Source organism: Sorangium sp. So ce362, from assembly GCF_051519845.1.
In the GTDB taxonomy this organism is placed as follows: domain Bacteria; phylum Myxococcota_A; class Polyangia; order Polyangiales; family Polyangiaceae; genus Sorangium.
In genome coordinates, this window is sequence record NZ_CP150332.1 from 5,245,466 (window position 1) to 5,290,000 (window position 44,535).

General features: G+C 72.6%; 34 protein-coding genes and 1 tRNA gene (1 of these 35 running past the window's edge). 14 read left to right on the forward strand and 21 right to left on the reverse strand.

The window, feature by feature from the left end; genetic code table 11:
- Nucleotides 1-288 precede the first annotated feature (288 nt).
- Nucleotides 289-657 (forward strand): hypothetical protein, encoded by a 369-nt coding sequence (locus tag WMF17_RS20390; protein ID WP_437650807.1) that lies wholly within the window; start codon nt 289-291, stop codon nt 655-657.
- A 72-nt stretch (nt 658-729) separates the two neighbouring features.
- Here the strand turns inward: WMF17_RS20390 and WMF17_RS20395 are convergent, their stop codons facing one another.
- Complete coding sequence (locus WMF17_RS20395; protein WP_437603741.1) at nt 730-945, reverse strand: hypothetical protein; 216 nt, start codon at nt 943-945, stop codon at nt 730-732.
- A 318-nt stretch (nt 946-1,263) separates the two neighbouring features.
- Nucleotides 1,264-2,541: an A/G-specific adenine glycosylase gene (gene mutY, locus WMF17_RS20400; protein WP_437650809.1), complete on the reverse strand. Its 1,278-nt coding sequence runs from the start codon at nt 2,539-2,541 to the stop codon at nt 1,264-1,266.
- A 142-nt stretch (nt 2,542-2,683) separates the two neighbouring features.
- Between mutY and WMF17_RS20405 the strand changes: the two genes are divergently transcribed.
- From WMF17_RS20405 to WMF17_RS20420, 4 genes are all read left to right on the forward strand, one after another.
- Nucleotides 2,684-3,457, forward strand: a complete 774-nt coding sequence (locus WMF17_RS20405; protein WP_437650811.1) for a hypothetical protein — start codon at nt 2,684-2,686, stop codon at nt 3,455-3,457.
- A 251-nt stretch (nt 3,458-3,708) separates the two neighbouring features.
- Complete coding sequence (locus WMF17_RS20410; RefSeq protein WP_437603744.1) at nt 3,709-4,215, forward strand: hypothetical protein; 507 nt, start codon at nt 3,709-3,711, stop codon at nt 4,213-4,215.
- The gene (locus WMF17_RS20415; RefSeq protein WP_437650813.1) at nt 4,212-4,706 is read left to right on the forward strand and encodes a hypothetical protein; all 495 of its coding nucleotides are present in this window, start codon (nt 4,212-4,214) and stop codon (nt 4,704-4,706) included. The genes WMF17_RS20410 and WMF17_RS20415 overlap by 4 nt, the downstream gene beginning before the upstream one ends.
- Nucleotides 4,707-4,778: 72 nt before the next feature.
- Entirely contained in the window at nt 4,779-6,056 is a 1,278-nt protein-coding gene (locus WMF17_RS20420) for a phosphodiester glycosidase family protein (RefSeq protein ID WP_437603746.1), read from the forward strand.
- 42 nt (nt 6,057-6,098) lie between these two features.
- On the opposite strand, the gene WMF17_RS20425 is transcribed toward WMF17_RS20420, so the two are convergent.
- Together WMF17_RS20425 and WMF17_RS20430 are read right to left on the reverse strand one after the other, a co-directional pair.
- Nucleotides 6,099-7,811 (reverse strand): ATP-binding protein, encoded by a 1,713-nt coding sequence (locus tag WMF17_RS20425; RefSeq protein WP_437650815.1) that lies wholly within the window; start codon nt 7,809-7,811, stop codon nt 6,099-6,101.
- Between the two features lie 25 nt (nt 7,812-7,836).
- Nucleotides 7,837-10,311, reverse strand: a complete 2,475-nt coding sequence (locus tag WMF17_RS20430) for a hypothetical protein (RefSeq protein WP_437603748.1) — start codon at nt 10,309-10,311, stop codon at nt 7,837-7,839.
- Between the two features lie 304 nt (nt 10,312-10,615).
- On the opposite strand from WMF17_RS20430, the gene WMF17_RS20435 reads away from it, so the two are divergent.
- A complete protein-coding gene (locus WMF17_RS20435; RefSeq protein WP_437650817.1) occupies nt 10,616-12,121 on the forward strand; it encodes a serine/threonine-protein kinase in 1,506 nt (501 codons plus the stop codon).
- 13 nt (nt 12,122-12,134) lie between these two features.
- Here the strand turns inward: WMF17_RS20435 and WMF17_RS20440 are convergent, their stop codons facing one another.
- Complete coding sequence (locus tag WMF17_RS20440; RefSeq protein WP_437603750.1) at nt 12,135-13,214, reverse strand: tetratricopeptide repeat protein; 1,080 nt, start codon at nt 13,212-13,214, stop codon at nt 12,135-12,137.
- A gap of 258 nt (nt 13,215-13,472) precedes the next feature.
- Here WMF17_RS20440 and WMF17_RS20445 point away from each other — a divergent pair, with 258 nt between their 5' ends.
- Nucleotides 13,473-15,269 carry a serine/threonine-protein kinase gene (locus WMF17_RS20445; RefSeq protein ID WP_437650819.1) on the forward strand — a complete coding sequence of 599 codons (1,797 nt, stop codon included), beginning with the start codon at nt 13,473-13,475 and terminating at the stop codon, nt 15,267-15,269.
- 239 nt (nt 15,270-15,508) lie between these two features.
- Nucleotides 15,509-15,772 (forward strand): GlsB/YeaQ/YmgE family stress response membrane protein, encoded by a 264-nt coding sequence (locus WMF17_RS20450; RefSeq protein ID WP_437603752.1) that lies wholly within the window; start codon nt 15,509-15,511, stop codon nt 15,770-15,772.
- On the opposite strand, the gene WMF17_RS20455 is transcribed toward WMF17_RS20450, so the two are convergent.
- From WMF17_RS20455 to WMF17_RS20475, 5 genes are all read right to left on the reverse strand, one after another.
- On the reverse strand, nt 15,733-16,530 hold the full coding sequence (locus WMF17_RS20455) for a hypothetical protein (RefSeq protein WP_437603753.1): 798 nt from the start codon (nt 16,528-16,530) through the stop codon (nt 15,733-15,735). The genes WMF17_RS20450 and WMF17_RS20455 overlap by 40 nt on opposite strands.
- A 143-nt stretch (nt 16,531-16,673) precedes the next feature.
- Complete coding sequence (locus WMF17_RS20460; protein ID WP_437603754.1) at nt 16,674-18,218, reverse strand: serine/threonine-protein kinase; 1,545 nt, start codon at nt 18,216-18,218, stop codon at nt 16,674-16,676.
- Nucleotides 18,219-18,434: 216 nt separating this feature from the next.
- Complete coding sequence (locus tag WMF17_RS20465) at nt 18,435-19,883, reverse strand: flippase (RefSeq protein ID WP_437650820.1); 1,449 nt, start codon at nt 19,881-19,883, stop codon at nt 18,435-18,437.
- A 337-nt stretch (nt 19,884-20,220) separates the two neighbouring features.
- A tRNA-Gly gene (locus WMF17_RS20470) sits at nt 20,221-20,293 on the reverse strand.
- 98 nt (nt 20,294-20,391) lie between these two features.
- On the reverse strand, nt 20,392-20,934 hold the full coding sequence (locus WMF17_RS20475; protein ID WP_437603757.1) for a hypothetical protein: 543 nt from the start codon (nt 20,932-20,934) through the stop codon (nt 20,392-20,394).
- A gap of 186 nt (nt 20,935-21,120) precedes the next feature.
- On the opposite strand from WMF17_RS20475, the gene WMF17_RS20480 reads away from it, so the two are divergent.
- A complete protein-coding gene (locus tag WMF17_RS20480) occupies nt 21,121-21,435 on the forward strand; it encodes a hypothetical protein (protein ID WP_437650822.1) in 315 nt (104 codons plus the stop codon).
- 340 nt (nt 21,436-21,775) lie between these two features.
- Here the strand turns inward: WMF17_RS20480 and WMF17_RS20485 are convergent, their stop codons facing one another.
- The 6 genes from WMF17_RS20485 to WMF17_RS20510 all read right to left on the reverse strand — a co-directional run bounded on the left by WMF17_RS20485 (nt 21,776) and on the right by WMF17_RS20510 (nt 28,144).
- The gene (locus WMF17_RS20485) at nt 21,776-22,414 is read right to left on the reverse strand and encodes a sterol desaturase family protein (RefSeq protein ID WP_437650824.1); all 639 of its coding nucleotides are present in this window, start codon (nt 22,412-22,414) and stop codon (nt 21,776-21,778) included.
- A 205-nt stretch (nt 22,415-22,619) separates the two neighbouring features.
- Nucleotides 22,620-23,774 (reverse strand): iron-containing alcohol dehydrogenase, encoded by a 1,155-nt coding sequence (locus WMF17_RS20490; RefSeq protein ID WP_437650826.1) that lies wholly within the window; start codon nt 23,772-23,774, stop codon nt 22,620-22,622.
- Nucleotides 23,771-25,132, reverse strand: a complete 1,362-nt coding sequence (locus WMF17_RS20495) for a glutamine synthetase family protein (RefSeq protein ID WP_437603761.1) — start codon at nt 25,130-25,132, stop codon at nt 23,771-23,773. The genes WMF17_RS20490 and WMF17_RS20495 overlap by 4 nt, the downstream gene beginning before the upstream one ends.
- 186 nt (nt 25,133-25,318) lie before the next feature.
- Nucleotides 25,319-25,921: a hypothetical protein gene (locus tag WMF17_RS20500; protein WP_437603762.1), complete on the reverse strand. Its 603-nt coding sequence runs from the start codon at nt 25,919-25,921 to the stop codon at nt 25,319-25,321.
- Between the two features lies 1 nt (nt 25,922).
- Complete coding sequence (locus WMF17_RS20505) at nt 25,923-27,668, reverse strand: serine/threonine protein kinase (protein ID WP_437603763.1); 1,746 nt, start codon at nt 27,666-27,668, stop codon at nt 25,923-25,925.
- Between the two features lie 221 nt (nt 27,669-27,889).
- Entirely contained in the window at nt 27,890-28,144 is a 255-nt protein-coding gene (locus WMF17_RS20510) for a hypothetical protein (protein WP_437603764.1), read from the reverse strand.
- 423 nt (nt 28,145-28,567) lie between these two features.
- Here WMF17_RS20510 and WMF17_RS20515 point away from each other — a divergent pair, with 423 nt between their 5' ends.
- From WMF17_RS20515 to WMF17_RS20525, 3 genes are all read left to right on the forward strand, one after another.
- Nucleotides 28,568-29,824 (forward strand): alpha/beta fold hydrolase, encoded by a 1,257-nt coding sequence (locus tag WMF17_RS20515; RefSeq protein ID WP_437650828.1) that lies wholly within the window; start codon nt 28,568-28,570, stop codon nt 29,822-29,824.
- Nucleotides 29,825-30,068: 244 nt separating this feature from the next.
- The gene (locus WMF17_RS20520) at nt 30,069-31,667 is read left to right on the forward strand and encodes a hypothetical protein (protein WP_437603766.1); all 1,599 of its coding nucleotides are present in this window, start codon (nt 30,069-30,071) and stop codon (nt 31,665-31,667) included.
- 40 nt (nt 31,668-31,707) lie between these two features.
- On the forward strand, nt 31,708-32,460 hold the full coding sequence (locus tag WMF17_RS20525) for an ABC transporter ATP-binding protein (RefSeq protein WP_437603767.1): 753 nt from the start codon (nt 31,708-31,710) through the stop codon (nt 32,458-32,460).
- A 196-nt stretch (nt 32,461-32,656) separates the two neighbouring features.
- Here WMF17_RS20525 and WMF17_RS20530 read toward each other — a convergent pair whose 3' ends face one another.
- Both WMF17_RS20530 and WMF17_RS20535 read right to left on the reverse strand, forming a co-directional pair.
- On the reverse strand, nt 32,657-34,186 hold the full coding sequence (locus WMF17_RS20530) for an IS1380 family transposase (RefSeq protein ID WP_437604211.1): 1,530 nt from the start codon (nt 34,184-34,186) through the stop codon (nt 32,657-32,659).
- A gap of 317 nt (nt 34,187-34,503) precedes the next feature.
- Entirely contained in the window at nt 34,504-35,382 is an 879-nt protein-coding gene (locus WMF17_RS20535; protein ID WP_437603769.1) for a lysophospholipid acyltransferase family protein, read from the reverse strand.
- A gap of 418 nt (nt 35,383-35,800) precedes the next feature.
- Between WMF17_RS20535 and WMF17_RS20540 the strand changes: the two genes are divergently transcribed.
- Nucleotides 35,801-36,439: a response regulator gene (locus WMF17_RS20540; RefSeq protein WP_437603770.1), complete on the forward strand. Its 639-nt coding sequence runs from the start codon at nt 35,801-35,803 to the stop codon at nt 36,437-36,439.
- 77 nt (nt 36,440-36,516) lie between these two features.
- Here WMF17_RS20540 and WMF17_RS20545 read toward each other — a convergent pair whose 3' ends face one another.
- On the reverse strand, nt 36,517-36,789 hold the full coding sequence (locus WMF17_RS20545; protein WP_437603771.1) for a hypothetical protein: 273 nt from the start codon (nt 36,787-36,789) through the stop codon (nt 36,517-36,519).
- A 405-nt stretch (nt 36,790-37,194) separates the two neighbouring features.
- Nucleotides 37,195-38,526, reverse strand: a complete 1,332-nt coding sequence (locus WMF17_RS20550) for a hypothetical protein (RefSeq protein ID WP_437603772.1) — start codon at nt 38,524-38,526, stop codon at nt 37,195-37,197.
- A 723-nt stretch (nt 38,527-39,249) separates the two neighbouring features.
- Here WMF17_RS20550 and WMF17_RS20555 point away from each other — a divergent pair.
- The gene (locus tag WMF17_RS20555) at nt 39,250-39,552 is read left to right on the forward strand and encodes a KGG domain-containing protein (protein WP_437603773.1); all 303 of its coding nucleotides are present in this window, start codon (nt 39,250-39,252) and stop codon (nt 39,550-39,552) included.
- A 165-nt stretch (nt 39,553-39,717) separates the two neighbouring features.
- Here the strand turns inward: WMF17_RS20555 and WMF17_RS20560 are convergent, their stop codons facing one another.
- On the reverse strand, nt 39,718-44,535 hold the 3' portion of the coding sequence (locus WMF17_RS20560) for a DEAD/DEAH box helicase (RefSeq protein ID WP_437650830.1). Its footprint extends 93 nt past the window's final position; only the last 4,818 of its 4,911 coding nucleotides appear in the window; its start codon lies off the right edge, out of view — the gene reads right to left on this strand; it ends in the stop codon at nt 39,718-39,720.

Genomic DNA, 44,535 nt, shown 5'->3' on the forward strand with positions numbered 1-44,535 from the left:
GCGCAGCACGCAGCCTTCGGCACGGTCCTCGCCCCCGTTGCGTATCCGCCCGCTGCACCTGCGGACCGGACCCTGCATGGGGAGACCACCGTGAGCAATTCAAGCACCCGAGGCAGGCAGAGCACCGCCGCACCTTCGTCACCGCCACGCGCGCCGCGCACGAGCACGACGCAGCGCCGAGAACGAGAAGATCGCAGCGACCCGGGAAGGCCCCGCAGGCACGCGCAGGCTCCTCAGAGCGCCGCGCGCTGGCCCGGGACGAGCGAGCTGGACGAGCCGTTCATCGACATGATGGACGCCGCCGCGGCGCCCCCGCTGCGCGGCAAGGTGAGCCCGCGCAGCGAGATCAGCGACGTGATCCCGACGCTCGACGACGAGGTCCGCGGCTACCACCACCACCCGAACGATGCCGGCTGCACCGAGTTCGAGGTGAACCCCGACGCCGCCGACGCCGCCGCCGATCTGGCGAGCGATCTCGGGGCGGAGTTCCTCGAGGGAGCGACGCGGGGGCAGGACATCAGCGACGTCGTGATGTCGCACGACGACGACGACGTCGACCTGCCCTATCTCCTGGAAGACGAGGAGGTCGAGTCCGTGGAGCCGGACGCCGAAGAGGACGAGCAACCTGTGACCCAGCGGATGCGAAGCGTGGGCTGAGAAGCAGCCCGCGCCGGCGCGGCGAGGCCGCGGCGCGCTCCGCCACGCTCGGCGCGAGCAGCCCCGGCCGGGTCACGCCTGCCCGAGCACGGGCAGCTCCGCCACCACCTCCCCGTCGATGCGGATGAAGGCCAGCAGGCCCTCGTCCTCGTAGGCCAGCACATCGAGCACGATCCGCTCGCACAGCGGCAGCACGTACAGCGCTCCGTCGTCCGCCATCACGGTCATGGATCGCACAGGTGCGCTCGCCGTGGGCAGCGTCTCCGTGATCCGTCGTCGCGCATCCATGTTGCTTGAGCTCCCAGGCTTGAATCGAGCTCCGGCCACCGCCGGCGCCGCGAGGCTAGAGGGCCTGCCCGCCCTCCCACCAAGCGCCTTCCGTGCCACCGCGCTCGCGCTGCAGCGTCAAAGCCGGCGACGTTCCACGGCGACATACGGGTTTCGCTCCGCCCGCGCCGCTGCGCCGCAGCAGCTCGGCCGCAAGCGGCGCCGCCCCCCGCCCGCAGCGGAGCGAGGCCCTTCGGAGCGCAGCGAGGACGCGAAATCGAGCCATCTCCGGCCTCTCCGCGGACCACGGCGCGCGCCCGCCCGCCCGGCCGCGCGCGTTCACCGCGGCCGACGCGCGCCTCCGGCGTCCGGCGCCGATGCCACGGAAAGGACCTTTCGCGCGAGCTTGGAAACGCCGAACTCCAGCACGCCCGGATCGAGCCACGCCGCCTTCTCGTAGGGGGCGGCAAGCTTTGCCCGGCAGCGCCACGGGGCCGCCACCTCGGCGCGCGCCACCGTCACGTCGAGCCGCCGGTGCGTGAGGATGTGGCGCACGCGGCCGACCTCGCGGAGCGGCGCGTCAGGCCCGACGCCGACCTGCTCGAGGAGCGCGCGGGCGTCCGCGAGCGCGCGCGCCTCGACCATGGGCGGCTCCCAGAGCCCGCCGAAGAGACCTCCCTCGGCGCGCCGGGCGAACAGCACGCGGTCGCCCGATCGCACCACCGCCGCGACCATCTCGACCGCCGGGACGTCGCGCTTCGGGGCGATCACCGGCAGCTCCGCCTGCCGCCCCAGCGCGCGCGCGGCGCACGCGCCGTCGACGGGACAGGCATCGCAGCGGGGGTTGCGGGGCGTGCACACGGTCGCGCCGAGCTCCATCAAGGCCTGGTTGAAGCGTCCCGGATGGACGCTGCCCGCGGGGCCCCGCACGAGGCGTTCCGCGGCCGACCAGAGCTTGCGCGTGCCCGAGGCGCTGCGGATCTCGTCGTCGATGCCCTCGATGCGGGAGAGCACCCGGGCGACGTTGCCGTCGACGAGAGGCACCGGCTGATCGTACGCGATGCTCGCGATCGCGCCCGCGGTGTACGCGCCGACGCCGGGCAGGGCGAGGAGCGCCGGGACGTCGCGGGGGAGCGCGCCGTCGTGGCGCGCGGTGATCTCGCGCGCGGCGAGGTGGAGCACGCGCGCGCGGCGGTAGTAGCCGAGGCCGCTCCACAGCGAGAGCACGTCGTCGATCTCCGCGGAGGCGAGGGCGGAGACCGTGGGGTAGCGGGCGAGGAAGCGCTCGTAGTACGGGATCACCGTGTCGACGCGGGTCTGCTGGAGCATCACCTCGCTCAGCCAGATCGCGTAGGGGTCGCGCGTCCTGCGCCACGGCAGGTCACGCGCGACGCGGTCGAACCAGGCCCCGAGGGCGGCCGCGATCTCCAGGTCGCGCTCGCTCGGGTCCGGCGGCGCCGGCGGGGACGCGCTCGCGCCCTGCTCACCGGGCGAGGCGCGGCGGCGCGGCGCGCGCTCCTGATCCTGGCTCTGGCGTGAGCCCGCGCCGGAGCGCGCGGGTGTTGTCTGGCGTGAGCCCGCGCCGGAGCGCGCGGGCGGGCGGGGCGTCGTGCTCACGCGCGAGGGGCCCGCCCTCTGCAACGTCGGCGCGGATCGCGCGCGTCGTCGTGCCTCGCTTTGTGCGGATTGCGCGGCCGCCGCTCGCTGCGCTCAGAAAACGCTTCCATCGCGCGGGACTCTAGCGCAAGAGCCGAGCGCGGTGTCGTCCCGGCGCCCCTGCCCCTCCCTGCTCTTCCCGAGGGCCGCGCGCCTCTGCGCCGCGTTGCTCCTCGGGCTCGTCGTGGCGGGCTGCCGCGATGAGCCGCGCCCCTGGGAGGGCAAGCCCGGCCCCCCGGTCGTGCTCTCGGCAGCGCCGCCGAACGTGGCCGTCACGGTCGGGGCCGGCGGGCTGTCGGACGCCGACGCGGGACAGGGCGAGGGCGACGCCGGAGCGCCCGCGGATCTCGACCTGCCGGTCCTCCCGGTGCGCGTCGGCGGGCCCTGGGTGCGCTGCTACGGGAACTTCAGGATCAGCGGCAATCCGGTGAAGGACGTCACGCGCCTCTCGCTGCTCTGCGGTCCGGAGAACGGCATGCGCCGGCTCTCGCCCAAGCCGATCGAGGGGCAGGTGGCCGAGGGCGGGGCGATCGTCACGGAGCAGCTGCAGGCGGTCCGGGGCGCATGCTACCGGGTGTTCGCCGTCGGCGGACCGGGGGTCATCAACCTGGACGTCGCCGTGCGGAGCAGCCGCGGGGCGATGATCGCGAGCGACGGCACCGAGGACGCGTGGCCGATCGTCCAGCCGGATCGGCCTTTCTGCCCGCTCGAGGACGACGACGCCACCGTCGAGATCAGCGCTCGCCGCGGCGCCGGCCGGTTCGCGGCGGAGGTGTGGATGCTGAAGTCCTACAAGCGAGCGCGCGAGGGCGACGCCGGCGCGGAATCCGACGAAACCTACGAGACGCACGAGACGGACGCTTACGAGGAGCTCTGAGCCGGCGGCGCGCCCCGCGATCGGCAGGCGCGCGGACGCCGCGGAGCCGCGAGGTTCTGTCCTGGCCGTCACGACCTCCCGCCGCGCGGCCGGGCTCGAAGGCCGAGCTCTCCCGCCAGCGGGCCGACGCGCGAAAGGCTCCCCATCGTCATCAAAATCCGGCAGATCCATGGACCATGGCGCGACGCCGGCACCCTGCACGAACCCCTGCATTGACGTGGCCGCCCCGTCCCGCTAGGGGAGCCCGAGCCATGGCCGACGACACCGAGCCGCTCCGCGAGGACGAAGGGGACAAGGTGGAAGGCGAGGGCGAGAAGAAACGCCTCTTCGAGCGCGCTATCCCCGAGCTCTTCAAGCGCGTGGTCGAGCGCGCCGTCGAGAGCGGCATCGACAGGCTGAGCGAGGGGCCCGAGAACCTCCGGCACTTCGTGGGCGACCTCAAGCTGCCCAAAGAGGTCCTCCACTACCTCTATACCCAGATCGACGAGACAAAGAACGGTCTCTACCGGGTCGTCGCCAAGGAGATCCGGGATGTCCTCGAGCACACCCAGTTCGCGGACGAGATCACGAAGGTGCTGACGAAGCTCTCCTTCGAGATCAAGACCGAGATCCGCTTCGTTCCGAACGATGCGGCCAGGAAAGACGACGGCCAGGACGAGCCGAGGACGGGCTTGCCGAAGCCGGAGGTGACCGCCCAAGTGAACGTCAAGGATCGAAGCAAAGAGACCGGGCGAGACCGGCGCCGTGAGGAGAAGTGACGACGAAGAAGCTTAGGACTGGCGGCGAAGTCGACGCCTGGTGCACCAAGTGCCGCCTGGACCTCACCCACCGGATCATCGCGATGGTCGGTGACGTGGTGAAGAAGGTCGAGTGCAAGACCTGCATGTCCCACCACCTCTACCGCCAGCCGAAGAGCGAGCGCGAGAGCCGGGCGGCCGCGCGCGCCGCGTCGCGGAGCAGCGGCGAGCCGAGGGCGACGTCGTCGGCCTCGACGCGCGGCGGCGGCGTGGAGCGCCTCACGGCCGCCCAGCGCGCCGAGCGCGACCAGACGCTCGCGTGGGAGCGCGCCATCGCGGGGAAGCCCTCCGGGGCGTTCAAGCCGTACCGCATCACCCTCACCTTCGGCGAGGGAGAGCTCATCCACCACAGCAAGTTCGGCGACGGCGTGGTCGCGAAGGTCATCGATCGAGGCAAGATCGAGATCCTGTTCAAGGACGGGCCCCGGACGATGGCGCACGGGCAGCCGTAGCGAGCGCGGCGGCGCTCGCCCGCAGCCCGGAACTTGGGGCTGCCCGCACGATCGGGTAGCCTCTTTATCGCCGTGGACAAGCCTTCGCCCCCTTTCGCCAGCGAGCCCCCGCGCAGGCGTCGGTCCCACCCGCGCTTACCCGAGCGCGCGCTGCGCTGCGTCGCGGTCTGCGCGATCGCGGTCGAGGCGCTCTGGTACGGCATCCATGAGGTCCGCGGCTTCGGCCCGGCGCTGGCCGACGGGGCGCGGGCCGTGGTCGGCCCGGCTCCGGTCGCGTGGGCCGAGGACGTGGCCTACGGCGTCGCCGATCGCCTGAACCAGGCCATCTACCGGCACGCGCCCCCGAAGACGTTCTGGGAGCCCGCGCCCGCCGCCGCGGCGGAGGCCGTGAAGGACAGCGAGAGCCTGGAGACCGAATCGATCTCGCCCCCCTCCTCGTTCGAGCCGCCCTTCCGCGAGGTCGCGGCCACGGGCGACGGCGTCTGGGCGCCGGTCCCCGACGCCGTGCGACCCGGCGGCGCCCCGGTGCTCTGGAGGAGCGTCGTGCACCCGGATCCGAGGCGCGTGTTCGCGGCGATCGCCGTGGTGGCGATCGATCTCGGGCGCGTCGACCTCCGGCTCGTCGCGGGCACGAAGGAGCCGTTCTCGCCGGACATCCCGGCCGAGCGCCGCCCGGGGCTCGTCCCCGAGGGCCACGCCGGAGGGCTCATCGCCGCCTTCAACGGGGGCTTCAAGGCGATGCACGGTCACTACGGGATGATGCTCGACGGCGACACGTTCCTGCCGCCGCGCGACAAGGCGTGCACGATCGCCCTCTACCGGACCGGCGCGGTGCGGATCCGCACCTGGCCCCAGCTGCGCGCCGACGAGGCCCGCATGGCCGCCTACCGGCAGACGCCGCCCTGCCTTGTCGAGCAGGGCGAGCTGCACCACTTGCTCTACGACTCGAACCGCGACTGGGGCGCGACCGTGAGCGGCGAGACGGTGATCCGGCGGTCGGCGCTCGGCGTCGACGCGGCGGGCAAGCTGCTCTTCTACGGGCTCGGCGAGGCCGTGACCGCGCGCACCCTCGCCCAGGGGATGAAGGCCGCGGGCGCGCACGACGTGGCGGAGCTCGACGTCAACCACGCCTACCCGCGCTTCCTTCTGTACGAGCGCGGCGCGGACGGCGAGGGGCCGCGCGCGCGGTCGGCGCTGATCCCGGACGTGCAGTTCAAGCCGGAGGAATACGTCGCCGAGCCGGCGCCGCGCGACTTCTTCTACCTGCGGCGGCGGCGGCCGACGGCGCCGCTCGGGCTCGCCGATCGTCCGTCCCCCGCCGCCGACGTCCTCGGCCGCAGCGGGCGCTGATCCTCGATCCGCGGCGCCCCGGCGGATCGCTCGCCGCGGACGCTACCGCCGGTCGAGCAGGTCGCGCACGCGCTGCGCGAGGGCCTCGGGGGTGAACGGCTTCTGCAGCAGCACGAGCTCGCGGTCGGTCTCGGCGCCCGCGAGGACGTCCTCGGCGTAGCCGGACATGTACAGCACGCACGCGCGCGGCTGGATCGCGAGGGCGCGCTCCGCGAGCTCGCGGCCGTTCATGCCCGGCATCACGAGGTCGGTGAGCAGGAGGTCGATCGCCTCCTCCCCCTCGCCCGCGAGCGCGGCCAGCGCTTCCTCGCCGCTCGCGGCCGAGAGCACGCCGTAGCCGCGCCGCTCGAGCACCTCGACGATGAGCTTGCGCACGGCGTCGTCGTCCTCGACGACGAGCACCGTCTCATCGCCGCCGGCCGGCGACGGCCGGGCGCGCGCGGGCGCCTCCTCGGAGCGGTCCTCGACGCGCGGCAGGTAGACGCGGAACGTCGTGCCGCGCCCGACCTCGCTCTCGACCTCGATGAGCCCGCCGCTCTGGCTCACGATCCCGTAGACCGTGGCGAGGCCGAGCCCCGTGCCCTTGCCGCGCGCCTTCGTCGTGAAGAACGGCTCGAACAGGTGCGTGAGCGTGTCGTGGTCCATCCCGTAGCCGCTGTCGGCCACCGACAGCACGACGTACGGCGGACCGCTCGCGGCGGGCGCGTCGCCCTCGTCCCGCTCCGCGGGCACGAACGACCGCGCCGCGGGGTTCTGGCCGGGCTCGCCGAGGGACGTCTCGACGACGAGCCCACCGCCCCGCGGCATCGCGTCGCGCGCGTTCACGACCAGGTTGAGGAGGACCTGCTCCAGCTGGCTCTTGTCGAACTTGATCGACCCGAGATCCCGGCCGACGTTCGTCTTCAGATCGATGTTCTCGCCGATGAGGCGCTGGAGCATCGTCTGCATGTCGAGCACCACCGCGTTGAGGTCGAGCACCTCGCGCTGCAGCACCTTGCGGCGGCTCATCGCGAGGAGCTGCCGCGTGAGCGCCGCGGCGCGCTCCCCGGCCTTCGTGACCTGGAGGGCGTCGCGTCGGAGCGCGCTCTCGGTCCCGAGCCGGCGCAGGAGGAGCTCGCCGTAGCCGAGCATCACCATGAGCATGTTGTTGAAGTCGTGCGCGATGCCGCCGGCCAGCCGGCCGAGCGCTTCCATCTTCTGCGACTCGCGCGATCGCTCCTCGCGCTGCCGGAGCGCCTCCTCGGTGCGCCGCCGCTCGGTGATGTCGCGGAGCAGGACGAGGGCGTGCCCCTCGAGGAACGGCATCATGCGCGCCTCCACGTGGCGCTCTCCGCCCGCGCTCGGGACGGCGTGCTCGAGCGCGACCACGGCGCCCGTCTCGTGGGCCTCCCGGATCCCGCGCTCCAGCTGCTCCCCGAGCTCGCCGGGGAGCACCTCCGCCAGGCGCTTGCCCAGCGGCGCCTCGGGCGCGACGCGGAGCGCGGAGAGCCGCGGCTCGTTGTGGTCGACGATCCGGAGCTCGGCGTCGACGCGGAAGCAGAGGTCCGGGATCGCGCGGAAGAGCGCGCGGAGCTCGCCCGTGGCGCGCGCGAGCTCCGCGGCCAGCCTGGCCTCGGTCTGCGGGGCCTCTGCGGGCGCCGCCGCCGGGGTGGCGCCGCCCGGCGCGGCGCTGGCAGGCGCGGCCGCCGAAGCGGCGCCTGCAGGCGCGGCGCCATCGTGGACCGATCCCTCGGGATCGAGGTCGTCGTCGGACACGTGAAGCCGCGGAGCCCGCATGCGCTCAGCCGCCGGTCTTTTCCGCGGCGCCGCTCTCCAGGTTGACCGTCCAGCACACGGCGCCCGCCGAGGGCTCGCCGCCGGACGGCCCCACGCTGACCTCGGCGCGCGCCGGCCCGACGGCCCGGATGTAGAGCCGCTGTCCGACGGCGTCGCGCCCGAGCGCGCAGGCCGCGCGGCGCACCCGCGGATCGTCCGCCGCGACCTCCCCCTCGTCCTCGACCGCCATGAACAGGATCTCGACCTCGGGCTTCAAGCAGGCGCCCATCTCGCGCCAGGCGTCATAGTCCACCGACGGATCGAGGACGTCGGCGAGCTGCCCGTGGCGGGCGCGCCCGACGCGGTAGCGGAACGCGTCGCGCTTCTCCGCGCGGAGCGTGGCCCCGATCCGATCGAACCGCAGCGACAGCGCGCCGAGCGCGGTCGCCATCTTGACCGTGGGCGCGCCCAGGTTCGCCTTGTCCGGCTCCTTGAAGCGGTGCACCTGCACGCCCGCGGGCAGCACGCCGGCGAGCAGCTCCGCGAGGCGCGGGTTCATCCCGAGGCGCCCGCCGAGCAGGATCCGGAGCCCCTGGTAGGGATCCGGCTCGCGCCCGATCTTGGCCACCGCGACGCCGAGGTGCTGCCGGAACACGTCGATCGCGTCACGGAGCCACGCGTCGATCGCGCCGCTCAGCGCGCCGCGATCGATCGAGAGCGGCACCACGGCGCTCTCCCCGTCGAGCCCGACCAGCGCGAGCTTCTCCTCGACCGGCGCGCTCGGCCCCCCTTCGAGGAGAGGCCGCAGGAGCTCCTTGAGCGCCCAGGTGTTGGCGCGCGCGTCGGGCGACGGGGCGAGCCGATCTTCCGCGCCGTCGAGCGCGCTCTCCTCGGCCGGGCGCTCGAACGGGATCCGGCGCTCGCTCATCGCGGCCTGGCTGGCCGCGTACACCCGGTAGGCGAGCCGGTGCAGGAGCCGCTCGCCGCCGAGCCAGGGGATCGCCGTGGGCTCGAGGTACTCGACCATCCGCTCCAGCCCCTGCGCGACCTCGTGGCCCTTCGCGCTCCGCAGGATGCCGAAGGCGATCCCCGCCTCGCTGGCCCCGGCGTCGATGACGCAGAACGGGACGCCGCCCTCGCGCGGCTGGATCCCGAACATGCGGAACGCTTGCACGGCGTAGGCGATCGCCGACGGGCCCGCGTCGACGACCTGGAGGCCGTCGAGGTCGTGGTACTCGCAGAGGCCCGCCGGCAGGCTCCGGAAGAGACCGCGGCGGAAGGCGACGAGCACGCTGGCGCGGCGCTCGGGCGACCAGCCCGTCGGCATCGTGATCGCGTAGCGCGTGGAGATCCCCCGCGAGCGCTGGTTCAGCTGCAGGCCGACGTAGTACGCGTAGAGCTCGATCGGGTCGAACGGGTCGTGCGCGCCGATCCCTTCCTCGTCGATGATGGGCGGCGCCGGCTTCTTCAGCGCCTCGGCGGTGTCGGGGTCGCTCCTGCCCCGGAGCCGGAACGGCTCGCCGCGCTCGGTCCGCTCGCGCAGGAGCGTGACGGCCGGGAGGGAGGCCGCGGCGCGCTCGTGGGCGCCTTCGCCCGGCCGGAGCCGCATGTCGCGCGCGGCGTGCCCGACGAGCACGTCGCCCCAGCGCGTCATCGGCAGGATCACCCGATCGCGCCACGCCTTCGTTGTCCGGGCCAGCGCCTCGAACGCGACCTCGCTCGGGTTCTCGTTGTCGGCCGACACTCGGACCGGGCCGTTGGCTCCGATCCGGACGAACTCGGCGCCGCCGCGCTCTCCCCGGACGGCGACGACCGTCGACGCGGCGCCGACGTCCACGGCGACCCAGTCGGCGCGCACGTCGAGCCGCGGGTCGCGCCGCTTCACCTCGGGCGGGATCGGATCCTTGTCGGTCTTGCCTGTGCGCCGGTGCAGCCCGACCACGCGGCCCTGCCGGAGGATGGCGATCGACGTGGCGCCGAGGAAGCGCGCGCCCGTCCAGAAGCCCTGCGCGGGGTCGACCAGCGTCGTCCCCTTCACCGGATCGAGGTTCGCCACGACCTTGGGGAAGAAGTCCGCGATGTGCTCCGGCGAGGCCACCCCGTCGTAGCGCTCGACCTTGATCGGCGGCGAATAGTAGTTCTGGAGCCCTTCCCCGAAGATGCGCGGACTGACCTGGATCAGCTTCAGATAGGGGATCGGGCAAGTCTGCTCGTCGAGGCGGAACTCCTGATAGAGCGTGGACGGAGCGATCGCGTTCTCCATCTCGGGCGCGATGCGGGGGACGCTCGCGCTCATCTCGGTGCCGAAGTACATGAACTTCGTGCCCGCGTGCCCCGTGAAGGCGGCAATCCTGACCTCGTTGAACGTCGCCTGCCCGACGATGAGCGGCGGTAACGCGATCACGTAGTCGAGCACGAGCGTGGTGAGCCACGGCTGGTCGAAGAGGCGCGATTCCCAGCGCATGACGAGCGTCGGGAACTCGCGACCGGCTAGCGACACGATCTTCTCCGCTTCGCGAACCAGGGCTCCATCGACCGATAGCTCGTAAACCGGCATACGAGGGCGACGTTACCACGAAGATCCCCTGCGCCAGCGCCGCGGATGCGCGGAGCGGGGCTTTCATTCCGCCCTCGGGCAGAGGGCGCTCTGTTCGGGCGGGGGTCAACCAACGCGGAGGCCCGCGCTCGGGCAGGCAGTAAAGGCGACGCGGCGGGCGCGCTCGCCCCGCGAGGGCGTAGGCCGGGCTCGGGGCACCGTGCTAGTCTGGCCGGGTGATCTGCTTCTCCGCACCGGGAACGCTGTCATGAGCCCCTTGGTCGGCGAGACCATCGATGGCAAGTACCGGATCGTCCGGCTGCTCGGCCAGGGGGGCATGGGCGCGGTCTTCGAAGGCGAGAACGTGCGCATCCGGCGCCGCGTCGCCATCAAGCTGCTGCACGCGAGCATCTCGAGCCAGGCCGAGTCGGTCGCGCGCTTCGAGCGCGAGGCCCAGGCCGCAGCGCGGATCGGCTCCGATCACATCTGCGAGGTGCTCGACCTCGGCGTGCTGCCCGACGGCACGCGGTACATGGTCATGGAGTACCTCGAGGGCGAGACCCTCGGGGCCAAGATCGAGCGGATGGGGCGGCTCGGGCCCGAGATCACCGTGCCGATCATGGCCCAGGTGCTCGAGGCGCTCGGCGCCGCGCACGCCGCGGGGATCATCCACCGCGATCTCAAGCCCGACAACATCTTCATCGTCCCCTCGAAGGCCGGGCTCAGCAACTTCGTGAAGGTGCTCGATTTCGGCGTCTCGAAGTTCTCGCCGCTCGCCGGCGCGGAGATGAGCATGACGCGCACGGGCGCCGTCGTCGGCACGCCGTACTACATGTCGCCCGAGCAGGCGCGGGGCTCCAGCCCCGTCGACCAGCGGACCGACATCTACGCCATGGGCGTGCTGCTCTATCAGGCGACGACCGGTCAGGTGCCGTTCGACGCGGCGACCTTCAACGAGCTACTCTTCAAGATCGTCCTCGAGACGGCGCCGTTGCCCCAGCAGCTCGTGCCCGACCTCGACGTCGAGTTCTCCGGGATGATCCAGAAGGCGATGGCGCGCGAGCCGGGGGCTCGCTTCCAGAGCTGCGCGGAGTTCAAGAGCGCGCTCCTCGCCTGGGCTGCCGCGCGGCCCAGCCTGGCCTTGCTGAGCACGGGGCGGGCCTCCATCCCGCGGCTGTCGCTGCCGTCCCAGCCCGAGACGAGCACGCTTCCGCCCGTCCGCCCCGACACCCCCCCGTGGGGGAGCCAGAACGGACCGACGGTGCCCGGCATGGGCCACACGCCGCAGCTGACCGCCAACTCGTGGGGCGCCTCGTCCGGCGTCACGGGCCGCGCGACGCGGCCCCCGTCAAGGGTGCCGATCCTCGCCGCGCTCGCCGCGGCGGCCACCCTGTTCGGCGCGGGCCTCGCCGTCTGGTTCGCCTTCGGCCGCAGCGGGACGATCGGCGCGGCGACCCCGGATCCGGGCGCCGTCAGCGCGACCGCCATCCCGACGCCGTCTCCACCGCCGCCGGTGACGGCGCCCCCGTACGAGCCGCCGGTCGTCACCGCGAGCGTCACGGCCGCGGAGCCCGCTCCACCCGCCACCGTCGAGCCTACCGCCGCCCCGGCGGCCTCCTCGGCGCCCGTGAAGCCGCTCCCGCCGCGGACGCCGCCTCCCCAGACGAGGTCCCCGCCCGTGACGAAGCCGCCGCAGCCGGTGCCGCCGACGAAGCCGAGCGCGCCGCCCCAGAAGCCGCAGAAGCCGGGCGTTCCGGGCGACTTCGGCTACTGAGCGCGCGCTCCCGTCAGAACGCGCCGCGCACCCCGAGCCCGGTCGGTGTCACGTAGGGGGCGATCCAGGCCGAGCTCGACGGCTCCGGCCTGGACGTCAGCTCCAGCACGATCAGCGTCGCGCCGCCGGCGAGGAGCACCCCGCCCGTGATGAGGTTGATCGTGCCGGTCGTCTGGTGCGACGCGGCGTCGGCGTCGAGTCGCTTGATCCTGTTCTGGATCAGCGGACCGCAGCTCGCGCCGACGCCGTTCGGCGACTCGCACCGGTTCGCCTCGCTCAGGTCGTTCGCCTCCTGCTGCGTCGCGCCCCCCTTCGCCAGGAACACCGAGCCGACCACGATGCCGCCGAGCCCGAGCGCGGCGGCCGCGATGCCCCCGCCCAGCATCAACACGTTCGTCTTTCGCTCCGGGCTGCCCGGTGGGTCGACGCGGGGAACCTCGCCTGGCCCGCCGCTCCAGGTCCCCTGCCCATGCCCCGAGCCGTCTGGCGAGGGCGCCATGGCCGGGCTCTCCGGGACCGGGATCTTCAGCTCCTTTCGCTCGCCGTCGCCAAGGGAGAGCGCCTGCTCGATCGGCGAGAGGCCCGGCGGAATCACGGTCACGATGTAGTTGCCGGGATCGATCGGGCGGTGCACGCCGAGCAGCGCCTCCGCGACCGGCTGGCCGTTCAGCTTCACGACGATCTTCCTGCCGGCGGCGCCCTCCAGCGCGATGCGCAGCGACGCGATCCTTGGATCGACCGCGGCGAGCTCTTCCCTCGCGTCCTGCTGGGCCTTCTTGAAGGGAGACGGCGCGGTGGGCGGCAGCTCCTCGCGGACGATCCTCAGGTACGTCTCCTTCGCCGCGACGAGCCGGCCGAGGCGCATCTGCGCGCGCGCGATCAGCAGGAGGTGCGTCGGTGCGTGCACGACCGCCTCGGCGCGACCGAGCAGATCGATCGACTCCTCGAAGCGACCGGACGTGAACGCCTCGGCGCCCTGCGTGGCCAGCGACCGGGCCACGGCTCTGTCCTGGTCCGACTGCGCGCGAACCTCGCCTGTCGGGAGCAGCAGGAACAGCGCCGCAGCGAACGGAACGCATCGTCTCAAGAGCACTCAGGCCTCCTCGCGCGCCACGCTATCACAGGCCGTCGACAACGGAACAACTCAGCCCCGCAGCGCCGCCGTCCTGCGCGCTGTCCGGCGTTTCGCGGGTTTCGCGGCGCCTTCCCGCGCGAGACGCGCGCCACGGGAGCGACGCGGCGCGCGCCGAGCCTGAGCGCGCAGCGCGGCCGCGCTTGACGCTCCGTCCGCGGCCGGCTGTGAACCGTCCGCACAGCGCGATGGCACCCATTCTGCTGCGTGGGACGCGCCATGGACTGCCTCCGCTCCTCCGCGCCCCTCGACGCGGGACTCCCGTCCTCAGAGCGATTCCTCAGGGGACGCCTGCTCGGCGGGCGGTACCTCGTCGAGCAGATGATCGGCGCCGGGGCGATGGGGCGCGTCTACCGTGCGCGGCACCTCGGGCTCGGGCGCGCGTGCGCGGTGAAGATCATCCGCGAGCGCGCCGCCTCGCCGCGCGCGCCGGGCAGAGCGGGCCGCCGCGTCTGCACGACGCGCGTCGCCTCGCCGCCGCGCCGCGAGGGCCCGGGGCTCCGGGGATCGAGCGGCGTGAGCGAGCGGTCGCGGACCGACGCGAGGTCGCGCTCCGGCGGCGGCGCCCGCGCCGGGGACGCGGTGCTGAGGTTCCACGTCGAGGCGCTGGCGGCGAGCCGGCTCGATCACCCGAACATCGTGCGGGTCCTCGACTTCGGCTGCGAGCCGACCGAGGCGCTCGGCGCGGGCGCCGGCGGACATGAGCCGGAGCCGCCGAGCCTCTGGTACCTCGTCACCGAGCACCTCGACGGCGAGGACCTCATCGATCTCCTGAACGCCACGCCGATCCTGCCGGCGGAGCGCATCGTCGCGATCATGCGCCAGCTGTGCTCCGCGCTGCAGCACGCGCACGACGCGGGCGTCATCCACCGCGACGTCAAGCCCGAGAACATCCGCCTGGTGCCCCGCGTCGACGACGACGGGGCGCCGTTCGAGCAGGTGAAGCTCCTCGACTTCGGGACGGCGAAGCTGCTCCACGACGAGCGCTCCGGCGCGTTCCCGGGCGCGCCGCTGCTCGCCATGCCTGCCGACGACGGCCGGCTCGTCATCGGGACCCCCGCATACATGAGCCCGGAGCAAGCAGCAGGGCAGCCCGTCGACGCGCGGAGCGACATCTACGCGTGCGGCGTGCTGCTCTTCGAGATGGCGACCGGGCGACTCCCGTTCGAGCGCCCGACGCCCGTCGCGCTCGCCGCCGCGCACGTCGAGTCCCCGCCGCCCCGACCGAGCGCGCTCCACCCGGCGATCGATCCGGATCTGGAGGCGCTGATCCTGCAATGCCTGCGCAAAAATCCAGACGATCGCCTGCAGAGCGCGCGCGCCCTGCGCGAGGCGCTGGCGCACGTCGCGCGCCGGCGGGCGCGCTCCGCCGTGGAGGATCGCCCCGCGGCGCCCTCCGCGCACAACTCCGACGCGGCGCGCTCCGCGGACGGCGCGGCGGCGGCGCGCTCCGCGTGCGCCTCAACGTGGGTCGGGTACCGCGCCCCGTCATCTCTCCCGGGGAGCGCGCCGCTGGATCAGCCCTGCTCCCCGCCGGATGTGCGGCGCGACCCCTCGTCCGCTCCCACCTGGGTCGGCCACCGCTCCTCGCCCTGCCCGCCGGCTGCGCTCGTCGAGCTCGCCGCGTCACCGGCGGACGCGCCGCTGGCGGACGCGCCGCCTCCCTGCGCCGCGGCGCCACCTCCATCGCCCGCTCCGGCCAGCGCGCAGCGCAGCCCGGAGCTCGACGCCGCGCTCGAGCCGATCCTCTTGCTTCGCGCGCGCCTGCCCGGTGGGCTGCGGAGCCAGGTCAGGCTGCGCCGGCGTCGTCGCCGGCGGCTCGCTCCGGTCGTGGTCGGCACCGTCGCGGCCACGGTGCTCGGCGGATCGCTGTGCCTGCTCTTCAACGCTGCCGGCGCCCCGCTCGCCCCGCCCTCGCCGGGGGACGAGGGCGACGCGCCCCCGGCGGACGACGCGCGGCCAAGGGCGATCCGCGCGGCCGAGCCGGAGCACACCTGTCCCCGCGAGCTGCCGTGAGCGCCGCCGGATCAGGAGACCGGCCTCGAGGTTGGCGCGCCGGATGGGGCGCCGATGTACAGCCGATGCCCATCGCCGCGCGCCGGATGGCGACGCCGTTCACGCTGGCCGCCGAGCCTCCGCTTCAGCCCGGTGCGAACGGAGCTCACCGTGGACGGCACGTCGTCTGCAAACGCTGGCCTCCGCGTTGACGCTGGAGGACGCCCCTCGGCGTCACCCGGTGTCGAGAGGAGCAAACCATGTCCGTGCTGTTGTGGATCCTGTTTGGGCTCATCGTCGGCGTCATCGCCAAGCTGCTCACCCCCGGGCGCGATCCGGGCGGCTTCGTGGTGACAGCGCTGCTCGGCATGGCTGGCGCCCTGCTCGGCGGCTTCATCGGCCGGGCCCTGGGCCTCTACCCGTCGTATCAGTCGAGCGGGGGCTTCTTCATGTCGATCCTGGGCGCCATCATTCTCCTCGCCATCTACAACGCGACGCTCGGTCGGAGAGCGACGAGGCCCTGATCGCCCTGCCCCGTCGGAGCGGGCTGCCCGAGCAGCGCGGCAGCCGGCACCACGCGGGCCGGCCGGGCGCGCCGATCCAGGCGAAAATCGAGCGCGACCTCCGGCGGCAGCGGGCGGATGGCGCCCGCGCCGTAGCAGCGGCGATGGACGAGATCGCCCGGCCCCGCGCCCTGCCCGCCGAGCTGGTGGCTCCACCACCGCGAGTAGACCGTCGGGCGCGCGGGATCGACCGAGAGCAGCTCGGCCCGCTCGAGCCGCACCTCGCTGTGATCGCCGCGATCGGCCACGCCGTGCTCGACCGCGAGCCCCCCGTCGGCGCCCACGCTGTAAACGATCCTGAACCCCTCGACGTCGCCCTTGCCGTAGGCGACGCGCTGGAGTCCCGGACCGAAGAGCAGCCCGTGCGTGTAGACGAGGTCCACGGCGAGCGCGGGCAGCACGGTCCACGTGAGCCAGTTGTTGCCCCAGGGCCGCTCCTCCGAGAAGAAGGCGTAGTAGCCGACGGAGACCTCGCCGCGCTCGCCCGGCGAGCTGCGGTAGTACAGGACGTCGCCCAGCTCCCCCGCGCTCGCGACCGTCGAGCCGACACAGACGGGTTGCTGCTCGATGGCCGCGCCGATCGCGCTCGATTCCGCGGGCGCGACCGGCTCGCCGGCGACCGGCCGCGGCAGCGCGCTCCCGCCGGTGGCGCTCGCGAGGAGGGGGACGGACAGCGCGGCGAACACGAGGGAGCGGCTCAGGAGATTCCGGAGGTGCATCAGGGCGGACTAGGCTAGCGAGCCCGTCCCTGCCCGCGCCATCGCAAAGGGCCGTTCGCGTTCGGCGCATCACGGCGGCGTTGCCGAATGGAGGTCTCCCGGAGATCACGCGAGCTCCGCGCTTTCAATGCCGCGTTTGCGCGCTAGCCGGGTGCGCCGCGGCTCGCCGGCGCGGCGCCGCCGTCGAACGCGCCGATCGCCCTGCCCGCGAGCGCTCCGGCGGCGAACGTGACCGCCGCGATCACGAGCCAGTGCAGGAGGCGGGCGCGCCGCGGCGGGCGCGCGTCTCTCCAGTGCGGCGTCACGGCGTTCCTGGCCTCGCTGCGCTCGCTCTCGGGCTCCGTCGCGCCCGCGCCCGCGTCGAGCCCGCGCGGCCCGGACGTCATCTTCGTCTCGCTGCGCTCCTCCCCCGAGCGGCTCGCCGCGATCCGCCGCGCGCCGGCGCGCCCGCGGAGCCCGGCGGATCTCCGGCAGCCCCGCACGAGCAGCGACCGGTGCCGATCGCGCCCGCTCGCGATCTCGCGCACGAGCGCGGCGATCTCCTGGCCTGCGAGGAGGCCGCGATCGCTCGAGCTCGGCTCGTCGCCCCCGCCCGGCGCTCTGCGCAGCGAGGCGAGCACCTCGGCGAGCGCCTCTTCCATCTGCGCCGCGGTCTCGAATCGGCCGTCGGGATCGCGCGCGAGCGCGCGCCGCACCGCCTCCTCGAGCAGCGCCGGGCACGCCGGGCGGAGCGGCGCGATCGCCGGCACCTCGCCGGAGAGCACCGCGCCCATCGTCGCGCCGTCCTCCTTCCGGTGGAACAGGCGGCGCCCCGTCAGCAGCTCGAAGAGGATCACCCCGACCGCGAAGAGATCGGCCCGCGCGTCGATCCTCTGCCCGCGGAGCTGCTCTGGCGCCACGTAGCCGAGCTTGCCCTTCACCGTGCCGGCGCCGCTCGACGGCGTCGCGTCGCCCGCCGAGCCCGGGGAGCCCAGGGGGAAGGCGTCGTCCATCCCGCTCATCGCGGTCATCTTCGCGACGCCGAAGTCGATGAGCTTGATCTCGCCCTCGAGCGAGAGGAGCACGTTCTGCGGGCTCACGTCGCGGTGCACGAGGCCGACGAGCCGCCCGCCGTCGTCGCGGAGCTCGTGCGCGAGCGCGAGCGCCCGCAGCACGCCCAGGCCGATCTCGAGGGCTGCCTCGAGCGGAAACGGCCGCCCCTCGGCGAAGAGGGCGCGCGCTGCCACCGCGAGATCGCAGCCCGGGACGTACTCGACCACGAGGTGATGGCGCCCCTCGTGAAAGACGAAGTCGTGGAACCGGATCACGTTCGGGTGCTGGAGCCGTGCGCTGATCCACGCCTCCCGGAGGAACATCCGCACGATCGACGGATCCCGCCTCGCCTCCGGGCGAAGGCGCTTCACGACGACGGGGTGCGCGATCCCTGCCGGCCCGCGCCGGCACGCGAGGAACAGCTCGGCCATGCCGCCGGCCGACAGGCGCGCGAGCAGCGCATAGCCGCCGTCGCCCATGGGCAGGTCCATCTCTCGGGGCCTCCACGGCTGCTCCGCCGCGCGCACATCGTCTCGCCCCGGCATGCCGAACGCGCGGAGCGAGGACGGCCGCCGCGCCATCCATTGCCGGAGTCGCCCCACCCCGGCCAGCCCCCGGACCTGCCCGCGCCGCCACATCGTCCCTTCGCTATTCACGCTGCATGCCACGGAGAGAGCCGCAGCACCGTCACCTCCGAGCAACAGGCATCGCGCGCCCCTGCGTGGATCCCGCCGGATGAGCGCGCATGTCGGCAGCCGCGGGTCCCCGCGGCGAGCGCCGCTTCCGGTGAAAAAACCGAATTTTCGATGGCCCCTGGTTCGGCACGGGAGCGCAGCGGGCCGCGCGGCGCCCCGCCCTCGGCAGAACGCGGATCAGGCCGCGGTGGCGGGCGAGGCGCGGACGCGCCGCGCGAGCAGCGCGCGCAGCTCGCGAAAGGAGACGGCGCGCAGGGCGAGCAGCAGCACGACGTAGACGGCGATGCCCACCGCGATCGACGCCCACATCCCCGCGAGGACGCGCGCGGCGTAGGCCGCGCTGGCCATCACCGCCGTCGCGGCGAGGACCGCGGCGATGCGGCCGAGCTCGACGAAGGGGGCGAAGCGCGCGGTCAGGCCCCACGACGCGACCAGCAACGCGGCGCTGACGGCGAGCGTCGCGCACGCGGCGCCCAGGGCGCGGTAGCGCGGCAACAGGAGCAGGTTCAGCGCGACGTCGGCGACGAGCGCCACCGCGAGCAGCTTCACCATCGCGATCTCGCGCTTCGCGGCGAGCAGCGGCAGCGTCACGACCTGGAACGCGAACATCACGGGGACGCCGCAGGCCAGGACCCGGAGGACGTCCGCCGCCGGGGCGTAGTCGCCCGCCGGACCGTAGACGAGCTGGATGATGTCCGGCGCGAGCAGGACGACGCCGGCGGCGACCGGCAATCCGACGAGCGCGGCGACGAGCATGCAGCCGCTATAGAGGCGCCCGAACGCGTCGCGATCCTGGGCGTAGAGGCGCATGCCGGCCGCGAAGGCGGCGCCGAGCAGCACGTCGGGGAGCATCCTGAAGTTCTCGTTCAGCACCCAGGCGGCGCTGTAGACGCCCACGGCCTCCTCATCGCAGAGGGCGCGGAGCATCACGCGGTCGGTCTGGAGCAGCGCGCTCGCGAGCGCCCCGAGCGCGCCGATCGGCAGGCTGCGCTTCGCGATCTGCCAGAGCTCGGCGGGGGGCGTCGTGAGCTCGGGTCGGTAGAGCCGGGAGCGGAGATAGTGCGCGGTGATCCCGAGCTCCAGCACGTTGCCGAGCAGGAACGCCGCGGCCGCGGCGACGACGCCGAAGCCGAGCGCCAGCAGGGCCGTCGAGAGCGCGATGACGAACAGCCGCGCGCCGAGCTCCGCGTAGAGGATGTACTGGAACCGCTCGTGGGCCTCGAACGAGAGCCACATGGTCGAGTAGAGCAGCGTCGCGAGCTGGGACGCCGCGGCGAGCACGACGAGCTGCGCGCCGAGCCCCGAGCGCGTCGCGAGCACGACGGCCGCGGTCGCGCCGAGGACCAGGGTCCCGGTCACGCCCCGGAGGGTCAGCGCCGCGCCGAGGTGACGCGGCCCGAGCTCCGGCTTCACGGCGATCTCCCGGGCGACGTATCCCCTCACCCCGATGCCGGCGGCGATCGTGACGATCCCCGCGATCGCGAGCGATGCCTGGAACTCCCCCCAGGCGGCGACCCCCACCTTCCGCGCGAGATAGCCGACGAACACGACGCCGAGGACGGCCATGATCGCCTGCTTGAGGAGCATCAGCGCCGCGTTCAGCGCGATGCGCCGGCCATCCTTCATGAACACCTCCAGGTGTCCCCCTGGGGTAGGGCGCCGCGGTCCGCGCAGCGGGACCGGCCCCGATCCGAGCGTCGTGCGCCCCCAGAGCGCGTCCGTCTCGCGCGGCGCGCGCTGACGATGCGGCGCGCGGCGCGCGCTGACGATGCGGCGTTCGCGCTCGCCACGAGCGCATCCTGCAGCGCGCCGGCGCCGCGGCGCTCACGACGCCTGCGGCGCTCGCCGGCTCCGATCTCAGCTCGAGGAGCCGTCTCGGGCGACGCCGATGCAGAAGGCGCTCATCGTGCTCGAGGCACCACCAGGAGGACCGCCAGCGCAAGAGGGGGCCGGCAATCCTCGGAGCGGGACACGGGATTCGAACCCGCGACCCTCAGCTTGGGAAGCTGATGCTCTACCAACTGAGCTAGTCCCGCGTGAGGTGGAGGAAGCTTCTACCGAATCCGGAGCCGCAGAGCAACCCCTTCATTTCGTTTTCCGTCCCCGCGTTCGACCGGGGCCGGCGCGCGCGGAGCTAGCGGCGCGCGCGCGCGCGGAGCGCGGGCGCGCCGAGCACGTCGCCCGGCAGCAGCGAGCGCGTGCGGACGGAGCTGTTGCACTCGCTGGTCGCCGCCTCGATCGCGCTCGTGATCTCGCTCGCGCCCGCGTCCGGCGGGATCCAGGGCAGCTGCTGCAGCGTGGGCCTGTCCGGCGGCAGCCAGCGCAGGCTCCTCGTCACGAGGACGACCGGGTGGTCGCTGTCCACGAGCTCGCTCGCGAGCCGCGCGCCGCCGAGCGGCGCCGGCGGCAGATCGAGGCAGACAAGGCACGCATCGAATCGCTCGGTCGCCGACGCGAGCAGCGCGTCGTCGATCGACGAGGCGTCCACGATCTCGACGTTCGCCAGGATCGCCTCGATCGTCCGGGCGAGCGCGTCGCAGGTCGCGGTGCGGGCGTCGTGCGCGAGCAGGATCTTGAAGCTGCGCACCGAGCGCGGCCCGGGCCGGCCCGTCTCGACGACCTGCAGCCTCCCCGAAGCCGGCGTCGCGCGCTCACGAGGTGCACGGCGAACGGTCATGGACTCCCCTTCCTCAGTCACACCAGGGCAACCGTGCCCCAGGCTAACACCCCTTGAGCTCAAACTGACCAACCTTTATATGAGGACGCGCTCTTTCTCTGGCACGCCGCGCTGCGGCTCTTCGAGCACGCCGCGTCGCGGCATGTCGACATGGACTACGGAAACATCTACGAAGGACGGTCATGCATGAGTCGGTTTCTCATCTCCACTCCTTGCGAGTGCCAGGCAAGCCTCTCAGCCACCCTGGACGAGCACCGGCACGTCACCGCCGGGTGGGCCTGCCGAGCTCCCCGCGGCCGGTCGGCCGCCGGTGAGGGCGAGAAGGAGATCGCGCCGGCGCACAGCATCAATGCCCACCTCGACCGGTTCGACGTGGCGTGGTTGTGCCCCTACTGCGGGCGCAACACGCTCCGGACCTTCTATGCAGGCGCCATGAGGCGGTTGCCTGACACCTCGCCTGCGGCAGGGCTCGCCCCTTCGAGCACGACGCTCGCGCAGTGAAGCGCCCGCTGCACGAGCGCTCCGAGGAGCGCTCGTGCAGCCGCTCGATCCCGCCGCGTGCCTGAGCCTGGCAAGCGCGGCCCGGTCGCCGCCGCGTCTGCGTCGTTGCCCGCGCGCGGCGAGCCGACGCGACCGGACGCCTCCCTGCCCGCTTCAGCGCGCGCGCGGCCTCAGCGCCTGACTGCTGCGCCGCGTCTCTCGCGGAGGTGCAAGCGCACAGACGCGACCGACTCATGGCCCATCAACCCGCCGCGCGCCGGGGCCATTCCCATCTCCTGAGGATCGCCGGCCGCGCGCTCCGCCGCGCTCGGCTCTCCCCCGCCGCGCTCGGCTCTCCCGCTCAGTTGCCTTTTCCCGACGGCGAGGTGCCCATCGTCCCGAAGGCCCAGTCCCATAGCGGCGACGACACGCCCCACCGAGCGTGTTCTCCCGTGTGGTGATGGATCATGTGATGGCGCTTGATCCACTTCCCCCAGCGCGAGCTCATGCGGAAATGGTGAATGGCATAGTGGGTGCCGTCATACACGAGGTACCCGAGGCCAAAGCCGGCGAACAGCGGATCCGCTGGAACAGGGCCGAAGGCCGTGCGGAACAGCATGTAAAAGGCGACGCCCAGGGGAATGCTGGCGCCGAGCGGCATCACCAGCCGGTCGGCATCCTGCGGGAAGTCGTGGTGCACCCCGTGGAGAACGAAATGCATCCGGCGCTGCCACAGGCGCGGCCCGACATAGTGAAACACGTAGCGGTGCAGGACGTACTCGGCGAGCGTCCACAGGAACAGGCCGACCAGCACGAGCCCGAGCCCGGCCCAGAAGCCGACGCCGTGACCGGCGGCGCGGACGAGCAGATAGCCGTAGACCGGGAGCCAGAAGGCGAACGGCGTGATCGGGTGGATCCGCGAAAATCTCTCGATGAGCGGCGTCTCGAACATCTGGCATGTCGCTGGACGCGCGGTGCGCTCGGTGGTGGTGGCGGTCATCGTGCCCCCCTGGTACCGCATTTATCCATTGTCGGCCAGAGGTAGGCCGGCATCCAGCGGCCCGCTGGACGCCGGGAAATGGTCATGATCCCGTCGTGGTCGACGCAAGCCAGGGCGCCCCCTCTCCGCGGCGGCGACGCGGGCCCCCGCGCGCGCGACAGGCGCACGACGCGCCGCGCGACCACGGCACGGCGCGTCGCGCGCGTCAGCTCGCGAAGGAGGCCTCGTACAGCTGGCGGAGATCGTTGCGCGAGCACGGGCGAGGGTTGCTCGTGTGGCACGCGTCCTGCGTGGCGAGATCGGCCAGCGCGTCGAGCTTGTCGCGCGGGACCCCCGCCTTCTCGAGGCCGGCCGTGAGCCCGATGCGGGCGCGCAGGGCGCGGATGGCCTCGGCGCACGCGGCGGCGTCCTCGGGAGCGCCGAGGAGGGCCGCGATGCGGGCGAGGCGCGGCGCCGCCGCGGCGACGTTGAACTCGACGACCGGCGGGAGACAGAGCGCGTTGGCCAGGCCGTGGTGCAGCCCGCACTCGCTCGAGAGCGGGTGGGCGAGCGAGTGGCACGCGCCGAGCCCCTTCTGGAACGCGACGGCGCCCATCATCGCCGCCTTCATCATGCCGCCGCGCGCCTCGAGATCCTCGCCGTGCGTCACCGCGCGCTCGAGGTGCGCGGCGGCGAGGCGGATCCCCTCGAGCGCGATGCCGTCGGCCATCGGGTGATCCCCCTTCGCCACGTACGCCTCGACGCAGTGGGTGAGCGCGTCGAAGCCCGTCGCCGCCGTGAGGAACGCCGGCATCGATCGCGTCATCACCGGATCGAGCAGCGCGGCGTTCGCGAGCAGGTACGGGGAGAAGATCACCGTCTTCCGGTGGTTCACGTCGAGCGTCACGACGCCCGAGCGGCCGACCTCGCTGCCGGTCCCGGCCGTCGTGGGGATCGCGAGCATCGGCGGGACGCTCGGCGTGATGAAGCGATCTCCGCCCGTGGCGTCGTCGTAATCGACGAGCGGCCGATCGTGGTTCACGCCGAGGCGGACGAGCTTGCCGACGTCGAGCGGCGAGCCGCCGCCGAGGGCAACGACGAGATCGGCGCGGGCGTCGCGGAACGCGGCGACGCCATCGTGCACGTTCTTCTCGATCGGGTTGCCGAGCACGTCGTCGAAGACGGCCACCTCGAGGCCCTCCTTCCGCAGCGAGGCCGCGACGGGCTCGAGCAGCCCCGAGCGGACGACGCCCTTGTCGGTGACGATGAGGGCCCGCGTCGCCCCGAGCCGGCGCGCCTCGGCGCCCGTCTGCTCGACGACGCCGGCGCCGAAGAGGATGCGTGTAGGAAAGCTCCAGACCGTGAACTGGCTCATGATCACACCGCCTCGAAGTAGCGCTTCAGCTCCCAATCCGTGACCGCGCGCTCGTACTGCCGAACCTCCCAGTCGCGCGTCAGGACATAGTGGTCGACGAACCTCTCGCCGAGGATCTCCCGGGCCCTCTGGCTGCCCGCGAGCATCCGGGTCGCCTCCGCGAGCGAGCGCGGCAGCGAGAGGCGCGAGGGCTCGGCGGACGACGCGTCCCCGGCGGCCTGCGGGGGCGGCTCGACCCCGTTCTCGATGCCGTGGAGCCCCGCGCCGAGGCACGCGGCCATGGCGATGTACGGGTTGATGTCCGCGGCCGTCTGGCGGTACTCGACGCGCGCGCCGGGCGTGCCGAGGCCGATGAGGCGGATCGCGGCCGTGCGGTTCTCGACGCCCCAGCTGGCGTTGAGCGGCGCCCAGACGCCGGGCACGTACCGCTTGTAGGCGTTGATCGTGGGCGAGTAGAGCGCCGTGAGCTCGGGCATGAGGGCGATCTGGCCGCCGACGTAGTGGCGCAGCGCGGTCGGGAGCCGGTCGGGCGACGACGCGTCGTCGAAGATGTTCCGGCCGTCCTTCCAGAGGCTCTGGTGCAGGTGGCCGCTCGAGCCGGGCAGGCCCTCGTTCCACTTCGCCATGAACGTGACCGAGAGGCCATGCTCGTGGGCGATCTGCTTCATGGCGACCTTGAACAGCGCGGCCTTGTCCGCGGCGCGGAGCGCGTCGTCGTAGCGGATCGCCGCCTCGTACACGCCCGGGCCGGTCTCGGTGTGCAGGCCCTCGATCTCGACGTCGAAGGCCCGCATCTGGTCGAGGATGGCGGCCATGAGCTTCTTGTTCTGCCCCTCGCGGACCCACGAGTAGCCGAACATGCCGGGGCTGAGCGGCGTCAGGCCGGCGAAGCGCTTCTCGTGCAGCGAGCGCGGCGTCTCCTCGAAGAGGAAGAACTCGAACTCGCACGAGAGCTTCGCCGAGAGCCCCATCCGCTCGCCCTTCGCGATGACGCTCCTGAGGAGCGAGCGCGGGCACGCGGGGTGCGGGCCGCCGCCCTCGTCGCGGAAGTCGGCGAGCAGCGCGACGGTGCCCGGCTCCCACGGGAGGTCGCGCAGCGTGCTCGGATCGAGGACCGCGTGCGCGTCCGGGTAGCCGGTGTGCCAGCCGGTGACCTTTGTGTTGTCGTAGAGGACGTCGGCGATGTCCCAGCCGAAGATGACGTCGCAGAAGCCGAAGCCGCTCCCGAGGGCGCTCTTCAGCTTCTCGAGGGAGACGTACTTTCCGCGGAGGATGCCGTCGATGTCAAAGCCGCCGATCTTGGCGCGGGTGATGCCCCGCGCTTCCAGATCGGAGAAGAGCTTCTCGGAGGTCGAGGCGGTCATGGGGCGCGACGATAGCAGGGGTACGGGGCGGCATGGCAAGCACGCGCGCGAGCGCCCGGGCGACGTCCCTGCTTCATCTCCCGGACATGCGCTGGGCGCGCGCGACCGGCGCGAACGCGCGCTCGGATGGACGCGCGTGCCCGGCGCGTCCTCGGCGGACGCGCGCGACCGGCGCGCGCGGCTCGCTCACTTCACCCGGACGCTCTGGATCGGGTAGCGCTCCGCGAGCGGCACGAGCGCGCGCTCGACGAGCTCGCGGACGCGCGCGTAGCGCTGGTGGTTCGTCGCGGCCGGGTTGCGCTTCGAGTCGACGACGCCGATGCGGATCTCCAGCGTGCGCGCGTCCTCGACGCCACCCGTCACGAACGCATCCGGGTGCACCTTGTCGAGCTCGACGTTGAGCTCCGCCGCCTCCGGGACCGCGCCGGCGAAGGTGACCTCCAGCCCCTCGCCCAGGCCGTTCAGCACGGCGTTCAGGTTCTCCACCGGGAACGGCTGGCGCGCGAGCCACGCGACGACCGCGCGCCGCGCGCCGCGCAGCGCCACGCTGACGGCGAGCGCGACCGTGATCGGCGCGAGCAGGAGGGCCCCGAGCGGGCGCGCGACCGCGGGGCCCGCGTCGCGGCCGAGCGCCGCGAGGAACGCGAACAGGAAGACGCTCGAGGCGAGCGCCACGAGCGGGGGATCGGTGAGCACGCCCCATCGCGAGGTCGACGCGTTCATCAGCCGCGTGAAGCGGGCGGACACACTCTGGTCGGCGCGCTGCTCCGCGGCGCTTCCGTGGGTCATGTCAGGCATCCCCTGGGTCTCCGAGCATGCGCCAGAAGAACAGGCCGACGCCGAAGAGGAGCAGCACGCCGGCGACCCAGAACGAGCGCACCGGGCCGAAGCTCAGCACCTCGCCCGATCGCTTCATGATGAGGTCGGCGACCGTGACCACGCACGCGAACACGATGCAGGCGACGGGCAGCCCCAGCTGCTGGAGGAGGGTCGGCCCGGTGGCGATCGGCCTCGGCTCCGGCGCGCGCGGCCGCACGTCCGCCGGCGGGCGCGTCGACGGCCGGTACCGCGCCGACGGCATGTCCGACAGCGGGCGCACCGCGACCGGCGGCAGCGAGGTCGCGCGCGGCGCCACGCCGAGCGCCATCTCCAGCGGCGGCGTGCTCTCCATCATCCCGATCATCCCGCCGCCGCGCGGGTGCCCGCCCACGGGCGTCGCCTCCGCGAAGCCCGCGCGCTCGTCCCTTATCGCGCGGCCTCGCGCGCTCGAGGGCGCGCTGTCGGCGGCGAACGCGCCCATCCCCCGGCCCAGCGCGCTCAGCGGCGCCTCCGGGAGATCCATCTCGAGCCCGGCCGAATCCGGGCCCGGCAGCGGGCGCACGCTGCTCGCCGGGCCGTCGCGGCGGCCTCCCCGCGGCGAGCGCATCGACGCCGGGGCCACGTCGAGATCGATCTCGAGCGACCCCGCGTCCCTGGGCGTGTCGAGCCAGACGTGCCCGGCGCGCTTGACCTGCGGGGCGCGCATCGACGACGAGGGCGGCGGCGGGGTGGAGTACGCGTCCTCGAGGGCAGCGGCCCGCCCGAACGTGGCCGGGAGCCCCATCGCCGCCTCGAGCTCGGTCCAGAAGGACTCGATGTCCCTCGTGCGGTCGCGCGGGCTCACGGCGAGCGCGCGCTCGAACACGGCGTCGACCTCCGGCGGGATGCTGGCGCCCTCGGTCCGGGGCGTGGGCCGGCGCTTCACGTCGAGCGCCGTCCCCATCATGGCCTGCGCCTCGCCATCGATCACCTGCCGCCCGACGAGCGCCTCCACCATGGTGAGCGCCAGACCCCAGACGTCGGTCCAGGTCCCCGCCTGCCCGAACCGCTTCGGCGCCCACTGCTCCGGCGCGCCGTACGCCGGGGAGAACGCGTTCAGCGGGTCGCCGTTCGTCACCCGCCCGACGGCCTGCTCGGCCAGCGTCTTCGCCTGGGCGATGCCGTAGTCGAGGATCCTGAGGCGCTCGGTCCCCTCCTGCGTCGTGATGAAGATGTTCTCGGGCTTGAGGTCGCGGTGGATGATCGACACCGTGCCGTTCGGGCTCGGGAAGCGGTGCGCGCGCGCGATCGCCTGCGCGATCGGGCGCATCATCTTCATCAGCCGGTGGAGCGGGATCGGCGGATCCCCCTTGAGCCTGCGCCGATCGATGACCTTGTCGAGCGACTCGCCCTCCAGCCACTCGAGGGCCAGGAACGGGACGAACTCCCCTCGCTTCAGGTGCAGCACGTCGACGTGGAGCGGGCGGACGACCTCCGGAATGGAGGCGGAGAGCCGGAAGAGCAGCTGGGCCTCCTCGCGGAACTTCTCGAGGAAGAGCTGGCGCTCGCGCGGGGTCTTCGCCTCGGAGACCTTCAGGCATTTCAGGGCGACCGGCGCGCGGAAACCGGCATGAAGCGCTCGGTACACCACGCCGAATCCCCCTTCCGCGACCACCTGCTCGACGTGGAAATTACCCGCCTGCGTGGTCCCGACGATGCCGAAGACGTCGTCCGCCATGCTCCCCTGAGCCATAGCGCACGGGGCCGCTAGACCGAAGGGCGAAACCGGATCGTGCTGTTCGATTGTGCCAGCGTCACATCCGGCTGCCCCGAGGTGACGGGGTGGGTGCGGAGGACGGAGAGGGGAGCGAGGCGGCTGTTTCACGCGACTCGACGCGACCGCCTCCGTGACCGCGGACGGTGACGGCCGGTGCGGCCGAGCGGCCGGGGGGCGCTGGCTCAGTTGCGGAGGTGCGAGGAGGCGTCGCGGTGGGCCCGGTCCTCTTCCTGGAGGATCGAGAAGACCAGGCCGGCGCCGATGATCGGCAGGAGCCAGACGAGCTGCGCTTGCCAGACCTTCTGCTTGGGCTCGTAGACGCGGCTCCGGAAGACGCGCACGGTGACATAGACCTGGAAAGCGAGGATCGCCGCGAGCGCGGTGCCGATGAGGATATCGAAGGGCGTCATGGGTGGGCCGCGGACCAGCCTAGCCATGAAGGACCACCTCGCAAGCCAGCAGCGCCCGTAGATACAATTTCGTCCCCGGCGGGCGGGGCCGACGCGGGGCTGAAGGGTGGTTTCGACACGCCGCCCGGTGGCACCTGCCGCATCCCAGCTTGCACCGATCGCCTCTTGGCGGCGATCGAAAGTAAGATGTCTTACTTTCACACGCTGCCCGGTGGCACTTCCCGCATTCCAGCTCGCGCCGATCGCCTCTCGGCGGCAGTCGATTGCGGCGGGAGGTGTTGTGTATCGATGCGGTCCAGGACCCCCGAGCGCAGGCACGGATCCTACTGGTCGAGGGAGCCCCGGTGCCGGCGCGCTCGCCGAGCTTCGCAGCGAGCGGGCAACACCGCCCAAGGTCCCCGACGAGAAATCCCGGGCGGAGGTCGGTCGACGTCGTACTACAGTGCGCCCGTGCCTCGACCTCGACCCGGGCTCCGCACGCGGCGCACCTGGACGCGGGATCTCCCCGGCCTCCGGCGCGGCCGCGCGCTGCTCGCCGCCGCGCTCGCCGGCGCCGCGGCGTGGATCGCCGCGGCCTGCTCCACGCCGTCGTCCGGGGTCGACGGCGGCGACCTGCTCGGCGTCTTCGAGCGGGATGCCGGCACAGCCGCGGCCGACGGCGGGCAGCCGCGGCCGGCGGCGGCGCGGCAGGATGCAGGCGCCCGCGCGACCGGTCCGGCCAGCGCGGCGGCGCCGCCGTCGAAGCCGCCCGCGGCGAGGCCGCCCAGCGAAGGGCGCTGCGTCGCCGAGCAGGGGCGCCCGGGACGAGAGCTCCGCAAGACGCTCGGCAGGCCGCCCTGCCGCGGCGCCCAGGTGCTGGAGACGCGCGACGCCGAGGGGTCGCCCCGCTACGCCTGCGTGATCGCGCCGAGCGGCGTGGAGACGCGCGCGCCGCTGCCGCTCATCGTCTTCTTCCACGCCGACGGCGACAACCCGACGAGCGTCGACAAGGAGACCGGCCTGCGCAAGCTCGGCGCCACGTGGAACCTGACCGGCGACCCCGCGCACGCGGGCTTCATCGTGCTCGCGCCCCAGGGCCGCGCCTTCAAGACGCCGAGCCAGGCCGAGCGCGAGCGCGGCACGAAGATGTACACGGCGGTCGCGCCGTTCGACGTCGAGTTCACCGGCGAGGGCAACGTCGACGTCGCGACCGTCGACGCCTTCGTCGACCAGCTGCTCGAGAAGAAGCTCGTCGACCGGCGGCGCATCTACGCGCTCGGCGGCTCCTACGGCGGCCACATGGCGGCGACGTACGCCATGATGCGCGCCGACCGCGTCGCGGCGTTCGCCACTTTCGGCAGCAACGCGCCGCCGGCCGAGTGGGCGTGCCCCGGCCCTCCCCCGCCCGCGATGGCGATCTACCGCGCGTGCGACGACATGTTCTCGTGCGAGTCGGTCGAGCGGTGGCTGCGCGCGCGCGACGCGCTCTCCGCGCAGACCTCGTTCCTGCGCCTCGACGAGGCCAGCAGGGACGAGCCCCACTGCGCGCTCAGGAACCGATGCTCCGCAAAAAAGGGCGCCATCAACCACGCGCGCTGGCCGAAATCGCGCGAGACCGACGTCCTCCGCTTCTTCGCGGGGCACGTCCTGGCGATCGGCGCGGACGCCGCCGCGGCCGACACCGCCGCCGGGCGCACCCGGACGCAGACCGACGCAAACGTACGCTGACGAGCGCTGACGAGCGCTCACGCACGCTGGCCGACGCACCCGAACGCAAGCGCGCGCTGACGGACGCGAGCGGCTGCAAACCGACACAAGCGGACACCAACGCGCGCTGACGGACGCTGACGCCGCAAGTGCACGCTCCCACTGCGCATCCCACGTCGGCGCCAAGCTTCGCCGAACGTCGACACTGCAACGTTGTGGTGCGGCGTTGAGCGGACCCCGCGTGTTGGCGTAGTGTTGCTCCCCGATGTCCGCTCAGGTCCAGGTCATTCTCACCCCCTTGCCGGTCGGCATGTCCATCCCCGCCGGTACGCTCCGCGCCGAGATGGAGTCGCGCCGCGCGACCGGTCGCCGCTTCGACGTCCGCGAGGCCGTCGCCCTCGCCGTGCCGCTCTGCACGCAGCTCCACGAGCTGCACGCGCAGGGGCGGACCATGTTCGTCCACCCCTCGTGCCTCGGTTACGACGCGGGCGGCGCGCTCCAGCTGATCGAGGAGCTCGCACACACCCCACCTCTCCTGCCGCGCGACCGCGCCTGCCTCGCGCCCGAGGAGCGCAAGGGCAGCGAAGGCGACGCGCGCGCGAGCGTCTTCGCGATCGGGGCCATCCTCTACGAGCTGCTCACGAATGCCAGCGTCGGCCCGGGGATGCGGCGTCCGGCGGACGTGATCCCCGATCTGCCGCCCGCGCTGGAAACCGTGCTCGGCAAGTCGCTCGTGGCCGATCCGAAGCACCGGCCGGCGGACCTCGCCGCCCTCGCGCAGGCGCTCTACCAGATCGTCCCGGCCGCCTCGGTGCAGCCGCCGAGCGCCGATACCTCGCACCTCGACGGCGACGGGGACTTCGAGGTCGACATCAATCTCTCCATGATGCCGCCGAACGGGCACGCAGAGGGGCACGTCCCGTCGGCGCCGTCCTTGCCTCGGATCCAGTCGGTGACCGGGGACGGACCGTTCGCTGTCGCGATCCCGGTCAACCAGCCGCCGCGCCTGCACGGCGACGATCCGACGCGCAAGCTCGCGGATCTCAAGGCCGCGCTCGAGTCCGATACGCGGCCGCGGTACGTCGTCATCAAGGACGGCATGGACCACGGGCCGTTCTCGTCCGTGGAGCTGCTCCAGCAGGTCGCGTCCGGCTCCTTCACGGGCGACCAGGTGCTGCGCGACACGTTCTCCGGGGAGGAGCGCGCCATCCATGACTGGGAGGAGTTCGCGCCGTTCGCCGAGCAGGCGAAGCTGAACCGGGACATCGTGCAGGAGAAGCGCGCGCTCGACGCCGTGGTGTCGGCCGAGAAGCAGGGCACGCAGTACAAGGCGCTGCTCGGGATGGCGCTGATGGGCGTGATCCTCGCCGCGGGCGCGGGCTGGTGGTACCGCGAGCGCAGCCACAAGGAGCAGGAGCTCGCCGTGCAGGGCGCGACCGACCGCATCGCGATCGAGGTCGACGCCGGCCTCGGCAGCGCCAAGGTGGCGCGCCAGGGCGGCGGGGCGCGGCCGAGCAGCGGCGGCAGCTACCCGACGCTCGGCACCGGGATGAGCTGTGAGGCGGCGCAGGCGCGCTACGTCGAGGAGTACAAGCTGGGCAACAACGGGCCGGCCGATCTCACGGCGGGCGCCTACGGCAACGTGCTCAACCGCGGCACGTACCTGAACGCGTGCGGCGTGCCGTCGACCATGGAGGTGAGCGTCTGCGCCGCCGTCCAGAACGGCCGCGCCGTCGGGGTCACCATCACGACGAGCCCGTCGAGCCCGAGCATCGCGTCGTGCATCTCCGGGCAGATCCGCGGGATGTCGTTCCCGTCCCATCCGCGGCTCGATGTGGCCCGGACGACGTTCTCCTCGAAGTAACGGGGGTAGGGTACGGGGGAGCGCGCCCTCCCCGGCGACCGTGTCCACGCGACCGATGATCCAGATCGAGCAGCTGACGAAGAGCTTCGGGGGCATGCCCGTCCTCCGGGGCGTCGACCTCGACGTGCCCGCCGGCTGCCTGTACGGGCTCATCGGGCCGGGCGCCTCGGGCAAGAGCGTGCTGCTCAAGATGATCACGGGGCTGCTGCGGCCGGATCGCGGGCGTGTGGTCGTCGACGGGAAGGACGTGCACGCGCTGAGCGAGCTCGATCTCCAGACGTTCCGCCTCAAGTTCGGGATGCTGTTCCAGAACAACGCGCTGTTCGACTACATGACCGTCGGGGAGAACATCGCGTTCCCGCTGCGCCGGCTCTACGATCTGAGCGAGGAGGAGATCGAGGAGCGCGTCGCGGAGCGGCTCCGCGTGGTGTCGCTCGCGGGGTTCGAGGACCGGACGCCAGCGGGGCTGTCCGGCGGCCAGAAGAAGCGCGTCGGCGTCGCCCGCGCCACGATCGCGCGGGGCGAGATCGTCCTCTACGACGAGCCGGCGGCGGGGCTGGATCCGGTGACGTCGCAGCGCATCTTCGACCTGCTCCGCGCCGAGCAGCGGGCGATGAACGCCACCGTGGTGATGGTGTCGAGCGACCTCGATCGGCTCCTCACGGTGACGGACCGGGTGGGGATGCTCTACCGCGGCAGGCTCATCTTCGACGGCACCACCGAGCAGGCGAAGGCCAGCGACGATCCGCGCGTGCGGCAGTTCGTGCATGGGTTGACCGAGGGGCCGCTCTAGTCCTCAAACAAGCGCTTGGCGACCCTCGAAATGGGCCGAACCGCCGTCTCGAATCGCCGAGCGGATCCGTCCTGCCGGAGAGCCGGGATTCGGTGATCGTCGCTGCGGCTGGTCAAGGATCCCTCGTTTCGTGGTTCGAGGTTGTGGGTTCGCGGTCGGGCTGCCCGTGCCTCAGTGCGTCGGGCAGCCCCGGCCGTCAGAGCGCATCAAGGAAGCGGAAGAAGATGGGCAGCTCGGGACGCCAGGCAAGGAGCCGATAGACGAGAGTTCGACCGGTATGGAGGATCTGCGCCGGAACGAGAATGAAACGCTGCACGAAGGAGCGGAATTCCATGCGCAGAACGCGCTCTCGATCGGCTTGGTGTGCTTCGTGCCATCGCGGCGCCGTGGGCATGAGCAAAGAGAACCAAGCCTTGAGCGACCACGCGAGCGACGCGATCACCATATAGGCCCAGTTCGACTCGAGCGTGTTCAGCGGGGCGCGCAACGCCGGGACGCCGCTCTTCAATTGCGCGAGCAGATTTTCCTGGTTGCAGCGGCAGTTGGCCTCGCGGACGACCTGCTCGCACGTCATCTCGCGATCGTTGGTCACGTAGAAAAAGTAGCGGAAGGTCTGTCCCAGGTACCGCTGGCCCCTTTCCTCAACGATCGTCTTGCGAAGCACGACGAAGCGGTACGATCGCGCCGCCTTGGTGGGTCGATGCTCGAATTCCGCCAACTCCTCACGCTCGAGGCGCATATTACGATACTCGCGCTCACGGACGATCTGCTCCTTGATGCGTGGTTGCTTCGCGCGCCGCTTGCTCTCCTCGAAGAGGGTGTCGGCCTTGCGAACGAGCTCTTGATAATCGCTCACATCGTCACCTTCAGCGCGTGCCACCATCGGCTTGTAGGCATCGTACCCGAACACGAAGCGTACGCCGTCGTCGTGCCAACGGTCGAAGTACGCGGCCTGCGAGAAGGCCGTGTCGCCGCGCAGCAGGATGTCCGTCCAGCCGGCGCGACGGCAGAGCGTGATCGCGCGCGCGAAGAATTCGGGCGCTCTCTCCTCGGAAGGTCGGTTCCCGCTGCGGTTGACGACGAACAGCGGCTCCCCGGTGTTCGCCAGCGAGACCACAAGCGGGTGGTAGCCCCATATTCCGTTGTACGCGATGTCCATGCCCTGCTTGCACTCACCGCTGGTGGCGACGAGCGAGCCGTCCGCGTCGATTCGCGCCGTCTGCTCGAAGAACGCCTGCGACTGCCTCTGCCAGACGCCGACGCGCACGTCGTTCACGACGTCCATCAGGCCCTGGATCTGCTCGGCCCCGAAGCGCCTGCAGAAGTCGCCCGCAGTGGTGGGATCCGGGATCGTACGCGCACCGAGCGCATCGAGGAACGCCCTGTCGTTGCGGCGCACCTCGATGTCATCGAGCACCGCTCCGCCGCACAGGAAATTATAGGCAATGTTGAGAACATGGTCGGCCTCGCTGTACGGGCGCCGGCGCTTCAAGATCGGCAGCCTCGTGTCGAGCGCGGTCACCAGCCCGACCTTCCAGGCCAGTTGATGAATGGCCCCGAGCCCGCCACAGGGGATGGCGTGAACCCGGTCGGACGCCTCGTAACGAATCGTGCGTGCAGCGAACTCGGGACCCGTTCCACGCGGCTCGCGTCCGCCCTCGACGGGCTTCAGTCGGCGCGCGATCTTTCTCGCTTCACTTTCGGCCCAATTTCGTCGATCCTTCACCTGAAAAGCCTCCGGGTGTTTTGTGTCAAGCTTCAGCAACTCGACGAACACCCGGGCTTTTCATTTTGATCCCGCTACGAAGCGATTTCGACGCGCTTGATCGAGGTCTAGTCTGTCTCCCTCCTCGTCCGAGCACCGCTCCAGATCGCAAGACCCGCCAGCGCGGCTGTCACGGTGGTTGAAGACCATCGACGCCGAGGAAGCAGGCTGTCGAATGGCGGGAGCCGCAATGGAGCGCGAACAGGGACAGGATTCATCACCTCTCCTGTGCCCATCGCGCCCCTCGCGGGCTTCACCCCTTCAGGCAGCGATCCGCTCTACGCTGGCGCGACCGGACCGTCGCCGGCGAAATGGAACCACTGCGTCGGATGGGCGCGGACGAAGCGCTCCATCGCGGCCATCATCTCGGACGCGGCACGGTCCCGCTCCGCCTCGGTCGCCCGGCGGGCGAGCCAGATGGGCGGGGCCACGACCGCCTCGTACTCGAGGAAACCCAGGCGGTGCGTGAACACCGGCAGGATCGGCGCGCCGCTCATCGCGGCGAGCGCGATCGGCCCCTCGGGCGCACGCCAGCGGGCGCCGAGGAAGGCGACCTCCCGGCTGCGCATCCCGGGCGGCACGCGATCGATCTGCATCGCGACGACGCCGCCGCGCTGCAGGTGCTTGAGCAGCGGCAACGCGTCGAGGGGCCCGTCGCCGATGTGCACAACCTGGACGCCAGCGCGCTGCCGCGCCGCATCCTGGATGGCGCGCGCCTCGGCATCCCGTTCGCGCTGCATTGCCAGCATGACCCCCTCAGGGTGCACAACGCCGAGGATCTGGCCGGCAATGTCCCAGCCACCCGTGTGCGCCGTGACGATGAGGACACCCCGGCCAGCCGCGGCACACGCACGGTAATGCTCGACCCCCAGGGAACGCCGCTCCACCGTGTAACCGCGACCGCTCGCGAGCAGCAGCGCCTCGGTGATGCAGCTTCCGTAGGTCGCGAACACCGCGGCGCTGTCGAGCATGTCGACGAGGCGCGGCCGCGGCCCGCGCACGCGGCGCAGGTTCTCCTCGACGCGACGGCGCAGCCCGGGGAGCGCGGCCGCGAAGAGCACACCGAAGACCGGAGGACTGTGGCGCACCCAGGGCTCCGGCCCGCGCGCGACGCCCGCGGCGAGCGCGCGGCGCCAGAAGGCCGAGTCAGGTCGCAAACGGGAGAGGAGAGCTCCGCGCAGGCCAGGCATGAGGCAGGCTATCTACCGCAAACATAACGGCCGAGGGAGCGGCATCGACCGAGAGGCCGCACCGGCATGGATCGACCGAGAGCCCGCGACGCCATGGGCGGGCCGCCGAGGGCTCGCCGCGCGACGCCGCGAGCCCCGGACGACGGGACGAGCGCCGAGCGCCCCGGCCCGATGGAACAACGTTCCAGGTGACATCGGCCCGCCGCGCCCGATTGCCGATTGCCCTCCTCGCTCGTCCAAGGCGATTCCGCGAGGCGCCTGGGCCGCTCCACAGGAGCTCTGCAGAAATGAATCCACGCTCGCCAGGCGGTTCCTTACCGAGAAAACAGGTTCGTGAAGATCAACGCATTCTGTTACAAGGCCCATTGGCAAGGGGGGTTTCGACATGAATATCCTGCTCGTCGATGACCAGAACGTCGTTCGGGAGGCGCTCGCGCTCGCGCTCGCGTCACAGCCAGGGGTGAGCGAGGTCGTTCAGGCTGGAAGCGGGCAGGAGGCGCTCCGAGCGCAGGAGAGCCGCCGCTGTCAGGTGGCGGTGCTCGAGCTCGGCCTCGCCGACCGCAGCGGCGTCGAGCTCATCCGCGAGCTCAAGAGCATCGGGGAGCTCCGCGTCGTCGTGCTCTCGATACACCGGGACGAGTTCCGGGTGGCCGAGGCGATGCGGGCCGGCGCCGACGGATACCTGTCCAAGCAGAGCCGGCTCGCGGATCTCATGGAGGCGCTGCGCACCGTCGTTCGAGGGCGCACGGTCGTGTCGCCGGACGTGAGCGCGGCGATGGTGCGCGCGCTCCAGCGGCGCGACGCCGCCGCCCAGGGAGACATGGTGGCCGCGCTGAGCGACCGGGAGCGGCAGGTGCTCCGCCTGCTCGCGATGGGCCGCTCGGCCAAGGAGGTCGCCGCGCAGCTCTCGATCAGCGTGAAGACGGTCGAGACCCACCGCGCGCGCCTCTGCGCGAAGGTGGCGACGCACAGCGTGGCCGACCTGACCCGCCTCGCGGTGCGATCAGGCCTCGTCGAGGCGTAGGCGGCCCCCTCGAGGGCGAGCGCCCGGCGCGCTCCGGACGCTCCGTCACGGCCCACACAGCAACGCGGCGCGGCGGCTCACGCCGCCGCGGTGGCGGCCCGAGGAGCGGCCCTCAGCGCCGGCAGCGTCTCTCCGATCAACGCCGAGCCGATGGCGAACCCCGAGAGCGTGAGTCGCATGCGGAGCACGTCCAGCATGCCCTGGCCATGGAGAACGGTCAGCGTGCTGCGGATATCTTTGCGGCGAACACGCAGCTTCTCGACGAGCGTCTCGAGGGTCTCGGCGCGTCCTTCGCGCTGGGCAACGGCAAGCGCCTGCAGAAGGGTTGCGGCTAAAATTTTCTTGTCCATGAGAGCACCCTAGAAAGCGTTCCCGTGAAGTGCCTAATTTTCGGCGACAATTTTTGTGTCGTGCCGGGGTGTCGCTCGCCGGTTGGATGACGGGCCCTCCCTACTCTGCTCATCCTGCGCCTGAACCCCACTTACCTGCCGCCAGGGAACGCCAGGCCACCATGTGTTCATGCTGCCGCCCTGGCCCGCCTCCCAGGAAAGACCCCTCGATAGGGCGCGGGCACACCGGGGCAGGCGAACGTTCATCGAATCCATCTCCTCGAATGGCTCGATGCGTCAGCGGGGCCCGGCGGAGCGCGCCAGGTCGACCCGGTGTTTCGCGACCATTGCAGGGCCCGCCGCGAGAACGCGCGGACGCTCGCCGGGCAGTGGATCGGCGAGCCGTCGTGACGCGGTGGCGGACGGTTACAGCTTGCCCCTGGCGTAGGCCCGCTGGAGCGTCAGCCCGGGGGGGCCGGACGAGAGCTCGAACGCCTCCGGGCGGCCGTCCGGCGCGAGGCTGCCGACGAGGCGCATGGTGCCGTGAGAGACCGTGACCGAACCCGACGCGTCGCGGGCGTACTGGACGTCCACGGGCTTTGTCGGATCGATGGAAGGCATGTATTCCTGCTGCTTGAGGTCGAACGACCCTTTCTTGAGACGCCGGGCGAGCTCCGAGGCGGTGGCGACAGGCGACGCGAGCCACGCCCTGGCCGAGGGGGTGAACGTCCCCTGGACCTTCTTGCCCTCGACCTCCCCCGAGTACTCGTATTGATAGTTCGTCTTCTGCGACAGCTCGATCCGGTGGTTCGTCTTGCCGCCCTCCGACTCGATCCAGACGCCGCCCTTGAGGCGCCCCTGAGCGTCGATGAGCACGTTCGACGCATCATCCTCGATGTGCAGGGACCTCGGGTCTCGCGGCAGGAGGGTGGCCCCGCGCGAGAGCCATCGCCGCTGGCCGCCCTCGTCCTTGAACAGATCGCTCGTCTCGAAGCCGACAGGGACCTTGCCGATGCGCAGGATCACCGTGTCCGTGTACTCGGATCTCGGCGCAGCGCTCTTCGAGTCGAACGAGTCGAAGATCCCCTTGGCGAGCCGCTCGAACGTGCGGACATACCCGACCTCGTCGTGCAGGCAGGCGATGGGGTGCGCCCTGTCCGCGTGCAGCGCGATCTTGAGCAGGCCGGCCGCCTTCCCGGCGGCGGTCGGGGCGAGGTAAAGGGCCTGCACGAACACCGCGGGGCTCTCCCGGTGCACGCTGATCTCCCAGGGCACGACGCGGGAGACCTCCACCTTGGCGGGATCGAGGAGCTCGACGAAATTCCTTATCACCTCTCCCGAGTCGAGCATCGTGCTGTAGACGAAGCACTCGACAGGGCTGCTCGTGCCGAGGGGGATGGTGATCGCGACCAGCTTTTCCTTCTGCTCGATCTGCGGCTCCCCTGCCCCGAACGCGCGCGCCGACCAGTCCGCGGCGCGGACCTCGTGGGCCGGCAGCTCGTCGGCCTCGCGGGCGAGGGCCTTGGCAAGGTCGAAAGGCTCCTGCGCCGCGGGCGCGGGGCTCGGCGCAGGGCTCTCCGCGGGCGCCCCGCCGGTGGACCCGCCGCATCCAGCGAGGAGCGAAAGGGGCAGCACGAGCAGGCCGGCGCCACGCGCGACGCCCGGAGAGCGGCCGCGCGTGCGGCGAGGCGAGGATGTCGTATTCTGTGAGATGAGCTGGCCTTCGTCGAGCCGAGCCCCCGGAATCGGAAGCGCCATCGTGAGGATCTCCTGCACGCCACCCCGGTCGCCGGCAACGCCCCTCAGCAGGCCCCCAGCGCCGAAATGATGATGCGACGCAACAGAAGCGGCAGCGGGGTCGTGATGTCAAGACGCGACGCGCCAGCACCGCTTCCGATAGCCGCGCGATACGCCCGTCAAGGACCTCGGTCGCTTGGCGAGACAAGAGCCACGGCAATAAAAATTAACAGTCGCACAGGAAGTGCCTCGACGCGGAGCACGGGCCGGTGAGGCATCAGAAACGCGGGTTCTCTCGCTCGGAGTCGCCAGTGCGCTCGGGAGATACCCTAGGCGTGGACGGTGCGCCCTTCGTGTCACGTATCGACGACAGGTCATCTCGCCGGCTCGTTCGATGAGCCGATACAGACCATCGGAGGATTGCAACGAGAAAATCAGAGTGCGCACCGCGTCATCCAGGCCGTGCGGCGGCTGAGCCCGCAGCGGCTGAGGCAGCTACGCACGGTCGCCCGCACAGTGAGGCAGTTTGCCGCATCGAGCGCTCGAAGAGGCACGCGCCCTGTCGAGGTGGTCATCGGGTGTCCGGCCTCGACGCATCGTCGGATTCGTCCGAACGCTCGCGTCTGGCACCCGCGTTGCAGCACCGTCCAGCGTCGCCGGCACCGCCGGTGCGATGTGGCTACGCAGCAGGTGGTCACGATCGTCGAGTGACGTTCACGATGCAATCAATGCGAGGAGTGGATCATGGGACAGATCAGCGACAGCAAGCGGGGCTTCGCGGCGATGAACGCAGAGCAGCAGCGTCAGATCGCGAGCCAGGGCGGCAAGGCGGCGCATGAGAAGGGCACCGCGCACGAGTTCACGTCCGAGGAAGCGCGCGCGGCGGGCCGCAAGGGCGGCGAGGCCGTCAGCCAGAACCGCGAGCACATGGCCGAGATCGGGCGCAAGGGCGCCGAGGCGCGCAGCCAGGGGAACGGGAGCCGGAAGGGCCGCGACGCGAGCCACGCTCAGCACGTGAACGCGGACGAGCAACCCCAGCAAGGCTGAACACCGTCCCGGCGCCGCTCGAGATCCCTCCAGCGCCGCAAGGACCACGAAGAGCCGCCGAGGAACCACGAAGGGGCCTTCCCTTTCCTGGTTGCTCGGGGGTCCTTTCTGGCAGGAGGCGTGCGCGCGGCGGACAGCGCCCCCGCAGCCGCGCCCCATCGACGGTCACTCCGGGCCTTCGTCGATCCCTGCGCCGTCCTCGAACATCGCCGCGTCGTCGTCATCGAGGTCGAGCTCGCCGTCGTCCAGCGCGCTGCCGTCGGCCGCGTGCGCACCGCCCTCTGTCACGCTGGCGGGCGGCGCCATCCGCCATCCGCCGGCCGGAGGCCCCGCCGGCCACGAGCGCAGCCCGGGCGGCGGCTTGAAGCCGTCGACCTCATCTCCCTCTGCGTCGAGCCCCGCCGCGGCCGCGCGGCGGGCCCAGTCGGGCGCGTTCGCGGGCGTCTGCCGCGGCCGCCACGGGCCGCGCTCGGGCGTGGGGGCGCGCTTGAGGTAGCCGTGCGCCCCGGAGGTGAAGCCCACCTCCGCCAGCGCGCGCGCCACGGGGGAGCTGTGCGCCGGCTCGCCGTCGATCGTGGCCACGAGCACCGCGCGCCGCCGCCCCTCGGCGACGAGCGCCGCGAGCGCCGACGCGATGGCGTGGATCGCCTCGCCGCGCTCCGGCTCGACCTCGGGGAGGAAGGTGGTGAGGCTCCGCTCGGTGCGGCCCATCCACGCGAGCAGCCGGCCGTCGTGGAGGATCACGAGGGCGCCCGCGGCCCGTTGCGGCCGGGCCGGGCCGCGGACCGCGGCGTCGGGCGCGCCGTCAGCGCGCGGGGCGAGATCGGGCCAGCGGACGGCGGCGCCCCAGGGGCTCGCCGGATCCGTGGCCGCGAGGACGAGCGTCCGCGGCTCGTCGGACGGCTCGCGGCAGGCCCGGAGCCGATCGTCGGCCCCGGGCACCGCGAACTGCGCGGCGCCCAGCCCGGCGACGAAGTAACCGCGCCGCGCCTGACCGGCCTCCTCCATGGCGCGGAGCACGTCGTACACGGCCGAGAAGCCGCCCGCGAGCCCCTCGACCGCCGCCGCCTCGCGGGTGAGCACGCCGTGCCGTTCGAGCAGCGCGCGGGCGAGCGCCGCGCGGCGCTCGGTCTCGCCGGGCGCGCCGGCAGCTGCGCCGGGCACACCGGATGCGCCGGATGCGCCGGGGAACGACAGCAACGACCAGCGCCCCTCGCTGCCCGGCGGGCCGATCCGGCGCGCCCGCAGGCCGGCGAGGCCGGACGCGGGGCGGTCGCGGTCGCGCCGCCGGCCGCTCGATCGGGACTCGCGGCCGAGGGCGCGCAGCGGGGCGAGCGTGTCGTTCGTGACCTCGCCGGCCCACACGAGATCCCAGAGCGCCGCGAGCAGGTCGGCCCCGAAGGCGCCCGTCTCGCGCGAGAGGTCGGAGAAGAAGAGCGCGCCGCGGCGCGCGAGCGCGGCGCGGATGCCCTCGGCCAGCGGCCCCTCGGCGCGGCCGGGCGGCGGGACGAGGTACGGATAGGCCTCGGCGAGGTAGAGCGCGACGCGGCCGTCGCCGTCGCCGACCGGCTCGACGCCGCGCCAGAGCACCTCGCCGGCCGCGCACAGGGCGTCGAGATCGCCGGGGCGGTAGCCCTCGACGCGGGCGGGCAGGATCTCGGCCTCCAGGGCGGAGGCCGAGAGCGGCGCGCCCTGGAGCTGCTCGAGCACCACGAGCAGGCCGTCGAGGCCCCGGCGGCGGCGGTGCAGGCCGTGCCAGTCGGCGAGGAAGCGCGCGTAGGCCTCGGGCGGGACCGGCTCGACCTCGGCGCGCAGCCGCGCCAGCGAGCGGCGCTTCAGCGAGCGCAGCACCTCGGCGTCGCAGAACTCCCGGCCGCGGCCGCCGGGGAGGAACTCGCCCTCGATGACGCGGCCCCGGTCCGCGAGCCGCGCGAGCGCGGCCAGGACCGGCGCGGGCCCGAGGCCGAAACGCCGGGCCACGTCGTCCGCGCGGAAGGGCCCGTGCGTGCGCGCGTAGCGGGCGACGAGCTCGCCGAGCGGATCCGCGACCGGCTCGAGGAACGCGATCGGGAGGCCGGGCGGGGGCACCACCCCGAGGGCGTCGCGCAGCCGGCCTGCGTCCTCGGCGGCGGCGAGGCGGCGCTCGCCGCCGAGCTGGACCTCGATGGCGCGCCGGTCGCGGACGAGCTCGTCGATCCAGGCGGCGGCGCCCTCGCCGGCCGCATCCGGCGCGGCGCCGGGGCCCGCCGCGCGCCGGGCGATCTCGCCGCGCGTGAGATCGCCGAGCGAGAGCAGCAGATCGTGCAGCTGGTCCTCGTGCTTGATCGGCGCGCGACCGTCGAGGCGCTGGAGCGACGCCTCGAGGGCCAGCACGGCGTCGGCGTCGAACAGCTCGCGCAGCTCGGCCTCGCCGAGCAGCTCGCGCAGGCGGGCGTGATCGATGGCGAGCACCTGCGCCCTCCGCTCGGCGAGCGGCAGGTCGCCCTCGTAGATGAAGTTGCCGGCGTAGGCGAAGAGCAGCGTGGCCGCGAACGGCGAGGGCGCGCGGACGTCGACCGTGACGACGCGGACCTTGCGCGCCGCGATCTGCCGCAGGAGGTCCTCGAGCGCGGTGAGGTCGAAGACGTCGCGCAGGCACTCCCTGTAGGTCTCGAGCAGGATGGGGAAGGAGCCGTAGCGCGACGCGACGGCGAGCAGGTCCGCGGCGCGCTTGCGCTGGGCCCAGAGCGGCGAGCGCTTGCCGGGGAACTTGCGCGGCAGGAGCAGCGCCCGGCCGGCGCACTCGCGGAAGCGCGAGGCGAAGAGGGCGGTGTCGCCGAGGCCCCGGACGAGCAGGTCCTCGACCTCGTCGGCCTGCGGCAGGAGCTGCTTCGCTTCGGGGGGCGACTCGGACTCGGGCAGCCGCAGGACGATGCCGTCGTCGGTCCACACGGTGTCGACGGCGAGGCCGAGCTCGAGGCGGCACTTCTCGGCGATGCAGGTCGACAACGGGGCGTGCACGCGGCCGCCGAACGGCGAGAGGAGGCAGATGCGGTAGTCGCCGACCTCGTCGACGAACCGCTCCAGGACGATGGCGCGGTCGTTCGGGACCTCGCCCGTGGCCGCCGCCTGATCGCGCACGTAGCGGACGAGGTTCCTCGCCGCGCGCTCGTCGAGGCCGTGCTCGTCGGCGAGCGCGCGCTCGGCCTCTCCGTCGGGCAGCGAGGCGAGGCGGCGCGCGAGGGCGCCGATGGAGGCGCCGAGCTCCGCGTTGCGCCCGGCCTGATCGCCGCGCCAGAACGGCATCTTCCCCGGCTCGCCCGGCGCGGGGACGACGAGGACGCGGTCGTGGGTGATGTCGGTGATGCGCCACGAGGAGGCGCCGAGGAGGAAGACCTCGCCCTCGCGGGCCTCGAAGACCATCTCCTCGTCGAGCTCGCCGACGCGCCGGCCGGGTCGCGCCGCGTCGCCGCCGGAGTCGAGGAAGACGCCGTAGAGGCCGCGGTCGGGGATGGTGCCGGCGTTGACGACGGCGAGGCGCTTCGCGCCCTTGCGGGCGCGCACGGCGCCGCCCACGCGGTCCCAGACGATGCGGGGCCGGAGCTCGGCGAACTCGTCGGAGGGGTAGCGGCCGGAGAGCATGTCGAGCACGCCCTCGAAGCTCGCGCGCGGCAGGTCGGCGAACGGCGCGGCCCGGCGGACGAGCGCGAAGAGCGCGTCGACGTGGAGGGTGTCCATCGAGACGATGGCGACGATCTGCTGGGCGAGGACGTCGAGCGGGTTCCTCGGGTAGAGGGTCGCCTCGACCTTGCCCTCACGCATGCGGGACGCGGCCGCGGCGCAAGCGAGGAGGTCGCCGCGGTGCTTGGGGAACACGATGCCGCGCGACGTGCCGCCGACCTCGTGCCCGGCGCGGCCGACGCGCTGGAGCCCGGCGGCGACCGAGGGCGGCGCCTCGAGCTGGATGACGAGGTCGACGGCGCCGAGGTCGAGGCCGAGCTCCAGCGACGAGGTCGCGACGATGCACGGCAGGAGGCCGGCCTTGAGCCGCTCCTCGATCTGCTGTCGCTGCTCGCGGGCGATCGAGCCGTGGTGGGCGAGCGCGATCTCGGCGCCCGCGGTGTCGTTGAGGGCCGCGGCGAGGCGCTCGGCGAGGCGCCGGCTGTTCACGAAGATCATCGTGGTGCGGTGGGCGCGGACGAGCTCGACGAGGCGCGGGTGGATGCTCGGCCAGATCGAGCGCTGCGCCGGCTCGGCCGGCCCCTTGAGCGGCCCCTCGCCGGCGCGCGCCGCCTCGCCGAGCTTTGTCATGTCCTCGACGGGCACCTCGATGCGGAGCTCCAGCGCCTTGGGCGCGCTCGCGTCGACGATGGTCACCGGCCGCGGAGCGAAGCGCGCGCCGGCGCCGTCGATCTCGCCGCCGCCGAGCAACCGCGCGACCTCGTCGAGCGGCCGCTGCGTGGCGGACAGCCCGATGCGCTGCATCGGTCGGGGCGGCGATCGGAGCGCCTCGAGCCGCTCGAGGGACAGGGCGAGGTGCGCGCCGCGCTTCGTCGCGACGAGCGCGTGGATCTCGTCGATGATGACGGTCTCGACGGCGCGCAGCCGCTCGTGTGCGGCGGCGGTGAGCAGGAGGTAGAGCGACTCCGGGGTCGTGATGAGGATGTCCGGCGGCTTCCTGGCGAGCCGGGCGCGGTCTTCGGGCGCCGTATCGCCGGAGCGCACGCCGACCTGGGGGACCCGGTACGGCAGGCCGAGCCGCTCGGCGGCGGCGGCGATGCCGGCGAGCGGCGCGCGCAGGTTGCGTTCGACGTCGATGGCGAGCGCCTTCAGCGGTGAGACGTAGACGACGCGGCAGCGCTCGGCGGCGTCGGGCTCGGGCGAGGCCATGAGCCGGTCGATGGCCGCGAGGAAGGCGGCGAGCGTCTTGCCGGAGCCTGTCGGGGCGAGCAGCAGGGTGGAGGCGCCGTCGAGGATGGGCGGGAAGCCCTGAGCCTGGGCGGG

Bases quoted from the DNA above. Each gene is read 5' to 3' on its own strand.
- WMF17_RS20485 (WP_437650824.1), bottom strand. From the start codon at position 22,414: ATGACCGCCACCACCACCGAGCGCACCGCGCGTCCAGCGACATGCCAG.
- WMF17_RS20450 (WP_437603752.1), top strand. From the start codon at position 15,509: ATGTCCGTGCTGTTGTGGATCCTGTTTGGGCTCATCGTCGGCGTCATC.
- WMF17_RS20435 (WP_437650817.1), top strand. From the start codon at position 10,616: ATGAGCCCCTTGGTCGGCGAGACCATCGATGGCAAGTACCGGATCGTC.
- WMF17_RS20545 (WP_437603771.1), bottom strand. From the start codon at position 36,789: ATGGACAAGAAAATTTTAGCCGCAACCCTTCTGCAGGCGCTTGCCGTT.
- WMF17_RS20495 (WP_437603761.1), bottom strand. From the start codon at position 25,132: ATGACCGCCTCGACCTCCGAGAAGCTCTTCTCCGATCTGGAAGCGCGG.
- WMF17_RS20540 (WP_437603770.1), top strand. From the start codon at position 35,801: ATGAATATCCTGCTCGTCGATGACCAGAACGTCGTTCGGGAGGCGCTC.
- WMF17_RS20390 (WP_437650807.1), top strand. From the start codon at position 289: ATGATGGACGCCGCCGCGGCGCCCCCGCTGCGCGGCAAGGTGAGCCCG.
- WMF17_RS20410 (WP_437603744.1), top strand. From the start codon at position 3,709: ATGGCCGACGACACCGAGCCGCTCCGCGAGGACGAAGGGGACAAGGTG.
- WMF17_RS20475 (WP_437603757.1), bottom strand. From the start codon at position 20,934: ATGACCGTTCGCCGTGCACCTCGTGAGCGCGCGACGCCGGCTTCGGGG.
- WMF17_RS20445 (WP_437650819.1), top strand. From the start codon at position 13,473: ATGGACTGCCTCCGCTCCTCCGCGCCCCTCGACGCGGGACTCCCGTCC.
- WMF17_RS20500 (WP_437603762.1), bottom strand. From the start codon at position 25,921: ATGACCCACGGAAGCGCCGCGGAGCAGCGCGCCGACCAGAGTGTGTCC.
- WMF17_RS20550 (WP_437603772.1), bottom strand. From the start codon at position 38,526: ATGGCGCTTCCGATTCCGGGGGCTCGGCTCGACGAAGGCCAGCTCATC.
- WMF17_RS20510 (WP_437603764.1), bottom strand. From the start codon at position 28,144: ATGGCTAGGCTGGTCCGCGGCCCACCCATGACGCCCTTCGATATCCTC.
- WMF17_RS20465 (WP_437650820.1), bottom strand. From the start codon at position 19,883: ATGAAGGATGGCCGGCGCATCGCGCTGAACGCGGCGCTGATGCTCCTC.
- WMF17_RS20480 (WP_437650822.1), top strand. From the start codon at position 21,121: ATGAGTCGGTTTCTCATCTCCACTCCTTGCGAGTGCCAGGCAAGCCTC.
- WMF17_RS20555 (WP_437603773.1), top strand. From the start codon at position 39,250: ATGGGACAGATCAGCGACAGCAAGCGGGGCTTCGCGGCGATGAACGCA.
- WMF17_RS20520 (WP_437603766.1), top strand. From the start codon at position 30,069: ATGTCCGCTCAGGTCCAGGTCATTCTCACCCCCTTGCCGGTCGGCATG.
- WMF17_RS20505 (WP_437603763.1), bottom strand. From the start codon at position 27,668: ATGGCGGACGACGTCTTCGGCATCGTCGGGACCACGCAGGCGGGTAAT.
- WMF17_RS20395 (WP_437603741.1), bottom strand. From the start codon at position 945: ATGGATGCGCGACGACGGATCACGGAGACGCTGCCCACGGCGAGCGCA.
- WMF17_RS20455 (WP_437603753.1), bottom strand. From the start codon at position 16,530: ATGCACCTCCGGAATCTCCTGAGCCGCTCCCTCGTGTTCGCCGCGCTG.